Origin of the sequence: Desertibacillus haloalkaliphilus, assembly GCF_019039105.1 — a bacterium.
Lineage (GTDB): Bacteria > Bacillota > Bacilli > Bacillales > KJ1-10-99 > Desertibacillus > Desertibacillus haloalkaliphilus.
Genome location: NZ_JAHPIV010000012.1, coordinates 1 through 57,671, shown reverse-complemented (window position 1 = coordinate 57,671; position 57,671 = coordinate 1). Strand labels below are relative to the sequence as shown.

Here is a 57,671-nt window from a genome sequence, read left to right as displayed (position 1 = left end):
GCATTTGGCGTTGTAATGATCGTTCTAATCAAACAATTCCCAAAAAACTTGAATCAACCTATTCGTTTCTCCAAACTAAAATGCAATTCAGATAGGAAAAAGCCTTCTAGTTAATAAAACTAGAAGACTTTTTGCCTTTACATTGCAGCTTTATCTTGCTGTAACGGATTTTCTCCCCTTATTTTTTGTAAAACAACTGCTAACACAATCAGCCCGATTGCTATCGCGTCGAAGAGCGGATTTGAACTTATCATTGCCACAGCTGCAACAACAAGAATGATTCGTACGATAATATTGGCACTTTTTGCAGCAAACCAGCCTTGAACAGAAGCTGAAAGTAAGTAAATACCGATAGCAGCCGTAAGTACAGCTAGAGCTATACTTCCAGTTGAACCAAACATCATTAACTCAGGACTATAAATAAACATGAATGGTACGATAAATGCCGCAATGCCTAACTTAAAGGCTTGAACACCAGTCTTAAACGGATCTGTCCCTGCAACACCAGCAGCTGCATAAGCTGCAAGCGCAACTGGAGGCGTAATGGCTGACATTACCGCGTAATAGAAAACAAACATATGGGCAAAAATCGGCTCAATCCCAATTTGAATAAGTCCTGGAGCAACAACAGAGGCGGCAACAGCATAAGCTGCCGTTGTCGGCATCCCCATTCCTAATAAAATCGAAATTCCCATTGCAAATAATAAAGCCAAAAATTGGTTTGTATCCGCAATGCCAAGTAGCATTGAACTAAATCTCAGACCTACACCTGTTAAAGCAATAACACCGACAATAATTCCAGCACACGCACATACGGCCAATAGCCCAATCACATTTTTCATACCAAGCTCTAAAGCACCGATGATTTTCTTTAGTCCCATACGTGTTGATGGATGAATCCAACTTACAATTAAACATGCGATGATCGCAACAGTACCTGAGCGAATAACAGAGTACCCCATTAATAACGAGCTAATTAATAAAATAATGGGGATAAATAAATACGCTTGTTTAAAAATTCCCTTTAATGAAGGTAGCTCTTTACGTGACAACCCTCTCATCCCATTTTTAATTGCTTGAAAATCAACCATGAAATAAACCGATAAGAAATACAGTAACGCCGGAATTGTTGCGGCAATTATGATTTCAGAATATGCAATTCCAGTGACTTCAGCCATGATAAAGGCACCAGCCCCCATAATTGGGATCATAATCTGTCCACCAGCTGATGCTGTCGCTTCTGTCGCAGCCGCAAAGCGACCTTTATAGCCAACACGTCTCATTAACGGAATCGTTAGAGACCCAGTTGCCACCGCATTCCCAGCTGATGTACCATTCATCATCCCCATTAAACCACTAGAAATAACCGAAACTTTCGCAGGTCCACCACGCATCCCCCCAGCGAGGGAAAAGGAAAAATCAATAAAATAACGTCCTACCCCAGACATTTGTAAGAAAGCACCAAAAATAATAAATAGAAGGATATATTTGGACGATACATCCAATGTAACCCCAAAGACACCATCCACACTAAAAATATACGTAACGAATCGATCAAACGAGTAACCATTATGATTTAAAATCCCTGGCATCCATGGGCCAACAAATGCATAGGCAATAAACACCCCTGCTAAAATCGGCAAGGTCATACCACTCGTTCTTCTCGTTAACTCAAGTACAATAAGTAGTCCGGCAACAGCAGCAATCGTGTCCATCATTTGCGGCATCACACCGACACGGAATAATAGGCCCGAAACATTCGTGATAATATAATAGGTTACCCATATAATTGCAGCAATCATCAACCAGTCAACCCAATGGACTTTCTCTGAATCCGTTTTCCAGCCTTTAAATAGCAAGAACCCTAACACTGCTCCAAATGCCAAGTGGATCGTTCTAAACACCCACGGCTCAATGGGATGGAAATTAAGAATATATAAATGAAACAAAGCACCAATAATTGCTATTGCTACAAATGCTTTTTTTGTCCACCCGGTCAATTCACGTGCAGAGCTTGATGACTCTACTTGTTCTTCAATTTCTTTTGCCTTCTCATCACTTAAAACAGACTGAACATCATTGTTGTTTTTTTCACTCATCACTATACCTCCCTAGCATTAGTCTGTAATGGGTGTTCAAAAAGATATTGAATGAGCTACAGTCATTAAATACCTTTTTGAACACTCGCTTCCTCGATATATGATAGGGCACCTGCCGAAACGGCAGGTGACCTATTCTAAATTATTCATGTTCTGCAGGATATACAGATTCAGGTAACTCAATTCCAACTTCCTCATAATAACGAATCGCACCTGGATGTAGCGGCATAACATCATTTCGTAAAATCGCATCCTCCACAGCTTCTTCAGCAGCTGAATGCGTGTTGATTAGCATATCTTGATTCTCATGGTACGCTTTTACAAATTCATAAACGAAATCTGGATCCATTTCCTTATGAACAATTCCAAAGTTAAACATCGCGATCGTTTCTAAATCTTCATCTAATTGGTTATACGTTTCAGCAGGAATTGTAAATGGGAAGAAGAAAGGATATTCTTCAATCACTTGCTCTCTTTGCTCACCGTCAATTCCAAAGAAATTAATATCGCGTTGCGCTTCAACTTCTGATACGGCTGAAATTGGAATACCAGCAGCAAAACCAATGACATCCAATTGACCATCCATTTGTTGGCTCGTCATATCACTTGCCCCTGCTTGTACAGGTTGTACATCTAAATCTAATGCATCATGAATTAATGGTAAGTATGTTCCAGAAGTTCCACCAGCTGGTCCTACCCCAACACGCATACCAGCCATTTCATCAATTGATGTAACTCCACTATTTTCTAATGACCACCAATGGAAAGGTGTTGTGTACATCGGGAATGCGACACGAACATCATCATAGGTTTGACCATCTGCCCATTCTCCTGTACCAGTGATTCCTTCATAACCAGGTCCAAGTGTGATCATACCGATGTCTTGATCTTTATTGTGAGTAAGGATCATATTTTGAACTGGTCCCCCGGTTACTTCCACATTGGCTGTTACCCCTAGTTCACTTTCTAATAGTGATGCAAGACCACCACCATAAATAAAATATGTTCCCCCTTGAGATGCAGTCCCAATGACAACCGTTGATGGGCTTTCATCATAATTTACCGTTGTATCTTGGCCAGCATCATCTCCACCATCGTCAGGTGTACCTGCAGTGTCTTCCCCACCACAAGCTGACGCAAAGACCAAACCTAAACCTGTTATCGTTGTTAGCAACGTCCTTCTAAGAAACTTTTTCATATGTTGCTCCCCCTTATATCCTTTATTTTTTAACAATTCCAATTTTAAAGCGTTTTCAAAACCATTTCATTATTTGAACTTATTGATCTTTTTGGTCTTTTTGGTCACATAAAAAAAGAGCCGAAAAAAATCGACTCTAAAAGGTACTAACCTTCATGTAGATGGTTTACTTCATTCATGATTTCATCGTCAATAATTGGAACAAATTGGTCGTAGACCGGGCTAAAAGCTTCAATCCATCGCTGCTTTTCTTGCTCAGTTTGGATATGAATATCGATAGCACCACTTCTTACGATTCGCTCATACATCTCTTCATTTAACACACGTTCATGCTCATAAAGCCATTCTGTGGTTTCGATCATCGCCTCTCGTATATGACGTTGATAATTAGAAGGTAGCCGATCCCAAAATTGTGGGTTCATTAAGACTGCATAGCCTAAATAACTATGGTTGCTCACTGTCATATAACCTTGCTGCTCATAAAAACGTTTGGAATACATGTTTGTTAACGTATTTTCTTGACCGTCAACCCGTTCATCACTTAAGGCTTCATAAACTTCATTAAATGTAAACACTCTAGGACTTGCGTCAACCGTTCGATATGTTTCTTTTAAGACGTCACTAGGCATGACGCGAACCGAAATTCCATTTAGGTCATCAGGATCCCTAACTGGCCTTACATTATTTGTTAGTTGCTTGAACCCGTTATACCAGAAATCAAGACCCATATACCCATGCTCTTCAATACTTGCAAATAACAACTCGCCAATCCTACCATTAAAGGCTTTCCCCAGCATATCTTTATCCTCAAAAACATAAGGAAGGTCCATTAACAACCAATTTGGGTCATGGACAGCAATCTCTGAAAAAGCTGGCGCAATCATCTGTACTTCATTTTTTGCTAAGGCCTCAAATTCCTCCTGTGCCTCATAGAGCACACCGTTTGGATAAATTTGGACATCAACCCAACCATTTGTCTTCTCTTTGACAAGGTCAGCAAAGTAAGAAGCTGCTAGTCCCTTCGGTGTATTCTCAGCAACTACATGGCTAAATCGAAGAGTATATTTTTCATTTAACCCTTCCAGTTCGTAATCAACTGCCTGCAAGTCCTCTTCCCCATTAAATCCAAAGCCTATATAGATCGCCGTCAAAATCCCTATTAATAAAAACGAAAAAATCGTAACTACACGTTTCATTTTCTACTCCTTTGTCGTCTTTATTTGGTACATTTGAATAGGCCTACCGATCGTACCATACGTTAGCTCCATTTCTACCTTACCGATAGACTCTAAGTAATTTAAATAACGACGGACTGTCACTCGAGCCATTCCAATTGACGCACCAATCGCCTCCGCAGACTTTGGCTCGCTTGTTTGTTCTAAATACGTGTAAATTTGCTTTAATGTCAATACATGTAACCCTTTTGGCAACTCTTCAGGCAAACCTTGCTCTACCTTCCCATCCTTTTGCTGTAAAACTTCGTCGAGTTGATCCTGCGATACTTCCGCTTGTTCATTTAACTGAAGATAAACATCTTTATATTGCTTCAATGCCTTTTCTAACCTTTCAAACGTGAATGGCTTTACTATGTAATCAATCGCCCCATAACGCATCAAGGTTTTCACAGTTTTTGTATCATTGGCTGCCGTAACGGCTATAATATCTACATCGGTATCTTCTTGACGAAGTTGTTGGACGAGCATCATACCATTTGTATCAGGCATATAAATGTCCAATAAAACAAGATCTGGTTTTAGTGAATGTACCTGTTGTCTACCTTCTTTTCCATTTGAAGCCACACCGATAACGGAAAAACCATCTACTTTTTCTATAAACAAACGGTTAACTTCCTGAACCATCGGATCATCTTCAATTAACAATACAGTAATTTCATCGGTTCCGTTCTGGTTCATACTGGACACTCTCCCTTTTCATTGGCACATGAATCGAAATCGTCGTACCTTTTTGTATTGTGCTATCAACCCTAATGTGACCGTCCACACGTTCTACGATCGATTGAACGAGAAATAACCCTATCCCTCTGCCTTCATTGGCCTTCGTTGAATACCCTCTTGAAAAAATATTTCCCTGTATGCTTTCAGGGATTCCATCACCATTATCGGAAAGACAGATTAATAATTGGCCCTCATGCTCCTGAATCAATACAAAAATGTCTTTGTTATTTTTTGTAGACAACTGCAAAGCATCAATACTGTTATCGATCAAATTACCGAGGATGACAACCAAATCATGATTTGTGATTCCTTCTGGATAATGAGTAAACAGGCTGTCTTTATCGATTTTAACTTTAATGCCTAACTCCTTACCGCGACTAACTTTACCAAGTAGCAAACCAGCGATGCTATCATCGTGGATATTTTTTGTAAATAATTGTGATAGTGCAGATTGCTCATCATTTAGTTCAAAAATATATTCTAATGCTTTTTTTCCTTGATCTAATTGAATTAATCCAGCAATTGTATGGAGTTTATTTGAATACTCATGATTTTGAACGCGTAGAGCATCAACAAATGCTTGTACACCTGTTAATTCTTCTGCAAGGCGGTCAACTTCTGTCTTATCCTGAAAAACAGCAACTGCTCCGACAGTTTTACCGGCCACTCTGATTGGAATGCGGTTGCTTAAAACCGCTCGATTCTGAACGTAAAACTCCTTTTGATAAACTGGTTGTTCAGAATATAAGATTTCCGGTAACCGTGTATCGGGAATAACAACTCGGATTTTCTTCCCGATAACGTTTTCATTTTTAATTTGCAACATCTTTATCGCTGATTCATTGATGACTGTAATCTGCTCTTGATCGTCAATCGCAATCACACCTTCATGAATCGCATTAAATGTTGCTGTCCGCTCGACAAGTACTCTTGCCAGTTGTTTGGGCTCCATATGAAAAGTCTGCTCTTTAATATGATTTGCCAACATCCAGGCTCCCCAAAAGCCAACCAACAACGTAATCCCTATAATCGGAATTGCGGTATTACTACCTTCGTAAATTAATGATTTCAGACTCGGCAACACGTTTCCGACAACGACAACACCGACTTGTTCATGATCTGCGTTAACCACTGGAACAAAGGCACGTACCGTTGTTGCATCACCAGCTCTAGCTTTAGACGTATAGATATGCTCAGCAAACGCTGGACCTTCATCTCCGCCATAGAAGGTGGTATGCAAACGTTCGTGTATCGGGTGTGTTAACCGTTCCCGATCCATATTGAGAATGACGATATAATCATTTTTATTAAGCATACGAGTCCGTTCTGCAAATGGCTGTAAAATAGCAGAGGCATTTTCTTTATCTATATTAGCTTGCACGGTTTGGTTTTGCGCAACCAATTGCGCCGTAATCATCGCTCGTTGTGACAATTCTTCCTCTTTAACATCAGAAATATAGCCTATCAAAATGATACCGATAACAACTAAGGAAAAAGCAACAATACCAAATGCTAATCCCGTTATTTTCCACCTTAGAGGCAAGTTCAATATGTTCTTCAAGTATTTCTCTCCATTCGACGATTTTTGAGCAAATAATCACTATTTCTACTATATCAAAAAATCACTTTATGCTGGTATAAAGATAACAAGAGGAAATAAAAAAAGGCCTCAGATTATATCCAAGACCTTGAATTTATGTATTGGCGCGCCCACCAGGATTCGAACCCAGAATACGAGAGCCGAAATCTCGTGTGATATCCATTTCACTATGGACGCCTAAGTGGCTATTAATATTTGCGACATAATTTATTATAACACAGTGGCTATCGGTGTCAAGTATATTTTGAAAGAGTTAAAAGTAGCCTTTCAACTCTTTCATTCAATCCCTATTCCGCCTTTACTGTGCCTTCTTCAAGCATTCCTTCAAAACGTTCATTAATTTGTTCTTCAGTATAGCCAAACTTATGTAACCGAGACGCTAAGTTTTTTGACCAAAGAGTCGTTCGTTCACTCATCTTTTTATATTTTTTTGCTGTTGAGCCCTTTGATTCGGATGCTCTACTATCTGCATTAGACATTAAATTTTCGATAATAAATAATGCCTTCCAAATATCATCTTCTTCGAAGGATTCGTTTTTGTCCGCTAACACTGACATCACATCTTTATAGTAGCTGTTAAATTCCGCAAACGAAATTTCTTCCTCCATATTTAGATATTCCTGAATTTTATCATATAACTCTTGTAACCCTTGCAAACTTTTCACTCTCCTTTACTCATTCCGCTGTATAGTATAGCACAAAATAGCCGTGAATGCTTGCTTACAAAAAGGGATCCTATGCAACTTGAATCTCCGTCACATCGATCCCCTATCCCATTCAAGTTGCGTCAAATATAGATTACGAGCAATACGTGTCGAATGCTTTTTCAAGCTTTTGCACGACTTGAATTGGCTCATGCCCTTCAATCTCGTGACGTTCTACCATCATTTTAATTTCACCATCTTTTAAAAGTGCAAATGAAGGTGAAGACGGTGCATAGCCAGTGAAATATGAGCGAATTTTTGCAGTCGCTTCTTTATCTTGACCAGCAAATACTGTTACAAAACGATCGGGCTTCTTATCATAATTAGCCATATAAGCAGCTGCTGGTCTAGCAATACCACCTGCACAACCACATACAGAATTCACCATAACAAGGGTCGTTCCCTCTTGTTTAACGACGTCTTCAACATCTTCAACTGTTGTTAGTTCCGTATAGCCTGCCTCCTGCATTTCCTTACGTGCCGTTTGGACGACATCATTTATCATGAAATTAAATTCCATTCGTTACACACCTCTTTATTATAGTTTCTACCCCTATTGTACCCTTTATACCCTAGAGTTTCCAAATCATACGCATACATTTATAAAAAAAGTGGTCACTTCCTGAATTGGCCTGCCTGTTACTTTTTCAGCAGTCTCCTTCTCACCCAAACCATTTACGAATGTACCAGGCGGACTCCACCTTCACTAAAAGCGAAGCACCTCAGAGAAACTGAGGTGCTTTGGGTGTCATGACTGGCTAAGCTCTAGTCGTTTCTTAAACAGTTCATTTAATTCTTTATAATTCGTAAATAGCTTTGGAATCAATTCTTTCAACTCTTGATCATCTTGTTTTTGAACAGCGTTCGTAAACTCCGTTTGTAATGATTCATGTTTTTTCAACCATTCTTCCCCTACAACATCTCCATGCAAAAGCTCGCCTTTCTTTTTAGCTTCTTGAAGTTTTTTCCGGATCAGTTCCCTTTCCTTATTGATCTCTTGCCATACATCCACATACTCCGGGGCAAATTTTTCCGCTAGTAATTGATAGTATAAATTCAAGTGAATACTAAAATTTTCATGGGTATGCATAATTTTATCTTCATATTGACACTCCGCCTCTTGTGAGCCTTCCCCCTCTTCAGCGTAGATCAACGGTTGATTCGTAAATAGTGCTACTAGGAGAGTACATGCCATGAACAATAACAGCGCCTGACTCATATTATTGTTTCTCATTCTAGCCACCCTTTCTAATTGTACTTATCATGTAGGATTGACCAAAAAGAAACAATCAATGTAGGAAATCAAAAAATGTATTAAAAAAGTGACCGTCACGTTACTGACAGCCACCTTTTTCAAATTTAATAAATGGACGTGTTCTCATTGGACATTGCTTCAAGCTTTTCTTTAATACGAGCTAAGAAGCGACCACATACAAGTCCATCAAGTACACGGTGATCCAATGATAAACAAAGGTTAACCATGCTTCGTACCGCAATCATATCGTTTTCCATCACAACAGGACGTTTGACGATGGACTCGACTGACAAGATCGCTGCTTGTGGATGATTAATAATTGGCGTTGATAATACGGAACCAAATGAGCCCGTATTATTAACCGTAAATGTTCCGCCTTGCATATCTTCACCTGACAATTTATTAGTACGGACCTTGGTAGCTAGCTCATTAATCTCTCTAGCAACCCCTTTTATGTTCTTTTCATCCGCATGTTTAATGACTGGCACATAGAGTGAATCATCCGTTGCAACTGCAATAGAGATATTAATATCCTTCTTCTGAATAATCTTATCACCCGCCCACATCGAATTTAGTTGTGGGAATTCTTTTAACGCTTCAACTGTTGCTTTGATAAAGAACGGTAAGAACGTTAAGCTAAAGCCTTCTTTTTGTTTAAAGGATTCTTTTATTTCGTTACGGAAGTTGACAAGGTTCGTCACATCCACCTCAACCATCATCCATGCATGTGGGGCCTCATGCTTACTTTTCACCATATTAGCAGCGATCGCTTTTCGCACACCACTAACAGGGATTTCGATATCACCAGGTCCAGCTGTAGGTGCAGGTCCTGATGCATCCTTCTTCACTGGATCCGGACTACCTGGTACCTCAGTTGGCCGTGACTCCGGTACCTTTAATTCACTTTTACCACTCGGCTCCGAAACAGGCTTCTGAGGTTGCTCACCACTTTCAATCAGCGCCTTAATATCCTTACGAGTAATTCGACCACCTTTTCCAGAACCAGTCACTTGTGTAAGATCAATCTCATGTTCCTGTGCTAAGCGAAGGACAGCAGGTGAATAACGTTGCTTTTGAGATTGATCGCTTGGTTTTGTTGCTGAATCAGGTTCTGCTTCTGCTTGCTTTGATTCTTCTTGCTTTTGCTCTGTTTCTGCACCTTCAACCTCGATATAACAGATTAATTCACCAACAGCGATGGTTTCATCTTCGTTAGCAACAAGCTCTTTAATTGTTCCACTATAAGAGGAAGGGACTTCTGCATTCACTTTATCCGTCATTACTTCTGCGATTGGATCATATTTATTGACATGATCACCAGGTGCTACAAGCCATTTTGTGATTGTTCCTTCCGTTACACTTTCCCCAAGTTGAGGCATTGTTATTTCAGTTGCCATCTCATACCCTCCTCAAATCCTAAAATTCAGCTAGTTCACGCATTGCTTTTTCAACTTTATCTGGGTTTACCATAAAATATTTTTCCATAGTCGGTGCATATGGCATCGCCGGAACATCCGGACCAGCCAACCGTTGGATAGGCGCATCAAGGTCAAACAAGCAATGTTCAGCAATGATCGCAGATACCTCACTCATGACGCTACCTTCTTTATTATCTTCAGTCACAAGCAATACTTTTCCAGTCCGCTTTGCGGCTTCGATGATCGCGTCTTGGTCTAAAGGATAGACTGTACGCAAATCAAGAACATGCGCAGAAATTCCATCCTTTTCTAATTTTTCCGCTGCTTGAAGTGCAAAGTGAACGGAAAGTCCGTACGTAATCACTGTGATATCATCACCTTCACGCTTCACATCTGCTTTTCCAATCGGTAGTGTATAATCTTCCTCTGGTACTTCGCCTTTAATTAAGCGATACGCACGCTTATGCTCAAAAAATAACACAGGGTCATCAGATCGAATCGCCGCTTTCAAAAGCCCTTTGACATCGTATGGTGTTGATGGCATCACAATTTTAAGCCCTGGAACATTCGCAAATAAAGCTTCAACCGATTGTGAATGATAAAGTGCACCATGTACACCACCGCCGTATGGAGCACGAATCGTAATCGGACACGTCCAATCATTATTGGAACGGTAGCGAATTTTCGCCGCTTCCGAAACAATTTGATTGACGGCAGGCATAATAAAGTCAGCAAACTGCATTTCAGCCACTGGACGCATTCCATACATGGCTGCACCAATCCCAACCCCTGCTATTGCCGATTCTGCTAATGGTGTATCAATCACTCGTTCTTCTCCAAATTGCTCATATAATCCATCCGTTGCCCGGAAAACACCTCCACGAGCACCAACATCTTCACCGAGTACAAACACCTTTTTATCACGTTCCATCTCTTCGCGTAATGCTTGAATAACCGCTTCAATATAAGAAATGACTGCCATGAAATCTCCCCCCTTATTCTGCATAAACATGCTTTAATGCATCTTCAGGGTTAGCATAAGGTGCATGTTCAGCATATTCAGTCGCTTCGTTTACTAACTTCGTGATTCGCTCGTTAATCTCTTGTTCAACCTCTTCAGTTAAGACCCCAACCTCTTTTAAATAAGCCGCAAACGTAAAAATCGAGTCCTTTTTCTTTGCTTCTTCAACTTCTTCACGTGAGCGATACGCACGGTCATCATCATCACTAGAATGTGGTGTTAACCGGTAAGAGACCGTTTCAATTAATGATGGTCCTTCTCCTTTGCGACCACGTTCTGCTGCCTCTTTTACCGCTTCATAAACAGCTAATGGATCATTACCATCGACCGTAACACCTGGCATACCATAACCTATTGCGCGATCGGAAACATTTTCACATGCCAATTGTCGTTCAACAGGGATTGAAATCGCATATTTATTGTTTTCACACATAAAAATCACTGGTAATTTGTGTACTCCTGCAAAATTCGCCCCTTCATGGAAATCCCCTTGGTTTGATGAACCTTCACCGAACGTTGTAAATGTCACAAGATCTTTCCCATCCATTTTTCCTGCTAGAGCAATCCCAACTGCATGAGGCACTTGTGTCGTTACCGGTGAAGAACCTGTCACAATCCGATTTTTCTTTTGACCAAAATGACCCGGCATTTGCCTTCCACCTGAATTTGGATCCTCAGCTTTCGCAAAAGCAGACAGCATTAAGTCACGTGCTGTCATCCCAAAGGTGAGGACAACACCTAAATCACGGTAATATGGCAGCACATAGTCTTTGTCAACATCTAACGCCATCGCTGCTCCTACTTGCGCCGCTTCTTGTCCTTGACAAGAAATAACAAACGGAATTTTTCCTGCACGGTTAAGTAACCACATCCGTTCGTCAATCTTCCTCGCTTCTAACATCGTTTCATACATTTTCAATACGTCTTCGTCTGATAACCCGAGTGCTTTATGGCGGTTTTCAGTCATTATAAACCCTCCTTTAATCAACTAAACCTTATGAATGAATCGCTTTGCCATCTACAGCCAATGCAGCTTCCCCAATCACCTCTGATAAGGTTGGATGCGGATGAATCGTATGCGCAACCTCCCAATGGGTGGCATCTAATACACGAGCAAGGGCTGCCTCTGAAATCATGTCCGTCACATGCGGCCCAATCATATGAACACCGAGTAAGTCCTCACTATCTTTATCTACGACAAGCTTTACAAACCCATCTGACTCTCCAAATACGAGCGCCTTACCAATCGCCCGAAACGAAAATTTACCGGTTTGGACGGTGTAACCTTGACCTTTAGCTTCTTGTTCGGTTAAACCGACGCTAGCCACTTCTGGGTGACTATACGTACACTTAGCGACCATCGAATAATCAAGTGGCTGTGGCTGTTGATTCGCTAGGTGCTCGACAGCGATAATTCCTTCATGAGAAGCAACATGCGCAAGTTGTAATCCACCGATCACATCGCCAATGGCGTAAATATGGGATTCTTTTGTTTGATAGACATCATTTGTTTCAATCACACCATTTGTGACCTGAATATCAGTATTTTGCAAACCAATATCTTCAACATTAGCCACACGACCAACAGAAACGAGTAACTTATCCCCAGAAAAGGACTTTTCTTCCCCCTTATGCTCAGCTCTAATGGTGATTCCGTCAGTCTTTTCTAATGAATCACCAAGCACTTTAGCACCTGTTATGAGCTTCACACCTTTTTTCTTCAATAAACGTTGCGCCTCTTTTGAAATTTCATGATCTTCCGTCGGTAAAATACGATCGCCATATTCAAGCACGGTGACATCCACTCCGAAATCTGCAAACAAAGACGCCCATTCAATGCCAATCACACCGCCACCGACAATCACAATCGAACTCGGAAGTTCCTCAAGTTGCAGTGCCTCATCAGAAGTTAAAACATACTCACCATCCACTTCAATACCTGGTAACGTTCTTGGCTTTGAACCAGTAGCGATAATAACGTTTTTCGGAACGAGCATCGCATTCTCATCACCATTGGAAAATTCAACAGAAATCGTACCTGGTGTCGGCGAAAAAATCGATGGTCCTAAAATACGACCTGTTCCCTGATAAACGTCAATCTTCCCTTGTTTCATCAAATGCTGAACGCCATTATGTAATTGATCAACAATTTTTTGCTTTCGCTCTTGAACCTTTAAGAAATTTACACCAACTCCCTTTGTTTCAATTCCAAACTCTTCTGACCTCTTCGCCGTTGCATACACTTCAGCACTACGAAGTAATGCCTTGCTTGGAATACACCCTTTATGCAAACATGTTCCCCCAAGCTTTTCCTTCTCAACAACAGCCACTTTTAACCCTAATTGTGATGCACGAATTGCAGCGACATAACCACCAGTTCCTGCACCTAGTACGACTAGATCATATTCTTGTGACATTTACGTTCCTCCTTCATTACTTGAGCATAACCGTCTCTATCCTAAAACTAGATCACATTCCCTTTTGGGTATTCTTTCGCCTTTTCACTCCCCTGCAAGACCCGAAAAGCACCTTCTGCTAACGCTTTTAACTCATCTTCACCAGGATAGACAAGAACATCTGCGATCCAGCTAACTTGGTTGGTCATTTCTTCTACAAGCGATTGGCCATATGCGAGCCCTCCAGTTAAAATAATAGCATCAACTCTTCCCTGAAGAGCTACACTTGCCGCTCCAATTTCCTTCCCAACTTGATAAATCATTGCTTGATAGACGAGTTTTGCTTCCTCATCCCCAGCATCGATCATTTTCTCAACCTTTATCGCATCCGTCGTATGAAAATAACTCATCAAACCCCCTGATCCGGCTAGCAGTTTTTCAACCTCAGGCTTACTATAACGTCCTGAAAAACACAAGTTCACTAATTCACCTGTTGGTAATGTACCAGATCGTTCAGGGGAAAATGGACCCTCTCCATGTAAACCATTATTCACATCAACAACTCGCCCACGTTTATGAGCACCTACTGTAATCCCTCCACCCATATGAACAACAATTAAATTTAGTTCTTCATACTTCTTATTGAGATCATCTGCTGCCCTTCTAGCAATCGCTTTTTGATTCAACGCATGAAAAATGCTTTTACGTTCAATCCCCTGAAGACCCGATATCCTTGCAATCGGCATCATTTCATCAACAACAACTGGATCAACAATATAGGAAGGTATATTTAACTGCTGTGCGATTTCAAAAGCGAGTATCCCACCTAAATTGGAGGCATGCATACCAGCATAACCTGCTTTTAAGTCAGCAAGCATTTCATCATTCACTACATATGTCCCGCTCTCAATCGGTCGAAGCAACCCCCCTCGACCGACTACAGCGTCAAGTTTAGACAAGTTGATCCCTTCTGAATGCAAGGTTGCAAGTATCACCTCTTTGCGATACGAATATTGATCAATGACTAATTCATAGGTAGCAAGCTCATCTCGATCATGCCGGATTGTTTTTTCGTATAATGAATGACCGCTGGTAAAAATGCCTATTTTCGTAGAAGTTGAGCCAGGGTTTAGCGTAAGAATCCTAATATCCTGATCAATCATGTCTTTTCAACTCCACCTATCTCATTAGCGACGACTTAAAATGTGATGACCATTTTGTAAAAATTGACTACGTGACTTTCTCATACGTTCAATACGTTCTTCCGCTAATCGGTCTGCGGCTAAATACGTAGGAATGTTATCTCTCCTAGCGATGTCATACACTTTTGTAAGATTATCATAAATCGTCTCTACTTTTTTCATCGCTCGTTCTTGGTTATAACCGTAAAGCTCATCTGCTACATTAATGACTCCACCTGCGTTAATGACGTAGTCTGGTGCATACACGATTCCCATTTCATTTAATTGATCACCATGACGATCTTCTTTTAATTGATTATTCGCAGCCCCTGCAACAACTTTTGCTTTTAGTTGCGGAATGGTTTCATCATTAATAACCGCTCCAAGTGCACATGGAGCATAAATGTCACAGTCGACACCATAGATGTCATTCACATCGACAGCCTTAGCACCAAAGGCATCAACAGCACGTTGAACAGCTTCTTTATTAATATCGGTAACAATTAAGTTAGCGCCTTCTTCGTGTAGGTGTTTACATAGATTAAAAGCAACATTCCCTACACCTTGGACGGCAATGGTTTTCCCTTCTAGCGAATCCGAACCAAACGCTTCTTTGGCGGATGCCTTCACACCAACATAGACACCATAAGCAGTTACTGGAGATGGATTCCCTGACGAACCAAAAGCTGGCGAAATCCCTGTGACATAGTCAGTTTCCTCGTGAATCAGGTCCATGTCTTCAACAGTGGTCCCAACATCCTCTGCCGTAATGTAACGACCATTTAATCCTTGGATGTAGCGACCAAACGCACGGAACATTTCTTCATTTTTATCTTTGCGAGGATCTCCTATTATGACGGTTTTGCCTCCCCCAAGGTTTAACCCTGCTGCGGCATTTTTATAAGTCATCCCTTTTGCTAGGCGAAGCGCGTCCTCAAACGCCGCTTCCTCTGTATCATACATCCACATTCGTGTACCACCGAGCGCCGGACCCAATGTCGTATCATGAATAGCAATGATCGCTTTAAGACCTGATTGTTTATCTTGACATACAACAACTTGTTCGTAATCATACGTTTCCATATATTTAAAAAGTTCCATCTCCCAGTCCTCCTAATGACTTACTAGATAATTATTTTGTGCTTCTGTTTCGGATTTTAGCGAGTGAAGCGCCATCGCGATTGAGTATAGTTTATTATTTGTAGAATCGGTCCTTGACGTTAAAATAATTGGCGCCTTCGCTCCCGCAATAAAACCACCAACACTTGCATTGGCAAAGTAAACAAGTGACTTATAAAGGATATTACCAACCTCTACTGTTGGAACAAGTAAAATATCTGCACGACCAGCAACATCGCTCTCAAGCCCTTTATAACGTGCAGCTTCGAACGAAATTGCATTGTCCAACGCGAGCGGGCCATCAATGAGACAATTCTTAATCTGTCCACGACGATTCATTTGCGTCAATACGGCAGCATCCATCGTCGCTGCCATGTCAGGGTTCACAACCTCAACAGCTGTAATCGGAGCTACTTTCGGGACAGGATAACCGATTTTATGAGCAACTTCAACCGCATTGATCACGATATCTACCTTTTGTTCCAAACTTGGAGATACATTCATCGCAGAATCAGTAATGAATAAAAACCGATCGAAAAACGGAATTTCAAAAACAGCAACATGAGAAAGGATCCTCCCAGTTCGAAGACCGTAATCTTTATTTAAAACAGCCTTTAAAATAACGGAGGTAGATACCATCCCTTTCATGACTAAATCCGCTTTTCCTTCATGAACGGCTTTAACAGCAAGATGAGCCGATTGTTCAGGGCCCGTTGTATCAATAATTTCAACATCGTCATTGACGACTGACGGATCATCTAGAAGAGATTTAATTCTTTGTTCTTTACCAAATAATAAGAACGAGGCTAACTTTCTCTTTAGTGCTTCCTCAATCACTTCTAACACTTTGTCGTCATCAGCTGCTGCAACCGCAATGGTTTTTTGAGGTAATTGCGCTGCCTCTAGTACTAAATCATCTAATTTCATCAAACCTCTACCCTTTCGTCCGTTCTACTTTTACATAATGCAAGTATCATGCCAATAACCTCGGTTATGAAAACGCTTTATTTGACGGTTTTTTAAACTAATTGCATCGTGCAACCTTTTTCACACTATGCAAATTATTGCATGCCATGTTTTTCAATGTTGTATTTACCAAGTTTATAATATAAATTACGAATCGACAGCTTTAAACTCTTCGCCGTCGCTGTCTTATTTCCTTTATGTGCTTGTAACGCTTCAATGATTTTGTCTTTCTCAAATTGCTCAACCATCTCTGCTAGTGATGAATAATCACTAGCGGTAGCCTGCTCTTGTTTAACCACCACTTGAGCTTCAATATCGAGCGGGGGGATATGATGGACATCAATGTTACGTTCGGTCTGTTTCATATAGATAATTGCCCGACCTAGGACATTCTCTAATTCGCGAACATTCCCAGGCCAATGATAGCTTTGTAAATGTGTTAATGCCTCTTGCGTAATTCCTTCCACATTTCGACCATAGTCCTGATTAATTTTTGAAACAAGATGCTTACCCAAATGACACAAATCACCTTTGCGGTCACGCAAAGACGGAATTTGTATTGGCATTTTATTTAAACGATAGTATAAATCTTCCCTAAAGGTATTTTCATTTATACCTTTTTCAAGGTTAACGTTCGTTGCCGCAATAACCCGAACATCAATCGGGATCGCTTTTGTTCCACCGACACGTACAATTTCTTTTTCCTGCAGTACGCGTAGCAGTTTTGCCTGGGTACTACTAGAGAGCTCACCAATTTCGTCTAAAAAAATACTACCGTTATTCGCTTCCTCAAACAAGCCACGTTTGCCGCCTCGCTTTGCCCCAGAAAACGCACCCTCTTCATAGCCAAACAATTCACTTTCAAGTAACGAATCTGAAATAGCAGCACAGTTCACTCGAATGAATTTTTTATATTTCCGATCACTTTCGTTGTGAATCGCATGGGCGAATAATTCTTTCCCTGTCCCCGACTCCCCGCGCAACAATACGGTTGCTGGTGTCGAAGCTCCAATTTTTGCTTGTTCAATCGCAAGCTTCATCTCTTCAGATTCTCCAATAATATCATCAAATGAGTACTTCGCTTCAAGTGTACGAATGATTCGTCTAGCACGTTCAAGTTCATCTGTTAGCGATTTAATTTCAGAAACGTCATGAATGACACCGACACTCCCCTTTAACTGGCCGTCAACGATAACAGGAGCAACATTGACAACGACATCACGACGTTTCGGACCAACCTTTAAACGAACGCCACGGACAGGCTTTCTCGTTTTTAAGACATGCATGTGCATACTTTCTCCTTCATAAATATCAGCGGTAGCAGGTTTACCAATCACCTCTTCTGGAGAAAGACCTGTCAAACGTGTATAAGCCGGATTAATCATTAACCCCTTTCCGTGCTCATCAACCACTGAAATCGCTTCATCCGATGAGTTAATGATAGCCTCCAACATCGTTTGTATGCTTTTTAAATTTGTAACTTGTTCGGCCATTTGAACAATTTCAGTAATGTCTTTAAAAACAGCTAGCGCACCGATTAAGCGATCATCATCTTTCATTTGAACCCGTGTCGTGACAATTTTTCGCCCATTCTCAAGCACTTGTTCTCGGTTGGTTTCTTCAACCCCTGTATGTAACACGTTCGGTAAAAGACTGGATGGCATAACATCATGAATGTCCTTATTTATGACATCCGCCGCCTTTAACCCCGTCATCCGTTCTGCTGCCGCATTCACTAGTGTGATCCTTCGTTGCTCATTGATCGCGATCATCCCATCATGTGTCGAATTTAGAATGATATCGTGAATGTTATAATGCTGTTCTAACTTGCCAATCAACGCTTCCTTTTCCGCTATTAAATTAAAAATTAAGCTAGCAACCTGCCCAGGAATAACTGCTGTTCGCTCACTACAACGCTGGTTAATCTCAGCTAGCACATGTTCGTCCCCTGTTGCCTCAATGACTACATCAACCCTATCTGACAACAGCGTACGCCAATCAGTACTCGTTTCGATCCCAAGACGCCTCGCTTCATCTAACCCCGGAGCTTGCGGGTCAATATCACTTACCGCAACCACTTGCATCGTCTCTGCTTCTACGAGCATACGAAGCAATGCTGTACCACCTTCACCCGCACCAATGATCATTATTTTTTTCACAACCGATCACCTCTATTGAATAAAAAGCTGTACCTCTAATTGATAGAACTACTTGTAACTATCTCTTAAATTCATAAAACTTTCAATAACGAACTTGGACAGCCATAAAAAAATCATGTAAACTAAGTTTAGTCTATTTACTATTACGTTTTGAAAGGACTTTAAAAGATGAGGTTTATTGCACTTTTGGTCTTATTAATCCCAGGATTCATCGCTGGGTTTGGAATTAAATTAATGCGCGATGTCTTTTTTAACATACTTCATGTTCCATTCCCAGCATTATGGTTACAATTTTTCGCAGGACTGATTGCGTTTGTATTAGGGTTAGGCTTTGTCGGTGGATTCATATTTTATCGAGACAGGAAAAATAATAAAGTCGCTCCTAAATACCAAAAGAAAGCATAATGCCTAAAGAGGGGCTGTCCTAATGGTGATAGGCAGCCCCATTTTATCTATTCATTTATGATAATCCCCAACGGTCAAGCCGTTTTAATAGCGGTGTCTTTTCGATCCAGTAACTAAATGATGATTTTTCAGCTATGATGGTTAATAGCGCATAAACCGCAACAGCGGACCATTGAACCTGAACATCAGTGTATAAAATGGTTAGCAAGGCAAGCACCGCACCAATCGAAGTTGCCCCATTGTCTCCTAACATCGCTAATTGATGCCCTTCAAATACATAAAGGACAAAGAAAACCGTTAATAAAAAGACAGTAAATGAAAAGGGCAGCAAGTCAATGAACGATAAAAAAAGGAACGAATGCAACAACGTTATCTTCCAAACACGCAGCGGTCTTGTATCAAATAAATTCATGATATGAGGTGTTAAAATCAACAAAGCAGCGTAGCGAACCCCCTCAGCAATCGTTGCCGGTTGCAAATACACGAATAAATAAAAGAAACTAACGCCTACCGTACCGACTACCTTAAGTAATCCTGTACTTACTTTCCCTTCCTTTAGTAAATATTTAAAGTGACCATGAAGCCCCTTTGGCCCTAAATCCCCAAAACGATCATCAATAAAACCTATGAACCAAATACACGTAATAAACAAAAAACTATAAAGAGAAGATGCTTGATTCTCAATGGGCGCAACGAGAGAAAACACTATAAAAGAAAAAACGACAATCAGTCCGAGGCTATAAGGTATATCTTTCCCCTCAAAATTCGTCGTTGTCCAACCAAATGCTTTAAAAACACGCATGAATAAATACGTTAAAATAGGAACTAAAAAGATAAGCACAATCATATTGATACACTCCAGATCGTTTTCTCAATATCTAGCCATTGTTTACCTCGATGGATAAACCCCTTCAAATCTTTCCCTGTTTCACGGTGTTTGATATCTGTATCCACTTCAACAACAGTAGCTCCCGCTTGCAACAAGCGTATGTTCATCGCCACTTCAACACCAAAGCCAGTGGCATGATCAAGTTGAATATACGGAAGCCACCTCCTCCGAAACGCCCGCTGTCCTGATAATGGAGCCGTAAGCCAGCAACCCGTCTTCTTTAACACCAATCGTTGTGTCCGTTTTTTTAAAAGACCGAACCCCCTTTTTTTCGGTTCAGCAAGACGGCCAATAACAACATCAATGAATGAATATGTCAACAGTGGCTGAATCAACTTTTCCGCCTCTGCTGCAGATGCCCCAAGATCACAGTCTATACAAACAATGATATCCCCACTCGCTCGTTTCCATCCTTGTTTGATGGCATAGGATTTTCCATAATTCCTCTCTAAATGAACCGATTTGTCACTATGTACATCCGCAATCTCTCCGGTTCGATCACGACTACCGTCATTTACAACGATAATTTCTTCTGCCCAACTACATTGCTTTAGTGTATTTAAGGTTTCACCGATATAATGCTCTTCATTATAGGCTGGAACCACTACACTAACCTTATCCATCAGACACCTCTCCTTTAAGACGAAGCAAAGCAACATATAACTGCAACACATCTTGCCCATCATTAGGGATCTGTTCTAATGCAATGTGAGGCAGTTCATTCTCATGAAGATCTAGTTCTTCCCCCATTGTAATCAATATCCCCTTTCGTTCCATGACAGGATCAAGCTCTTGAATGGTCGTTGCTTTAATTCCAACTTGTGATAATAGATGGTATAGGAGATCATCATTTTGTCGGTCTCCTGAAACAAAAACATCCATATGCTTTAATTCGTCCTCAACATATGCTAACCACTGTTCCCTCTCTTGACTTAGGACTGAATTTTCTTGCCTTAAACTTTGAATATATGCGAGTTGCTGTTCTGTCAACCATTCCTTATCAAAGAGAACCCCGATCATTATGCCGACAGCGACAGCTGCTCCAATTGCCATATACATCTGTACTGTTTGTTTCCACATATCATCATCCTACCTTATCACTTGCAAAATTATTGTGATTAATAGTTCCATTTTAGGACTTGCAAAATAAAGAGCGAATAAAAGGAACGCAGGCAATGCCACTAATTTTGGCATTGGGTAGTCGTTTTCATTGATCACATGACGGATCCCCTTCAAATCGACAATTTTATGCCCAGCCTGAATCCGCGCAAGTAAACTTGAACCCATTCCTGGTCTCCCTTTCTCTAAAAACTCATTCATACTCGAACGGGTACCAATCATATAAATTTTGTTCGCTTTTGCCCAATAGGAAAAAATGAGTGCGACATCTTCACTGGTTCCCACAAACGTTATCGCGTCGACTCGTAACCCTAACTGTTTTAACCGTACCTCTCCCGGAGAAGATCCATCCAAATACCGATGAACGATTAACTGTGGATCCCCTGCCGTCAATGCCTTGCGACTGACCGAATCCATATCACCGATAATAAAATCCGGTTTCATACGACATGCGAGTAATCCATCAGCACCTCCATCAACAGCTATAATGACAACCTCTTTTTTACCCCTCAACCGTTTGAACGCCTTAAGGTCATCCATATAGCCTTCACCCCTAGCAACAATTAATACATCCTTCCCTTCCATTTTCTTTCGCAATGATAATTGAACAATAGGGTGTAAAAATTGATGCAGTTCCTTTTCAGCGTGCGTTAATGAATTATTAACAAAAGCCCTATATTGCTCAGATAGGTTATTCCAGGCATGCCTTTTCCTTTGTATAACCACATTAAAACTATATTGAAAAACTTCTGCTACCTTTTCATAAGTTCCATTATTTCGCACATACAATTCACCATCTATGATGTGAATATACTGATGATCTAAATCTTGCTTCGGACCAAAGGCATCAAAAACTGGGATACCAGCTTCTAACAGCTTCCATACGCCATCGTGATCATACGTACCTGTCATTGATTCATTAAAGTTAATTACTGCTTTTACTTGAGAATGAATTAACCCTTCTGCTGCTAGGGCATCAATATCGCGATGACAAACAACCGCAACTGCATTCCGCGGAATTCTCTTAATCAAAGCTTTCGTTTTATTGTCCTGGTACGCTATACCAGCTATCATTTTCAAGTGCTTCAACATGGATCGCCTCTCTTGCTGTATTGCTTTCGTATAGTATGAGCCAATCACACCTTTTTCACTCATTAGAAGTTTTTGCATAACTCATGTGTATTAGAAAACAATATAAATAAAACGTATTAAAGGGAGGAAACTGATATGTTCGAATTAATTGAACGCGACAGCGGTAGAGAAGTCTATCAAACGATATATAACGATAAAGAATTTGTGATTACATACCATCCAGCCTCTGGAGATATTGAAACGGTACGGCCATTAAGTGTAGGGACTGATGCAATCATCGAACTGTTTAAGCGACATGTCGTTGAAGAGCAACGCTAAAATAATATATGAGTGGATGGAAGTGGGATTAAAGCCGCTATTCTTTTGGTCTCCCCCTAGCTAGCGCACACTCAGAATAGCCCTAGCTCCCTCTATTCCTGTGCATTCCTCTACTAACTTCATCCTAAGGGGGTGCGAGTAAACTTGCTTCAGTATTTTTCTCCCCCGAAGCCACTCCGCCATATAGTATTAAAAAAACAAAACACCTTTCTCCATTTGAACAATCAAATAGAAGAAAGGTGTTTTGGAATTATGATTTCGTTTACATGTTTTTCGCTCAACTTACTTTATGCTCAATTCTTAATTTATCTGCAACCATCGCAATGAACTCCGAGTTCGTTGGTTTCGCCTTCGTCACACTTACCGTGTAGCCAAATAACGAAGAAATAGATTCAATATTACCACGACTCCAAGCCACTTCAATCGCATGTCGGATCGCACGCTCTACTCGACTAGACGTCGTATTAAACTTCTTCGCAATATCAGGATAGAGAACCTTCGTAATAGATCCAAGAAGTTCAATGTCATTATAGACCATCGTAATCGCTTCACGCAGATACATATACCCTTTAATATGGGCCGGCACACCAATTTCGTGAATGATGTTAGTTATGCTTGCATCAAGGTTTAAAGGCTTATCTTCCGCCTTCGCTTGTGGCGTCTGTAATTGAACAGAATTTTGTACAAAGGATTGCTTCTGTCCACTTACCTCTCGAATATTGTTGATCAAAGTGTCCATATCAAAAGGCTTTAAAATATAATATGAAGCTCCTAAATCAACAGCCTTTTTCGTCACGTCCTCTTGACCAAATGCTGTTAACATAATAATATTCGGTCGTTTCTTTAAGCCTGCTTGATTTACTTTCTCTAATACAGCTAAACCATCCAAATGAGGCATAATAATATCAAGGATAAGAACATCAGGTTCTTTTTCTTCAACAATCGTCAAACACTCTTGACCGTTATAAGCTACTCCAACAACTTCCATATCTTCCTGAGCAGATATGTACTCATTTAATAAATTTACTAATTCTCGATTATCATCAGCAACACACACTTTAACTGTTCCCACGAGCAAGCCTCCTAAATTATTTTTAATCTTTTTTGCTTTTCCCCACTATAGAATTTCGACAATCACATGAAAATTCCTTTTATTTTTTTATTTTTCTAAACAAAATCTGCTTTATCTTTTATTTAAACGTAAATACTCTGTTTTTCGACGTTATTCGATAATTGACAATTAATCCAGGGTATGTTTTGTCGAAAAAGAATCGTAACTGTTTGTTTTTTCTACAACTATATGTCATATTTATTCCAATATTAATCATATCACATTTTTTCTTAGAGAAGTAGCCGTTATTCGGGTCTTTTCCACATATAAGCACCCAGTTTCACGCACTATCACAAAAAAGCGAAGTCGAGTTTTCTTTAACTCGCCTTCGCTTCATTATCTAACCCAATATCGATTCCCGCTTCCTGTAACATCCATTGGATGTGGGCTCCGTATCCTGAAGTTGGATCATTGACAAAAACATGGGTTACAGCCCCAATCACTTTGCCGTCTTGAATAATCGGACTCCCACTCATTCCTTGGACAATCCCGCCTGTTGCTTCTAATAGCTTAGAATCCGTAACTTTTATTACCATTCCTTTTGTTGCTGGGAACTTTTGCGGAACCGAACTTACGACCTCAACATCAAATTCTTTAACTTCTTCTCCTTCAACAACCGTTAATATTTTTGCGGGACCCTCTTTTACTTGAGAAGCTAGTGCAATTGGCATTTCTTGATCTTGAACATTATTTCTGACTTCATCTGTAGTTAGCTCACCAAAAATCCCAAATGGGCTATTTTTAGTAATTGTCCCTAATACTTGACGTTCCTTTGAAAAATTAGCCAGCTTTTCGCCTGGGTCACCATTTGCCCCTTTTTCGATTGACTTAACTGAAGAGCGAATAATTTGCCCATCATTTACAGTAATCGGCTTTTTTGTATCAATATCTGAAATCACATGACCTAGAGCCCCATACTTTTTTGATTCCGGATCATAAAAGGTTAATGTACCTACTCCGGCTGCAGAATCACGAATATACAAACCCATTCGATACGAATCTTCACCTTTTGCTTTTAATGGTTTTAATTTTTTTGTTAATGTTTCTTGCTCTCTATTTATTTCCATTTCAAGCTCTTTACCTTTTTCGCCAGCATCTTGTACATACGAAGCGACTTGACTCATTTTTTCGATCGGCTCACCATTGATTTTAGTAATCATATCACCGACTTCAATTTCTGCAAGTTCACCGGGTGATTTTTCACCCTCGTCTGTTTGCACTAAATGATGCCCCACAACTAGAACGCCTACCGTATTTAATTTCACCCCGATGGATTGCCCACCTGGTATGACTTTGATCTCTGGTAATACATCTACATCCACGTTTTTGACCGGAAATCCTCCCATTTCCACAGTCACGTCCGCATCCCCCTGCTGCTGTCCCATGACAGTGACAGCCTCACCTAGAGATTCATCCTTCTTTTTATCAAAAACTAAAAAATCTTTATTAGCCTTCAGCGTTGCATCACTAAAAGCTGGTAAAACGGAAAATAGTTCTGTTTTTTGTCCTTCGAACATCACAAGTTCATTTGGAATGTTCACATATTCTTGAACTGGCTTAATAAATCCAATTCCAACGACTAAAACAAGGAGAATAACACCAATAACTTTTCTAATTTTTTCTGCCTTCAATCGATTCACTCTCCTCGCTCCTTACCACACCTCCATCATGGCTGTACTACTAATGTTACCTTTCAACCGGTCATTTATAACAGCTGAATAATAAAAAAGCTAGCCTTTATTGGTTAGCTTTTCATCGATTGGATTTTTATTTTAGTTGCTAAATCAAGCAACTCTTGAGCATGCTTCTTTGTCAAATCAGTAATTTCAACACCCGAGATCATTCTCGCCACTTCTCCGATTTTTTCATCGATATCTAAAGACGTGACCCTTGTTTCTGTTCGATCGCCTTGTTGCTCCTTATAAATATATAAATGTGTATCGGCCATAGCTGCAACTTGAGGGAGGTGGGTAATGCATAACACTTGGGAGCCTATCGATATGTTATGAATCTTTTCTGCAATCGCTTGAGCGACTCTCCCACTTACCCCGGTATCGACTTCGTCAAAAATTAACGACGTGACTCCTTGATGACTTGAAAAAATCGTTTTTAAGGCTAGCATAATTCTGGAAATTTCACCGCCGGAAGCAATTTTTGCTAGCGGTTTTAGAGGCTCACCAGGATTCGTTGATATCTTAAATTCGACCTTATCAATTCCATCCTCACCAAAGTGTCGCGGTTTTCCCTCAATCACAGGGTCTTTCATTGTCGCTTCACGTTCGGTTATTTCGATTTGAAACCGCGTTTTTTCCATATAAAGAGCCTGCAACTCGTCATGAACAGCAGCAATTAATAATTCTGCTGCACGTTCACGGCATTTTGTTAACGCATTCGCTTCAACAAGAAGGTCCAATGCGATCATTTCTAGTTGACCATGAAGCTTCTGTACCCGGTCGTCTTTATTCATAAGGGAATCAATTTCCTCTTCGATGTTGGCTGCATATTCTAAAATTTCAATAACGTCTTCTCCATACTTCCGTTTTAAACCGTTAATTTCATTTAAACGAACTTCAATAAATTCCAATCGATTCGGATCAAACTCTAGCCCTTCAAAATGATCGCGAATCGAAAAGGTTGCTTCTTCTAACAAATAAAAACAATTGCTAATCGTTTCGTGTAACATTTGTAAATCCTTATCAATTGTAGCGGCTTCTTCCAGTTGCCCCATAGCTAAAGAAAGCCACTCCAAACTTTTACCTTCTCCGTATAAGCTATGATATCCATCATGAAGAGCTTTATACAGCTTCTCGCTGTTGGCTAGTTTGTACTTTTCCGCTTGTAATTCTTCATCTTCATTAGGCTGTAATCCCGCCTTTTCTATTTCAGCTAATTGGTACTGAATCAAATCTAAACGGTGGGCCATTTGTTGCTCGTTTTCAGTTAACTGTTTCAACTGTTCAGACAATTGTCGAAACGATTTATAAAGTTGCTGATATTCATTTAAAGTTTCATTTAGTTGTTCTTTGGCAAATTGATCAAGCAGTGAAATATGGCGCTCCGTTTGCATTAACGATTGATGTTCATGCTGTCCATGAATATCAACCAGACTTTGTCCAATTTCACGCAAAATTGCTATCGTCACTAATTTCCCATTAATTCGGCAAATACTTTTCCCTTGCTTTGTAATATCACGACGTAAAATTAACATGTCATCTTCAACTTCAATTCCTAATTCACGTGCTTTTTCTAGGGATGAGTGTTGATCATCCAATGTAAATAATCCCTCAATTTCAGCACGTTTTGTTCCGTGACGAACAAATTCCGCCGATCCTCGTCCACCAATAAGGAGGCCGATCGCATCAATAATAATTGACTTTCCTGCACCCGTTTCCCCAGTGAGTACAGTTAAACCTCGTTCAAAAGAAAGTGTTAACTGATCAATTATTGCAAAATTCTTAATGGATAATTCGACTAACATCTCTAATCACGTCCCTTTAGAGGTTGTTCTATAACATTTCTAAAAAACGTTCAGTAATAATCGGACTCTCTTCTTTCGATCGACTAATAATAAGGATCGTATCATCACCACAAATGGTTCCGAGGATCTCGCTCCAATCTAAATTGTCGATTAAAGCCCCAACAGCATTGGCATTTCCCGGTAGCGTTTTCATAACAATTAGGTTATCGGATCGGTCGATACTAACGAAGCTATCCATCAATGCTCGCTTTAATTTTTGTAAAGGGTTAAAGCGCTGATCTGCTGGTAAGCTATATTTATAACGTCCATCTATCATCGGTACCTTAACAAGGTGGAGCTCCTTAATGTCACGTGATACGGTTGCCTGTGTAACATTATAACCGGCATTTTTTAACTCTGCTACCAAATCATCTTGCGTTTCAACCTCATTATTCGTAATGATTTCTCGTATTTTTATATGACGCTGCCCTTTATTCATTTGATCGTTCCTCCTGCAAAAAGTGTGAAATATATGCAAACATATTCAGTTCATGTATAACGGTTCTATATGTATAATAACTTACTAGAAGGAAATATACAAATAAACATAACAAAAAGTGAATAAAAATGAACCTCTCCTCTAGCCCTATACACAAAGAAGAAGGGCCCCTGAAAGGCTATACATAACCTTTCAGAGCACCCCTCCTATTATTTCGAACGTTGGAACTGTTGGTGTGCCTCACTCACGATCTCTTTAGGTGTTTGGTCACTAAGATACTTCCCGAGATTCTCACTGTTTGTCCAATGTAAGTGAAGCAAAAATTCAATATTTCCTTCACCACCGGTTATTGGTGAAAAGTCTATGCCTTTGACATCATAACCTTCTTGCAATGCAAACTGAATCATATCTTCGAGGACTTTTTCATGAGTCCGCGGCTCACGAACGATTCCTTTCTTCCCGACCTCATCTCGTCCGGCCTCAAACTGAGGTTTAACAAGGGTTGAGACATCACTATTTGGCATTAACAGTTCTTTTAAAACTGGCAATATTAATCGTAACGATATGAATGACACATCAATGGTAGCAAATGTGGGTAAACCTCGTGTTAAGTCGTTTCGCGTTACATAGCGGAAATTTGTTCGTTCCATCACCTCGACACGTTCATCTTCCCTTAACTTCCATGCCAATTGATTATAACCGACATCAAGTGCATAGACGAGCTTTGCTCCGTGTTGGAGTGCGCAATCTGTAAAACCACCTGTTGAAGCCCCAATGTCAATGACCGTTTTGTCATGCAAATCTAACGAAAAGCTTTTTAGCGCTTTTTCTAGCTTCAAACCGCCACGACTAACATAAGGTAACACTTGCCCCTTTATTCTAAGCGCTGTATGACGATCAATCTTCATCCCCGGTTTATCCATCCGCTCATTTTCAGCATAGACAATGCCAGCCATAATGGAACGCTTTGCTTTTTCTCTTGTTTCAACTAACCCTTGCTCGACAAGTAACACATCTACTCGTTCTTTTTTTGTCATTTGTTACGCCCTTTGTTTTTTCCTTGGAATCATTTCTGTTACATGATCAACGACATGGTTTGTTGTTAAACCGATTTCTTCTAATAATTGAGGGACACTTCCATGTTCTATAAATCGATCTGGTATCCCCAATCGTTTAACCGTCATGTCATGATAACCACTGTCATGGAAGAACTCAAGCACCGCACTCCCAAAGCTCCCTTGAACCGAAGCCTCTTCAAGCGTAATCACCTGAGTGTTTTGCTCCGCAAGTTCTGTTAGCATTGGTTCATCTAGCGGTTTAATCGAACGGGCATTAATCACTTTTACAAAAATACCCTCTTTTTCCAGTAATTCAGCAGCTTCAGTGGCTACAGGGATCATCGTACCAAAAGTTAAGATCGCAACATCTGCCCCGTCTTGGAGAACCTCCCACTTTCCAATTGGAATTTCTTTTAATTCTTCATCCATCTTCACACCATACCCATTCCCTCTTGGATAACGAACAGCAATTGGTCCATCATCGTATTGTGTTGCCGTATAGACCATATGCTGTAATTCATTTTCATCTTTAGGTGCCAAAATGGTCATATTTGGAATATGACGTAAATAGGCGATATCGAATACACCTTGGTGCGTTTCTCCATCTGCACCAACTAAACCAGCTCTATCGATCGCAAAGAATACATTTAAGTTTTGACGACAGATGTCATGCACGACTTGATCATAACCTCGTTGTAAAAACGTTGAATATACCGCAAACACCGGCTTCAACCCTTGTGTTGCAAGTCCCCCAGCCATCGTTGTTGCATGTTGTTCCGCGATCCCTACATCAAACATTCGATCTGGAAACTCTTGTGCGAACTGGTCGAGCTTTGTTCCACCTGGCATCGCAGCAGTAATCGCAACGATCCGATCATCTTTTCTCGCTGATTTCTTTAGCGATTCACTAAAAACGCCACTATAGCTTGGTGGACCAGGCTTTTTTACGACTTCTCCGGATTCAATCTTATATGGACCGAGGCCATGCCAAGTTCCCTTAGCATCATTTTCAGCAGGCGCGTAGCCTTTTCCTTTTTTCGTGAGGACATGTATAAGGACAGGTCCCTTTGTCTTCTTCGCATACTGAATATTCTCTTTTAAATCTTCAAGATCGTGTCCGTCAACTGGTCCTAAATACGTAAAGCCCATTTCTTCAAAGAATATTCCAGATACTAACAAGTATTTCAAGCTATCTTTCACACGTTCAGCCGTTGTTGCAAGCTTCCCACCAAACGCAGGGATTTTCTTAATAAGAAATTCAAGCTCTTCTTTTGCTTTTTGGTACTTACCCGCAGTTCTCAATCGGCCTAACACATTATGCAAGGCACCGACATTCGGAGCAATTGACATTTCATTATCATTTAGAACAACAATTAAATCCTTTTGTTCATGGCCAATATGATTGAGAGCTTCTAAAGCCATTCCTCCAGTGAGGGCACCGTCCCCAATAACGGCAACGACATTATCATCAGTACCTTTTATATCTCTGGCAACAGCCATCCCCATCGCTGATGATAATGAAGTCGAACTATGACCCGTTTCCCAAACATCATGCTCGCTTTCATCTCGTTTTGGAAATCCACACAATCCTTTATATTGGCGGAGCTCATCAAATCGATTTGCACGACCAGTTAAAATTTTATGAACGTACGCCTGGTGACCGACATCCCAGATAATTTTATCTTTTGGACTTTCGAAAAGGTGATGAAGGACAAGTGTAAGTTCAACAACACCTAAATTCGGGCCTAAATGGCCACCTGTCACCGATAATTTTTCAATTAAAAACTCGCGTATGTCCTTCGATAAGCTTTCAAGTTGTCCGGTCGAGTAATTTTTTAAGAATCTGGGGTCTTTTATCGTTTCTACATCCATGAAAAACCCTCACTTTCATTTTGTTTTGCCATTTTTTTTGGTTTTCACGTTTCGATTTAATAAATTTATCTTTAATTTTACCTCTAATAGAAATAATAATCTACCAACTTGATATATGATCGGTGTCGAGTATTGAATCGCTAATGTTTTTCCAATTGACTTCCCACCAACAGTAAGCGCTGCAATAATGCTTGTAAAAATAACTGCGATCGTTGATTGTTGCAACGAACCCTCATGATACCCCATTTGCAAAGCAAGTTGAAGAACCACGTAAGCAGACGCCGTCCCACTAATAATACCAGAAATGTCACCAATGACATCGTTACAAAAGCTGGCAAATCGGTCCGCATTACGTGTAATTAAGACCGCATGCTTGGCGCCTGGCAATTTCTCTGCTGCCATTGAATGGAAGGGAACTTCATTGGCTGCTGTTGCCGCAACCCCAATGGTATCAAAAAAGATACCTGTCAAAACAATAATTAGGACGATTAACATCCCAATTCCCCAAGTTACCCCACTCAATAAAAACGTAGAGACAATTGAAAAAATAGCCGCTAACACCAGTGTGATAACGGCAATTCCTAGGCTCCATTTAATCGATTTTGAAAGAGATTGTTTCATTTATATTCATCGACACCCTAACTTTATGTTACAAATTAGTTTCGTTATGTACGGTTGAGTGGTCATTTAAAGAGTAAACACTGTGGCTTAGGTCCAGTAGGCTTTCCCAAGCAGAGACCGAGGCGTCGCCGCCCTGGCGGTTTCCCTTTACCTCCACCTTAGCGTTGTCGCCAATCGCTAGACTGGATTACCACTTAGTCCACACTATAATCCTCTTTAAATGTCTCTACGAACAGTCTAGGAGTTTTCCTCAGCAGCCCCTTCCCATTCTTTTATCCTCTTTTGCAGAGCAGATTTCATATGGCAATGAGTCTCATTTGTTGGCCGACAAATGAAATCCAAGGTCCCATAATCCCCTCCAACTCCACTCAAGGCAGGCTACGCTGCTGACAAACTGCCTATGTTTGTCATGGCAGGTTTATACCTCACGATAACATGAAACATCATGTCATCAAACGAGGCCTCCGCGACAGGAGGGTCAACGCCCACATGCCTTTGTGGATCGCCCTACTGTCTTACTCCCAGCATCGACCCAAAGCTGGGCGCTTCAAGCCGACACCAGAAACTTCATCGATGTGCCCTTCGGCGGATTTTTAGGCCCGCCCTCAAGAATGGAGGACTGACTAGAATACCGCACCACTCAATTATAATCTAAATTATATCATGGGTTAGTGGAAAGACTCAACGAAAATCGATTGTGGTAACTTCAACCACCTCGATGAGCGATGAGTATCATTAATGATCTCGACTCACAATATAATCAGTGATTTCTTCTAACAATGACGTATTCATTGTTACATTAGATAGATATTCTTTGGCACGTTTCGTATGATCATTTAATTTTTGCTTCGCGCCTTCTAATGTCAACAAGCTCGGATACGTGCTTTTATGGTTGCTTGTATCGCTACCAACAGGTTTACCAAGTGTCTTCGCATCACCTTCGATGTCTAAGATATCATCCTTAATCTGAAAAACTAGACCTAGTTGGTTAGCGAATTTTTTGAGATATTCGATATCTTTATCAGAAGCTTCAGCTAAAATCGCACCTGCCACTACTGCAAATGTTAGTAAGTCACCTGTCTTATGATTATGTATATATTCTAGCTGTTCTACCGTTAACGCCTTATCTTCCCCATCCATATCCGCTGTTTGTCCCCCGACCATACCTTCTGGTCCTGTTGCTTGTGCTAACTGTTGGACAAGCTTCATCTTCATCTCCGCTGTCACTTGCGGGTGCATAATGGAAGAAATCATTTCAAAGCTGTATGTGAGTAAAGCATCTCCAGCTAATATCGCAAGTGCCTCACCATACACTTTATGGTTTGTTGGCTTCCCTCTTCGTGTATCATCATCATCCATTGCTGGGAGATCATCATGAATAAGCGAATACGTATGAATCATCTCAATTGCACAAGCAACGTCTAATCCACGTTCATCCCCATGATTAAATCCATTTAAAGTTGCTAATAACAAAACGGGACGGATCCTTTTCCCCCCTGCATTTAGGGAGTATAGCATTGACTCTTTAAGATTTTCCGGAGCTTTCAATCGTTCAATCTGAAGCGGCAAAAGATCATCGATGAGTTTTTTCTTATCAACTAAAAAGGACTTTAAGTTATGCTCAGTCACTTTACTATTCCTCCTGAAACGACGTTATTTCAATTTCACCATCTTCATTTAAAATTTGGTCCATTTGCTTTTCTACGCTTGCAAGTTTATCATGACATATTTTTGATAACGACATGCCTTCTTGGAACATCGATATCGCTTCTTCTAGTGGTACATCACCTTGTTCTAATTTTTCAACAACTGACTCCAATTGTTCAATCGCTTGCTCAAATGTTACTTGCACTTCTTTTTGTTCACTCATCATACCACACCCTTTTTATTCTTTTATTTTAGCAGTACCGTTACTGTTTTTCTTCGATCTGTTTTACCTCACAAGCAAGCGTTCCATCCTTCAACCGAACATCAACGAACTCTCCTACAGCAACTTGTTCAGTTGATTTAACGAGTGTGCCATCTTCTGTATAAGCTAAACTATAACCACGCTCCATGACACGGAGTGGGCTCAATACATTTAGCTTCGCTACAAGCTGTTGGAACGTATTGTTATGATCTTTCAAACGATCCTTCATCAGACGTTGGAGATTCGTTTCTAATTCTGTTTGTTTTTGACTTGCTTGTTTTACAAGTTCGAGTGGATGGTTTCGCTGCAAGTCTTTTGTCAATTGAGCTAACTTCTGTTGATGCTCACCAATCGCACGGTGTGATTGACGTGATAGTCGTTCAACTAACCGATCAAGATCTTGCTCCTTTTGCTTGACCAATTGGACAGGATAGCGAAAGGCATACGACTTTTGTAAATGGTAAAGACGCTGGTTCGCTAACGCAAACCTCTCTTTCACAGAGCGAGTTAGTCTTGCCTCAAGCCCTTTTAAGCGTTCATTTAATTCGGAAAGATCGGGCACGGCTAATTCAGCCGCTGCTGTCGGCGTTGCCGCACGTAAATCTGCAACAAAGTCCGCAATCGTAAAGTCCGTTTCATGTCCAACCGCTGAGATCACAGGAAGTTTTGACTCGAAGATCGCTCTAGCAACAACTTCTTCATTAAAAGCCCACAGTTCTTCAATTGAGCCACCACCGCGCCCAACGATCAGCAGATCAAACTTACCCGCTAGATTTGCTTGGGTAATGGCATTTGCAATTGAAGGGACAGCCTCTTCCCCTTGAACAAGAACGGGTAATAACGTGATATTCGCTATTGGAAACCGTCGTTTTAGCGTAGTCACTATATCTCGAATCGCCGCCCCTGTTGGTGATGTGGCGATCGCAATTTCCATTGGCACAGCAGGAATTGGCTTTTTATAACGTTCAGAAAACAGCCCTTCTTGTGACAATTGCTCCTTTAATTTTTCAAAAGCTAAATATAAATTACCAATGCCATCTGGCTGCATTTCTTTTGCGTAAAATTGATATTGGCCATACGGCTCATAGACAGAAATATCACCTCGTAACAACACTTTCATTCCATTTTCGGGTTGGAATTTCAAAAAGCGATTGTTGCCTGCAAACATAACCGCCTGCATTCGTGAATTCTCGTCTTTTACTGTAAAATACATATGCCCTCGACTGTGCCGCTTAAAGTTCGATAGTTCACCACGAATCCAAATATTTTGCAGCTGCTCATCCTGATCAAATGATCGTTTGATATACTTTGTAATCTCAGTAACTGTTAAAAAATGATCAACGGCCATGACCAAGCTCCTTTATTTTTGAGTTCGTTTAAACGATTGAATCGTATTATGAAGTAGCATCGTAATCGTCATTGGGCCAACCCCACCAGGTACCGGTGTTAAATAAGATGCTACTTCCTTGGCTTCATCAAACTTAACGTCTCCACATAATTTCCCATTGTCTAAGCGATTCACACCGACATCAATAACAACCGCATCATCCTTGATATAATCAGATCCGACAAAGTTGGCTATACCTACAGCAACAATTAAAATATCTGCTTGCTTCGTAAGTTCTTTCATATTTTTTGTTCTAGAATGACAATATGTAACTGTCGCATGTTCATTTAGTAGTAATTGCCCAACTGGTTTACCAACAATGTTACTTCGACCAATAACAACCACATGCTTTCCACTGATTTCAATTCCTTTGGACTTGATCATCTCCACAATACCGAACGGTGTACAAGGCAAAAACCCTTCTTCACCAATCATCATACGGCCAATATTAATCGGATGAAACCCATCTACATCTTTTTCAGGAGAAATACTTTCAATAACTGCTTTTTCTGAAATATGATCGGGTAACGGTAGCTGCACAAGAATCCCGTGAATGGTCTCATCTTCGTTTAGTCGGTCAATTTCTGCTAGCAACTCCTGCTCCGTTGTTGCCTCAGGTAATCGCTGCACAACCGAATGGATACCGATATTATTACATGCTTTCTCTTTTGCTTTGACATAAGACTGTGACGCAGGATCCTCACCTATTAAGATGACAGCTAACCCAGGAACGGCTCCTGTTCTTGCTAACTGTTCAACCTCTGCTTTCATGTCCTCACGTTTTTGTTGCGCAAGTTCTTTTCCACTAATTAATTCTGCTGTCAATTTCCCCACTCCCTTGTTAAAATAATGACATTTATAATCTCAAAAGCTTTATGCTTTATGAGCTTTAGCTACTTTTGATAGAACACCATTTACAAATCGGCCTGACTCTTCTCCGCCAAAGGCCTTTGCTTGTTCAATCGCTTCATTTAAAGAGACATTCATCGGTATATCCTCGATATACTTCATTTCATAGATCGCCATCCGCATAATCGCTCGATCGACATTCCCTACTCGTTCAAGTGTCCAGTTCTCGAGGTGATCGGTAATTATTTGATCAATTTCTTTTTGATGAGCAAGTGTCCCTCTGACTAGCTCTGTAATAAACGCGTCTTGCTCTTCATTGTCTTCAAGCGTATTTTCGATCGCTTCCTGCCAATCTGTATCACTTACATCAATTTGAAAAAGTGATTGTACTGCTTTTTGCCTTGCTAATCTTCTCTTCATCCTATTACTCCTTTAAAACGAATGTTTTCATTCTACTGATGCTATGTTAGATCATAGCATAACCAGAGGCATGAATACAGAACCTCGTTAACATTTATATTGTGATCTTTTTTTATTTTAGCCATGATTTACTCATTTTAAAGTGATCCTAATATAAACATTATATTTTTCTCTGAAGTGGATTGCAAAGAGGATCCACAAATCCTACATCTCAAGGAAAAACTTCTCTTACTTCAGGGGATCTCTTAATCTTTAATGGAAGGCGATGCGAGTAAGCCCTTTCACTGATTACCCACCCTTTCCAGTACTCTCTTGAAGGGTTCCCTGCTTCACAAAAAAAGCCGCCCATGCAAAAGGCATGGCGACTTATCACAGCAACTTATTGTTCTTCAAGGCTCTCTTCCTCTTGAGCCTGTTCAAACTGTACACCGACAACATGGACGTTAACAGCGTTAAGATCGATCGCTGTCATCGTTTGTAATGTTTGCTTAATGTTTGATTGGATTTGTTCAGCTACTTTCGGAATCGCAACCCCATAAATCATAACGACTGACACATCGACGATAATACCTTCCTCAGTCAAATCAACTTTAACACCTTTACCATGATTCTTCTTACCTAGTCGCTCAACAACACCACTAGCAAAGTTCCCACGCATGGTTGCAACACCATCAACTTCTGAGGCAGCAATGCCAGCAATTACCTCGATCACTTCAGGTGAGATTTCGACTTTCCCTAATTCATTTTTTTGTTCATCTAAATCTAACATTTGGTTCTCATTCATTATGCAACACCTCCAAATATACTTTACACGAGTGACTCAACGTTTTACGCCTTAAGATCATAAATTTCTAAGAACTTTGTATTAAAATCACCGCTCAAGAATTGCTCATGTTCTAGCAAACGTAAATGAAACGGAATTGTTGTCTCAATCCCTTCAATTTCAAATTCTTTTAACGCCCGCTTCATTCGTGAAACGGCCTCTTTTCTCGTTGCACCATACGTAATCACTTTTGCGATCATTGAATCATAAAATGGTGAAATCGTGTAGCCAGGGTATGCAGCCGAATCAACGCGGACACCTAACCCTCCCGGCGGTAAGTATGAAGTAATTTTTCCTGGTGAAGGCATGAAGTTTTTATCAGGGTTTTCGGCATTAATTCGACACTCAATCGACCAACCTTGGAACTGAATATCTTCTTGAGAAAAGCTTAACGGTTCACCTGAAGCGATTCGAATTTGTTCTTTTATTAGATCGACACCAGTAACCATCTCCGTTACAGGATGCTCGACTTGAATTCTTGTATTCATTTCCATAAAGTAAAAATTACCATCATTATGATCAAAAATAAATTCAACCGTACCTGCACCTGAGTAGTTCACTGCGGCCGCTGCAGCTGTAGCCGCTTTCCCCATTTCTGCACGCTTATCTTCATCAATGGCTGGTGACGGTGTTTCTTCAAGTAACTTCTGCAAACGTCGTTGAATACTGCAGTCACGTTCGCCTAAATGAATCACATGTCCATTATTATCAGCTAATACTTGGATCTCAACATGACGAAAGTCTTCAATATATTTCTCTAAATAAACGCCTGGATTCCCAAAAGCTGTTGCAGCTTCTTGCTGTGTGATAGAGATTCCTTTGATAAGCTCTGTTTCGTTACGAGCAACACGAATCCCTTTTCCGCCGCCACCGGCAGTCGCTTTGATAATCACAGGATACCCAATTTCTTTTGCAACAGCAACGGCGTCGTCCGTATCTTTGACAATCCCATCGGAACCAGGGACAATCGGTACACCCGCATTTTTCATGGTTTCTCTTGCAACATCTTTTGTGCCCATACGATTAATCGCGTCTGGACTAGGACCAACAAACGTCACATTACAAGCAGCACAAATTTCCGCAAAATCGGCGTTTTCTGCTAAAAAACCATAGCCTGGATGAATGGCGTCTGATTCGGTTAGGGTTGCAATACTCATAATGTTTGTGAAGTTTAAATAACTCTCACTTGAAGGTGTTGGTCCAATGCAGTAGGCTTCATCAGCCAGACGAACGTGGAGTGATTCCCTATCTGCCTCTGAATATACGGCTACCGTTTCAATCCCTAACTCACGACAAGCGCGAATAATACGGACAGCTATTTCTCCACGATTTGCAATCAATAGTTTTTTTATCATAATAGCAACGCTCCTATCCTGATCGAACGAACTCCTGTCGATCATTACTAAACGTATGTAAACTAAAAGTTCTTCCCTTAAAGAAGTTCTGTATGTTTGATTTCAGTTCCTGCTTAAGATGTATGTTTTCTAGGCTTTTGCCATGCTGATTGTAGGTTGCAGACTATTAAAACTATGGTGGACATATCCACCGTTCTCTCTGCTCGCATACCAAACATAGAGCATGAGCTTATTATACCACATTATAGAATGAACAAGTCCTCAAGAAAACAAAAACCCTCCACTAAAAAAGGCAAACGATGGAGGGAGCAGCTTCACTTATTCTTCTGTCTCATTCTCAATGTTATCTTTCGTTGTTTGATCATTTTTATATTGTCTAAAGACAGGGTATTCAGATAGATTATCAGGAATTTTTCCATTCTCTAATAAAATAATCTTTACGATATTTTTATTTCTAGCCATGTGATACTTTTCACCGTATTCATTTTCTTTTGTAAACCGTTTTAAGCTTTGATAATCTTCTTCTTGAATCGATACTTTATAAGCATCGTTGCCATCATGGTCAAACTCTTCCTCAAAGCCAACTTCAAATTCAACAATTTGAATGTTATCGTTTTTCACATTTCGTGTTTGTTCTAATACGGCTTTTGCACCTTCTGTTAAATCATTCCATTCCATAATGATCTCTCCCTCACTTGGATTTGTAAGACACTTACCTGTTGATATGATCACAGTGTCGTATTATACCATTATTATCTTCAATTTTACATGTCAGTATAACAATTTCCAAAAGTTAAACGGGATCGTCTTACAAATCGGAAGCAAAAGGAAAACAATTCGTTTTTATAGAATGCATGATCAAGGAACGGTTCGATCTAACTGAAATGTATTTCATCTAAAAAGATGTGAAGATGACCAGCAACACTCTGTTAACCGAAAAAAACAACTTTTAGGGATGCCTGATATAGCATCCCTAAAAGTTAAAACCTTACTCAGCAGGTTGATGTGCAACAGCGACTGTTTTATCCCCTAACTGCTCTCGAGCCATCATCATAATTTCATTTCCTTGTTCAGATGATAATTCATCTGCTTTAACAATAATTTTTACTTGCTCATCTTCAGTAATCACAAGAACATCGTCATAACCTTTTGACCGGATTAACGTTTCAAGCATTGACTCTTGTTGAGAGAGAACTTGTAAACTATCAATCTTATCTAGCGCTTCACTCTTTAGTTCCGCTGAAACATCATCAGAAGCGACAATATTCGTATATTCTTCACTCAATCGTTCACGGCTTTCTTCACGCTCTAGGCGAATCGATGTAAATACCTCATCATCAGCAATCCCTTGAATAACACTGTCATCTGCTGATTCCGCACCTTCAGGACCTTCTTCAATATTGACAATCGCATCCATCTCTTCATCGGTAAAATCAAAGCCTTCTTCCAATACATTCATTTCTTCTTCCTCGTCAACCTCAAGCATGGCAAATTGATCATTCGGTTGTCCTGGTGCCGTAATATAATATACTGATAAGACAATAATTAAACTAAGCATTGTTAATAACCAAACTGTCTGTTTCTTTAATACCATAGTTTCTTATTCCTCCTTTGATTGTTCTGTTGATTTCGGTAACACTGACACGCGATGGGCGGGCACATCTAAAACCCGACTAACCGCTTCAACCACCCACGATTTTACCTGAATGTTATCAACCCCCCTGGCAACAACTAATACACCGCGTATATCCGGCTTTTCAGTTTTTACGACAATTGGTTCTTCGCTGTCCCCACTTCTAACAATGACAACCTGCTCATCTTTTGTCATGTCCTCCACCTTACGTGTTCCACCTTCACGATCGGTTTCATCGGTCTGTTGTTGTTTTAAGCTCACATCTTTTTCATAAACTTTCCTTTCTGTTTCTGCCAAATTAATCATTACAGAAACATCAGAGACACCAACAATATTCTCAAGCGCCTCTCTTAGCTGGTTCTCATAACGATATTCATAGTCTTCCATTGAAAAAGGCTCTCGTGATTCATTTTGACCAAAGGCAGGCTCATCCTCTTCAAGTGTCTGAGAGTCATTGAACACCATTTGACTAGGTTGATCCCCACTGTCATCACTGTTGAAAAAGTTCCCCAGAATCATCAAAGCCACACCGACACATAAAATAAGTGCTACATAATGAATGGAAGTTTTTTTTCCATCACTTTTTTTTTGAAATAATTTCTTTAACCACTGTGTATTACTATTTTCACCCTTTTTGTCCATACAATGTTTATCCTCCTTCCCATGCTAAAGAAATCTTTTCTTTAGAAATTTGCCACTCAGTTTCTAAGTACGCGAGTACCTCTTTAACATCTATAGGTATTTCCTCCGTAGTTTGTTTTCTTGTCGTATCGATCGCTACAACTTCCACCGATTCAATCCCTTCATTACTATCAGAAACCACTTCATGTTCTCGTTGTTTTACTATTACTGATACTTCATCAATCTGTTCCTCTACACCATCCTCAGCAGCAAATTGTTCCATGGAAATGACAACATCAGTTACTTCCACATCAAACCTGTCTACCAACTCCTCTTCTACTTGTCTTTTCAATTGGACAGCCACCTGTTCTGAAATATATGCACGTTGTCCAGATTCTATATCTACTTTCTTACTTTCAATTGAATTTTCTAAGCTAGATACGGTGATTGCCTCATCTTCAAGGGCTGCGACATCAAAAATTTCGTTAACATCTTTAGAGAAGATTGACAATAGCGGATTTAGGATCATCACTAATAACAACAGCCCGACAACCATTTTCACGTATCGTTGCATGCTTGAATTAGGTAAAAGAAGCTCTAATATCGTGGCAAGCAAAATTAATAGAATAATATTTGTAATCCATTCAATAATAAGCTGCATCGATCCCTCCTCCTTTCCTACCTCATCATCAACGATACATTCCCTGCTGCAACTAGAATCGTAACTGCCAAAAAGAACATCATACAAACCGTTGCTAACGCAGCAAAAATAAATAATACAGTTCGGCCAATAATCGTTAAACAATCAATAATCGGTCCGCCACCGAGTGGTTGCAGGACAGCTGCTGCAATATTAAAGATCAGTGCAAGCGATAGGACTTTGATTGCCGGAAACGCACAAAGAAGAATAAGAATAGCTAGTCCAGCTAAACCAATCGTATTTTTTAATAAAACGGAGGCACCCATCACGGTATCTGCAGCATCTGTAAACATCCTCCCGATCACAGGGACGAAATTACCCGCAACAAATTTTGCAGTCCGAACGGTAATCCCATCAGCGACTGCTGAGGTGGCACCCTGAACGGAAATGACCCCTAAGAATACGGTTAGAAATACACCTAACGCACCAATACTTACATTTCTTAATAAATCAGCAAGCTTGGTCACTTTATAATGATCGGTTAACGTACTGACAATACTTAAGACTGCCGACAAGAACAATAAAGGCAGGACGAAATGTTGAATTAATAAACCGCTCGTATTCACTAGAAACACAATCAGAGGATGAAATAGAGCAACAGATGTTAAACTTCCAATCGAGGCCATTAATGCTAGAAGTAAAGGGATAAGTGCAATCATAAAATGAATCATATTGCTGATCGCATCTTGCGCATACGTAATTGCAACATGAAAACTATTTAATGCGATAATAATTAACACCATATACGTGATCGCATAAGCAACCTTGCTGATCGTATGCTGCTCAAATGCATTTTGCAGAGACTGTAAAATCATACTAAAGACCGTTAACAAAATTAATGAACCTAACAATTTTCCGTTGACTAATAATTCATGTAACAAAAATTTGATTAAACCTATAAACCATTCTTTTATCGAAAACTGCTTTTCACCAGATACAAACTCCATAAATGTTCCTTTTTGACTCTCCGGCAAAAAACCACCATATTCGTGCGCAATTTTCTCCCAATAATATTTAATTTCATCCATACCCAGCTTCTCTAACTGTTCCTCAACAAAACCTTCTTGCTCTATTTCACCTTCAGAGGCTTCTTCTGCCAGGACAAGGTTAGGTACAAACAGCCCGATAACGAGCAATAGTAATAGAAGACGTCTCATCAATTCACCCCCTAACTGTCCTGCACTTAACTTGGCAGTAAAGAAATCACCATTTCAATAATCGCTGTTAGAATCGGGATCGCCATCACCATAATGAGTACTTTACCTGCTAGCTCAATTTTTGATGCAATCGCCGCTTGTCCAGCATCTTTCGCTATTTGTGCACCAAATTCAGCAATATAAGCAATCCCAATGATTTTAAGTATCGTTTGCAGGTACACCATATTAACATTTGCATTCACAGCGATTTTTTCTAGCATTGATATGACTTGATAAATTTGCTCAATTAAAAAAAGAAAGATAAGTACGCCAACAAAAACAGTCAACATAAACGCAAATAACGGCTTTTGCTCCTTCACAACAAGTGCTAGGAAGGTTGTAATTAACCCGAGACCGACAATTTGGATTATTTCAATGGTCAACACCTCCCTTTAGCCTTGGAAGAGAAAGACACCTTTAATTTTTTGAAACAAATCATCAACAATTGAGGCGACCATATAGAGCACCACAACAAAACCAATAAGTGTGACCCAGTGAGCCCAATCTTCTTTCCCCATTTGCTTTAAAACCGTGTGAATCATGGCAACCACGATACCGATTCCGGCAATTTGAAAAATTGTGTTTACATCATATGCCATGTTCATCATCCCCCTTACTACTTGTTAAATGGATGCCATTCTTACATCATTAAGATAATAATCAGTAAGCCTGTTAAAAAGCCTAGACTTTTAATCATCTTTTCGTAACGATTCTGTACGTCTTTCGCTTCAAATTCTTCCCGTTCTAAGTGAGCAAGAGTTAATCGAATTTGCTTCTGTTGGTGATCCCGATCATGCTGTCCTAACGTCGCACCAAATTGGCGCATGACCTCTAGTTCACTTTGGCACAGCGCCGTTAATTGCCAAGTTTCTTTTAAACTTTCTTCCCACGCCGATTGTACACTGTCTTCTTTTGTCATTAATAAATAGGCAAACCGCTCAAAGAAATAAGAAACCGGTTTTGGCAATTGCTTTGAGATATTCTCACTAGCCTCCGCGAGTGGGGTAAGACCATACATGATTTCGGCTTCGAGTGATTGTAAGGCGACTTTTAATTGCCGCAATTGTCGAGGACGTTCACTCAACCGCTTCGCAAATTCAAACCCTACCCAAGTAGTAGCAATAAGGATGATAACAGCACCTAACAGCTTCAAGAGAGTCTCACCACATCTTCTCCAGCATGATTGCGAATCCTCAAGATTGTCCCTGGTTTCTCTGTATTCGTGAGCTCTATACAGCGACGAAATACATTTGTTTGTAATAACCTTCGAATTGTCGGACGCTCTGCTACATCCTCCATCCCGTATCCATGAACAGTCGTTACCACCTTTACACCAGCATTAATGGCTTCAATAATCGCATCGCTATCCTCTTTCCGCCCAATTTCATCGACAACTAACACATCAGGACTCATCGAGCGAATCATCATCATCATGCCATCTGCTTTTGGACAAGCATCTAATACATCAATCCGGTTCCCTAGATCATGTTGTGGAACGCCTTTGACACTTGCTGCAATTTCAGATCGCTCATCAATTATGCCTACTTTTTGTGGCGCAATCGGTACGTCTTGCACACCACAACTCACTAGTCGAGCAATATCACGCAATAAGGTTGTCTTTCCTGTTTGTGGAGGCCCGATAATTAATGTATTTAACCAATCACCATTGATCAAATGGTGAACTACAGGGGTGGCTACTCCTTTCTTCTGCCTAGCCACGCGAATATTGTAGGAGCTGATATCACGAATCGCTTTCACATGTCCTTTTTCAACAATGACCTTCCCAGCTAATCCTACTCGGTGTCCACCACGAATCGTAATAAACCCCTGTTTTAGCTCCTCCTCGAATGCATACAGCGAATATTGACTTAATTGGTTTAACAAATGAACCGCATCTTCTACTCGAACACTATAGTGAGTTCCCTTCCATTGCGGATAGATCGGCTTACCTGATGCTATAATCTCTAACGGCCGATGAATCCGAATACGGATTTCTTCAATGTTCTCTTTGATCGAGGCAGGTAAATCCTGAACCAGTTTTTTTATCGAATCCGGTAAAACGGCTATAACGGCATCCATTTTCTTTCCTCACTTTCACCAAAAAAATCATCTACTTCACGATTACTCACTACTGAAAATGTATGCAAGCTTGGCCACAATATGCCTTAATTGTTATTAACGACGTAACCCGATTAAAATTAATAACACCCCAGATCCAATCATAAGGAGCTTACTCAAAGAGAGTTTGTCCGACATACCGACTAATCCAATCGTCATCGTTGTGATTAAAACAAGAGGGCCGACGATTGCCAAAAGTGCATTAATAGCAACCGCTTTTTCAACGCTATTAAATTTAAACATTAATGCTGCTGCGGACAGTTCAATAAAGCCCGAAATTAACCTGATAATAACCATCCCAATAAGAGCAGTTTCAAGTCCTGTTAGCCACGCCTTCACATGCTTCCCCCCAAAGAGCTTCTACTTTGTACAACCTATGTCATAAAAATCCCTTTCAGAACTCAAAGCTTACAAAAACAGAACAAAGCAAAAAGGTGTTCTAAAAGGTTTATTGATACCCTTCAAAACACCTTATCGCTTTATGAAAAATTCCCTTCCCGTCTAGCAACTTCCATACCTGCCCAACATAAAGATAGATGCTGCTTAATATCGAGATGGTACCTTAGAGAAACTACCGCTATAAACAGACTAAAACGCCTCCTTGATCGCAATGATCAAAGAGGCGTTTTAGTTACCTATAGTTATTATGCGCGTGATACATATTCACCTTTTCGTGTATCAATGATTAATTTTTCACCTTCATTGACAAAGAATGGTACTTGAACGGTAAGGCCAGTTTCCAGTGTAGCTGGCTTCGTCCCACCAGAGGCTGTATCGCCTTTAATTCCTGGTTCTGTTTCAGTTACTTCTAACTCAACAGTATTTGGTACTTCTAAACCTAAAGTTTCACCTTGATAACTGATAATTTGAACTTCCATATTTTCCTTTAAGTAATTCAGTTCATTTTCAATTTGAGCGGTTTGCAATTCAATTTGGTCGAACGTTTCATTGTCCATAAATGTATGCGCATCACCACTCGCATATAAATATTGCATTCGACGGTTCTCAATATGTGCTTTAGACACTTTTTCACCTGCACGGAATGTTTTCTCTTGAATCGCACCTGTACGTAAGTTTCGTAACTTGGAACGCACAAACGCCGCACCTTTACCTGGCTTTACATGTTGGAAGTCAATAACTTGCCAAATGCCATTATCAACTTCAATCGTTAGTCCTGTTTTAAAATCATTTACTGAAATCATAAAAAAATTCCTCCACCTTTAGACTCAAATGTTTACTTTTCTGCACTTCTAAACTATACCATATAATAATGGTTGAAGACGCTATTTTTTTATTCTCCGAGAATTAACAATTCCTTAGGTGATGATGTCAACGATCGATTACCAGTCTCAGTAATTAACGTATCATCTTCAATTCTTGTACCACCAACATCTGACACATAAATTCCCGGTTCCACTGTAACAACCATCCCTGGTGCAAGAACGGTTTCGGATTTTGTAGATAATGATGGACCTTCATGGACTTCCATTCCGAGACCATGTCCTGTTGAATGTCCAAAATATTTTCCGTACCCTTTGTCTGTAATGTAGTCGCGCGTAATGGCATCTGCTTGGCGCCCAGTCATCCCTGGCTTTATTTCTGCCATTCCCTTTAATTGCGCTTGCAATACCGTATCATAGATCGTTTTTAGCTCTTCACCTGGCTCACCGACAGCAACCGTACGCGTAATATCTGAACAATACCCTTTGTAATAAGCACCAAAGTCTAATGTAACTAATTCGCCTTTTTCAATCACTTTCTCACTAGCAACACCGTGCGGCAATGCCGATCTCTTTCCAGAGGCAACAATAATATCAAATGAAGAAGATATAGCTCCTTGTTTCCTCATAAAAAATTCAAGTTCATTTGAAACCTCTAATTCAGTTTGGCCCGGGCGAATATATGATGTGATGTGTGAAAAGGCAGCATCAGCAATTTCTGCAGCTTGCTCAAGGATCCTTATTTCTGATTGGTCTTTCCGAAGACGAAGCTCATTGACTATGCCGGACACCGGGACCAATTGGCAATCAAGCTCCTGTTGATATGTATGATGGATTCCAAACGTCATATGTTCCTGCTCAAAGCCTAGACGCTTGACCCCTAATTTTTTGACTTGACGCGCAACTTCGGCTGTAATAGGACCACGATGCTCGACAATTTCAAAACCGGTAATTTGCTCATTTGCTTGCTCAACATAGCGGAAGTCTGTAATAAAAACCGCCCCTTTTTCAGCAACTAATGCAACACCAGCAGTTCCTGAAAAATTCGTCATATAACGACGGTTGGTTGGACTTGTAATTAACAGTCCATCAATATCATTTTCGTTAAAGCGGGCTCTTAATTGTTCGATTCGTTCCATCCATCTTCCCCCTTTGCTAGTAATGCATCAATTGCAAGTTTGTACCCACCAAATCCTAAGCCAACAATTTGGCCGCTTGATACCGGTGCAGTAACCGAATGATGTCGAAACGATTCACGTGCATGCACATTGGAGATATGAACTTCTATGACTGGCACTTGTACACTGGCAATCGCATCACGAATGGCATAGCTATAGTGTGTAAATGCACCTGGGTTTAACACGATACCAGAGAATGCATCACTCTCATGAATCCAATCAATAATTTCCCCTTCATGATTTGACTGTTTGCACGTCACTTCACATGAGCGGCCTAAGCCATAGTCAACGACCAATGTTTCTAAATCAATTAAGGTGCGCTGACCATAAACATCAGGCTCACGTAATCCAAGACGATTTAAGTTGGGACCGTTAATAACGAGAATTTTCTTCATGAAGCCTCTCCTTATTTCTTTTTTGTGAATAAATACACAGCATTATATATTTTACCATAGGTCCCAATTTTTGAATAGTTTAGCTCACGCTAGTTATACGTTTCTGCATACTCATATGAAATCGAGTAGCCGATAAAGATGCCATAAATGATAAATAAACAAATTGAAGTAATAATCGTATTTGAATCTAAATTTGCGACAGATTTTAACCCTGGAAATACAGGGTTTAACACGTAAAATACTAATGCCCATAGGGCAACTCCATAGATAGCGCCAGCCCACAAGCTATACACTTTCTCCAAGATTAATTTGTAAATGAACGCAACACCGATGGACAATAATGAAATGACAATAATACCAACAATTTGTCCGATATATCCTTCTTTCCATTCACCTAATGCCCAAGGCATCAGTACTAATGCAGGCCCAACTCTCATAAAATTAAAGAAAAAAGCAATATAGGCTACAATACTCCAAATCAATCCTCCAAAAAATCCAATCGTAGCTATCTTGCCATGATAAGACATTGGTGCTTCTTGTTTATTTTGTTCTAGTTGTTCTTTTCCCATCTTCATCACCTCGGCATGTATTATGTCCATGTCCTGTAATCTCTATAGGTGTAATGACAAAATTTCCATTTTTTTATATTAAAGTCACCATTTTTAAACTTAGAGCATTTCGCTAAATGTCTTCACCAGGTCTAAAATATGAATATTTGGGGAAAATGTAATGGAAGAAAGTGATTAAAAAGGATTATATGGGAATGATGTAGAATAACATAATATTAGATGTAAACTTTCGCCTTTGGCTTTCGCTACACCAATTGAATGACTTTTTCAAACTATGGAAATAAAGAGGGAATAGATAGACTATGTAAATTTAACATTGGTTATTTTTTGTTCGTTAACTATCCACGGAGGTGAACAAAATGTCTCGTCAGCCGTTTCATCCGCTTGTCCTATTAATTATCGGTCTAGCTGTTGTAGGTTTACTTTATCGACTATATACTGATCCTGTTGGTTTGTTCGTTCAAGCACTTATTTTTGTAGGGATCGCTGCTGGTCTTTTCTTTTTATTTAAACGATTCATGGCAAAAAAGTACGGTATGCAGGCGCCTCAACGACAACAAAGATCACAGAGAGCAAACCCATTCAAGAAAAACAATGTTGTTCCACATAAAAGAAAAGCAACAGCCAAAAAAACACCTACTCGACCATTGAATAAACGAAAAAATGAACATAATTTGAAAGTCATCGAAGGCAAGAAAAATAAGAGCAAGAAAAAGAATCGAGCACTTTTTTAATATCGCTCGATTCTTTTTCATTACTACTCATTGCAGGAGGAAAAGCGGTATGTTTGAATCTACCTTTTTAACCTTTTTAACTGAATTAGATCATCCGCTGATCAATCTCTTTTTTACGTTTATTTCATTCATCAGCCACGAATATAGTTACTTTCTACTTATCCCATTCATTTATTGGGTCGTACATAAAAAAATAGGCTTTTACCTTTTTTATGTTTTCCTATTTTCAATGTATGTTAATGAGTTTTTAAAGTCTACTTTTATGATTGAACGACCGGGAGATCATCAGCCACTCACTACTGGTTATTCATTTCCAAGTGGTCATGTACAAGCAGCGACATCCTTCTGGGGCTTTTTAATTCCGGCAATTTCTAAGCGTTGGTTTACCGTTTTTGCTTGTGTTTATATTGGACTTATTTCCTTTTCTCGTCTCTACACAGGCGCACATTGGCCAGCTGATGTAGTGGCCGCCATTTTAATTTCAAGCTTCATCATTTACATGTCTTACCGGTCCTATGATTGGTTAGGATCGATGCCTGATAATTATAAACTTATTTTTTCTTTTGTTATACCCATTGCACTCGTATTATTGAACCCTAAAAGCAGCTTCTTTGCAGGTCTCCTTTTAGGTGTCGGCGTCGGTTATGGCTTTGAACAAATTAAGAACCGAATGGTCATCTCACCTAACTACACACGCAAAACAATCGCCTTCTTGATCGGCACAATTGGGTTGTTTAGTATCTATAGCCTAAGCTTCCTATTACCTGAACAACCAGCCATTCTATTTATTCACGCTGCACTAATGGGAATGTGGATCACATGGTTAGCTCCTATGCTATTTATCAAATTCAAAATCTATGAACGCTCAGGCAAACGAATGAGCCTCTAATTAATAGGTCCACTGTTTAAGAAATCTGTTTGTACGCTCTCTTCCAATGTTGATGAGAGCTTTTTTCTTTTCTAAACTAAGATCAAAATCAGTAGCCGTTACACTCTCTACAGGGATAAATACGATATTATCGGTATGATCTTTTGTAATATACCGAAGGTCATGTGCTCGCAACATCGTTTCAAATAAAGAGTGGAATAGTCCTAACGCATTTTTTATATCATTCTCTGGCAAGTCATCAAATTTTGGTGATAACCGAAATCCAAGCAACGGACGCTTTAATTTATTCGTTTTCTTATTTAGAAATAACCAAATTGGAAAATTACTAAGGACGCCACCATCAACAATGACAAAACGTTTCCCTGAAGCACCTGTCACTTTTACAGGCTCAAAAAAATACGGAATACTGCAACTCATGCGCACGGCTCTCGCAACTGGAAACTTCTCTGGCAATAAACCATATTGCTCCAAATCATCAGGTAATACGATAAGACGGCCACGTGTTAAATCAGAAGCAATAATTTTGAGTGAACCTTCTGGGAGATCTGCGAAAGTCTTCACTCCTTTTACAGCTAATTGGTCAGAAAGCCATTGTTCAAGTAAGTTTCCTCTATATAAACCTAATTTCCAATAGACGCGAGCCCATTTCGCAAAACGAAAAGGAAGAATCGAGTTGATCGGATCCATAAATGTAGTAAAGTCAGTATTAGTGACAAGAGATTCGATTTCTTGACTCGTATAGCCAGCCTTAATAAAAGATGCAATGACAGAACCTGCACTCGTTCCAGCAATACGATCAAAGGTCATCTCTTTTCGTTCAACTTCCCTTAATGCGCCAATAAAAGCTAGTGACTTCACGCCCCCTCCCTCAAATACACCATCGATCTCCACGTTCATCTACCTCCTCCATAACAACCTATGCAAATTGCCACGAAGTGTCCGCGTGTTAAGCTAAAAAATGAAAAGCAGCCATAGCTTATTGCTATGACTGCTCTTCATTCTTTTTTTGAACATCGCGCAAAGCCTCGACTCGCGATTGATCCTCTTCAAAAAATTGTACGAGGTCGCCAATTCGGTCGATCGCATCCCAGCTTAAGTGGTGCTCAATCCCCTCAACATCATCATATATATTGGACTTATTTACCCCAATGATTTTCATGAAGTCTTCCAAAAGGTCATGTCGATATACTAAACGTTTTCCAACCTTTTTTCCTTTTGGAGTAAGTACTAATCCACGGTATTTCTCATAAATGAGATATTCGCTTTTGTCTAGTTTCTGTACCATTTTCGTTACAGAGGATGGATGGACTTCCAACGCCTCAGCTATATCGGATACTCGTGCATATCCTTTATCTTCAATTAACATATATATTCTCTCTAAATAATCTTCCATACTAGGTGTTGGCATCGGGTCCCCTCCAGTTCCTCTCACCGTTACTCATCAGATTTATACATGATCATATCAGCTTAATTGTACTATAATCGACGACCGACGACAATATCTTGTATTAGGTGAAATATTCGATTTTTGCGTTAGGGAAAAATTTATGAATATACGATTCAATTGTTTCTCTCAGCTCTGTTGCTTCATCATTTTGGTACACGTACTTGCCTCGTCCATACTTCCCCCATTTATACTTACGTTCCTCTTCGTTCATCTCTAGCTTCGACTTTGGATAACGTTTTTCAATGATTCGCTTTGCAGTTTTTGTAAAGCGGTGTTGTATTAATTCAAACGTAAGATCTTTTGTCGCATACAATGGCAGCGTTGCTTCTAATCGTTCAAATAGGTCTAGATATCCTTGTTCCCAGTCTTTATGACGATAGAGCGGGGCTAAGATAAACCCTAGAGGATAATTTGCATTAGCTACCTTCCCCGCTGCTTCAATTCGTTTATCAAAAGGAGAAGTCCCTGGTTCGAAGTTCTTGATTACATAGTTGGAATTAAGACTAAAACGGAACCTCGTATTTCCATTATGTTTCGCATCTAAAAGATGATCAACATGATGATACTTAGTGACAAAACGTAGTCGCCCTAATTCGGTTTGGCCGATAAATTCAATCGCTTTCCTTAGTGAATGCGTTAGGTGATCAATACCAACAATGTCTGATGTACAAGCTGCCTCAAACCGAGTAATTTCTGGCTTGCGCTCCTCTATATATTGATGTGTTGCCTCAAAAATATCATCTAGGTTCACATATGTGCGTAGATATGGTTTATCCCCCATCGTCGTTTGTAAATAACAATAATGACAATGTCCCATACAACCAGTAGCTAGAGGGATCGCATACTCAGCCGATGGCTTTGACGTATCAAATTTTAATGTTTTTCGAACGCCTATGACTAACGTTGACTTTGCATTTCGATATTTTTGCAATTCAGTATCACCAGGGATGTTACGAACTTGATTATGAGAAGTCGTTTCACGAATTTCAATCCCCATCTTTTCAAATTTATCTTTCAGCTCGACACCGAGCGGATAATTAAGTGCATTAGGTTCAATATAAACAAGTTGTGGAATAAATGCATTCATCGTTAACACCCTTTTTACCTTTTTTTATAGTGTTCACACAAGGTACGGTCATGAACAGGTGTAGTTGATGGAAGTGATGGAAACGATGAAATGACCGACCACTGAGGCCGCATGTGCTTTTCTTTCATAAAAAAAGAGGATGCCCAAAAGATTAATTTAAACCTTTTGAAACATCCCCATTGTCTACTTTTTTATAAGCCGCATTTTAATTGCGCTTTACAATTTGTGCATGTGTTACAGCCACCAATATCTTCAACCGTTCCTTCACGACAAACTGGACATTTATTCCCTATCTCTGAACCAAATGTTACATCTGTTGAACGGACATCGGCAATCGTTTCAACGAGCACAACCGGTTCATTAAATCCATGTTGTTCATGATTATTTTGCTCATCATCAAAGCTGTTTTCTTCAGCTTTTAGTGATAATACTTGAGCATCACGGCTACCATCAACATAAACGGTACCGCCCTTAGCACCACCACGATATAGTCGTTCATAAACAGCCTCAACTTGTTCAACAGAATATCCTTTCGGGGCATTTACTGTTTTTGATAGTGAACTATCGACCCAACGCTGAATAATACACTGCACATCGGCATGAGCTTCAGGAGAAAGTTCCATCGTCGAGATGAACCACTCCGGTAGATGATTTTCATCGGCCTCAGGGTTTTGATCCAAGTATTCTTGTACAATTTCTGCTTTCACTTCAATAAATTTACCTAAACGGCCACTTCTAAAGTAAGAGAAAGAGAAATATGGCTCAAGTCCTGTACTTACTCCCACCATCGTTCCCGTTGACCCTGTTGGGGCAACCGTTAATAAGTGAGAGTTGCGAATGCCATAGTTTAATACGCCTTGGCGGATGTCCTCTGGCATTTTTTTCATATAGCCTGTATGAATAAATGCCTCACGCAGTTCCTTTGTTTCTTCGTCAGTTTTCCCAACCAAAAATGGAAAGCTTCCTTTCTCTTTTGCAAGCTCAATGCTTGTCCGATAAGCAGTCGTTGCGATCGTTTCAAAGATCTGATCAACCAATTGATTGCCTTTCTCAGAGCCATAAACCGTTTCTGTGTAGATTAATAAGTCATGTAGCCCCATAACTCCTAAACCAACACGACGCTCACCTTTGGCTTGCTTTGTATTTTGCTCAAGGAAGTAAGGTGTCGCATCAATAACATTGTCTTGCATACGTACCCCTGTTTCAACCGTGCGTTTAAGCTTTTCAAAATCAACCGTTTTGGCTTGTTTGTCAGCCATCTCAGCCAAGTTGACTGCAGCTAAGTTACAAACAGAATATGGTGCAAGAGGTTGCTCACCACACGGGTTTGTTGCGACAACTTTCTGACCATACGCCTTTGCATTCGTCATGTCATTTGCGTTGTCAATGAAGAAAATACCTGGTTCAGCTGAATATGTCGCACAGATATTAATTAAATTCCATAATTCTTTCGCCTTAATCGTGCGGTACGTTCGCACTTTAAAGCCTCGTGCTTCCCACTCACGAACATCACCACATTCATGCCATTCACGATTATAAATTTCCATTTCTTCTTCGCTGTAGCTCTCAACATCTGGGAAGCGAAGCTCATAATCTTCATCATTTTCAACAGCGTACATAAATTCCTTCGTTAAACACACTGAAATATTTGCTCCTGTTAAAAATTCTGGATTATTGACGCTGTATGTCCCGCCGATGTTAAGTTTTTCTTCAGCTTCCTGAATGACACTATCTTCAAATCCACCTTGACCCGGGATCGCCTTATAATTCAAAATTCCTTGATACATGGACTTTTCCATCTCTGTTAATGGCGTAAAATGTAACTTTTCTTTTACAAGTTGTTTGATAAGCTCATCATTTGAACTTTCAAGTAAAAATCGTAAAATTCTTGGGTTTTGCATCTTTGAGATAATAAACTCAAGGATATCAGGGTGAGAATCGACGAGCATAATCATTTGAGCTCCACGCCTTGAACCGCCTTGTTCAACAAGGTGCGTCAACTTGGCAATGTCATCTAGCCAAGATACCGAACCGGATGATTTACCATTGACACCACGTGCAAGTGTGTTACGCGGACGTAGGGTTGAACCATTTGTTCCTACACCACCACCACGGCTCATAATTTCCATGACTTGTTTACGGTGCTCCGATATTCCTTCACGTGAATCTTGAACGTAAGGCATCACATAACAGTTGAAATAAGTTACATCTGTATCAGCACCAGCGCCGTAAAGAACACGTCCTGCTGGAATGAAGTTCATCTTAACCAGCTCATCATAAAAGCGTTCAAATGATTGTTGGCGTTTCGTTTCGTCCGTTTCAACGGAAGCTAGTCCAGTTGCATTACGCTTAGCAATTTGTTCATAAAAAATTTCTAACGGTTTTTCTATCGTGTCTAACGAGCGCGTCACGACCCCAGAATTTACTTCTTCTGGATCCTCTAGCATAGCTTGAAATTCTTCATCAACACGGACTTTTGCTTGGTTCATATCCCAATTGATGGACTGAACAATACCAAATCCACGTGCAGGAAACTTCGGGTCTTCCTTAACCGTCAACACAACGAAGTCGCCTTCTTTTAATGTTACCTTTTCTGTATCTTTGAATGTATATCGATCGAGCATGACAAGTCTCGAAACTCCTTGTTTTGTCAGCTTCATATCCTTTGTAATTGGATGGACTTGAGGAAATTGTTCAATATCTTGATTCAACCGCTCAATGTTGATGTTTGTTCCTTTTGACATCGTCATCGTCATTCCATTTTCTCCCCCTTAATAAAATCACATAACTAGACATCGATGTATGTACCATAAGTTGATGGCAAGCTTGTCCTCATCACTTTTTATCAAATAGAGTAACGTTCTGCCGACGAATACCGCTGAACGTTTTGCTTGCCTTAGCTTATCATACACCTCACCGCAAATCAATATATAGTATTCGACATTTCAAGATCAACACTATATATTGTGACCTGCACGTTCGTATTTTAATTTTGTCAACTTTGTAAGAAAGTAAATAACTACGAAAAAAAGAGAAAAAATGCGATGCTTGTGTTTTCACGTTGTTTTTTGCATAAATTCCCTAGTTGCATATTTTAGAGCTTCATTCACACAATCATCGTTTTTACCTTATAAAAAAGATTTATCATTTCCATATGCAATGTCGACACAAATGTAATAAACTAAATACAAAATTGAATGATAATCGAAGTTGATCTTAAAATCAAGATGGAGGAATCAACATGCAGTATGTACTATTTAACGATCAGATTGTAACAAGGGGTGAAGTTACAATTGATTTCGAGGACCGTGGCTATAATTTTGGAGACGGCATTTACGAAGTCATTAGTGTCTATAATCAACAACCATTTCTATTAACTGAACATTTTGAGCGTTTTTTCGAAAGCGCAAAGAAGTTGGATATGGCAGTTCCTTATCAACATGAGACCTTTTACTCATTAATTAGACAATTGATTGAAAAAAACAACGTTAACTGTGGTCTCATCTATATCCAAATGACAAGAGGTATTTCCCCGCGGAACCACCTATATGAACGCGATCCAGAAATCACACCGATTATAACTGGATTTAGTAAGGAATGGCCTGCGAATGGACATGCAAAAAAAGAGGGTGTACATGCCCTTACTACAGAAGATATTCGCTGGCTTCGATGTGATATTAAAACGATTAACCTATTAGGAAATGTCCTTGCGAAAAGAAAGGCTGCTGATAATCAATGCTATGAAGCAATTTTACATCGTGGTAATGATGTTACTGAGGGTTCATCATCGAACATATTTATCATAAAGGATGGCGTCCTTTATACTCATCCAGCAACAAATTTAATTTTAAATGGAATCACACGTCAGTTCGTCTTATCACTTGTAGATGAGCTACATATTGATGTCGTCCTAGAGCCTTTTACGCTCGAACAACTAAAGAACGCTGATGAAGTATTTATGACAAGTACAGGTAATGAAGTGACCCCGATCATTTCTATTGAGGGAACCATCCAACAAACATACCCTGTCGGTCCAGTCACTAGAGATCTCCAACGCTGTTTTTCTGAATCTATTGAAGCTCTTTAACAAAAATGCTGTGACGATCCCACTGGTTGGGACTGCCACAGCTCTTTTTATTTACGATAATTCCAATCATCGGATTCGTAACGATCTTTTGCCAGCTTTTGAACAAACGCCTCTTCTTCTTTTGTTAGCGTATAAGGAACAAGTTCAATATCTAATCCTTTTTCAAATCCATTTTTAAAGCACGTACGGGCTTCATCTAGTGAAAGAGGCTTTTCTCTTAATGCGTTAATGGCCACCGCCTTATTTTTAAAATTACGCTGCATGCGCTCACGAACCCGGTCATTTGGGTAGTTAAAAAGATCAAATAGTTTATCTTCATCAATCTCTAAAATAATTGAACCATGCTGAAGAATCACACCCTTTTGTCTCGTTTGTGCACTGCCGGCCACTTTTCTTCCTTCAACAACGAGCTCATACCAAGAAGGGGCATCAAAACAAACAGCTGATCTAGGGTTTTTAAGTGCTTCACGATCCTCTTTAGATTCTGGAATCGCAAAGTAGGCATCTAACCCCACTTCACGGAACCCTTCAAGGATGCCTTGCGAAATTACGCGATATGCTTCCGTCACGCTTGCGGGCATTTCCGGGTGATCCTCGGACACAATCACACTGTAGGTTAACTCTTGATCATGGAGCACCCCTCTCCCTCCTGTAGGGCGACGAACAAACCCTAAGTGATGCTTTTTCACAGCCTCCATATTAATTTCTTTTTCTACCTTTTGGAAATAGCCAACCGATAGGGTTGCCGGATCCCAGCCATAAAAGCGAATCACAGGTGGGACTTTCCCTTTGCTGTGCCAGTCTAATAATGCCTCATCAAGTGCCATATTATAAGCGGGCGAACAATTCCCTGAGTCAATAAAATGCCATGTTTCTTTCATGTCTAACCTCTTCTCTCATTTTGAAAAGTATATCCTAACATTAGTTTAACAAAAGTTAACAGGCTGTCAAAAAACTGCACTTGCACAACGAAGATCGATCCATTATAGTTATAAAGTCTTTGCTAATTCTGGCTATGATGATTATAATTTATATAGAAATGATGATGTCGTAAAAGGAGTGTTCGTTCATTCATGGATTTTTTATGGATTATTCTAATTGCTGTACTGATTTTCTTAATTGCTAGACGCTTTATCAAGCCAAAATATTTACAAGATCTAACCCCAGAAGAATTCCGTACAGGTTATCGTAAAGCTCAGCTTATAGATGTACGTGAACCAAGAGAATATGATGGTGGTCATATCCTAGGTGCCCGCAACATCCCGATGTCGCAACTCCGCCAGCGTCTCAATGAAATTCGTACAGATCAACCGGTCTATCTTTACTGCCAATCAGGGGCAAGAAGTAAACAAGCCGCAACGATTTTGAAAAAGAAACGTGGCTGTGAAAACCTCTACCATCTAAAGGGTGGATTCAAAAAGTGGGACGGCAAAATTAAAAAGAAATAAAATGAGAGGCTGTGCTTAAATGATATGCTCCCTCTAGGGTAGACAGATTAAAAAATAAAAATCTGTTTTACCTTAGGGGGAGTATTTTTGTCCA

59 protein-coding genes and 1 tRNA gene are annotated in these 57,671 nt (G+C 40.0%); 6 read left to right on the top strand and 54 right to left on the bottom strand.

From position 1 onward, the window contains the following. Positions 1-137 precede the first annotated feature (137 nt). The 17 genes from KH400_RS14210 to KH400_RS14130 all read right to left on the bottom strand — a co-directional run bounded on the left by KH400_RS14210 (position 138) and on the right by KH400_RS14130 (position 19,071). Positions 138-2,099 (bottom strand): TRAP transporter permease, encoded by a 1,962-nt coding sequence (locus tag KH400_RS14210; protein ID WP_217225612.1) that lies wholly within the window; start codon positions 2,097-2,099, stop codon positions 138-140. Positions 2,100-2,241: 142 nt separating this feature from the next. Continuing rightward, positions 2,242-3,297, bottom strand: a complete 1,056-nt coding sequence (locus KH400_RS14205; RefSeq protein ID WP_217225610.1) for a TAXI family TRAP transporter solute-binding subunit — start codon at positions 3,295-3,297, stop codon at positions 2,242-2,244. A gap of 146 nt (positions 3,298-3,443) precedes the next feature. Continuing rightward, positions 3,444-4,493 carry a TRAP transporter substrate-binding protein gene (locus tag KH400_RS14200; RefSeq protein WP_217225608.1) on the bottom strand — a complete coding sequence of 350 codons (1,050 nt, stop codon included), beginning with the start codon at positions 4,491-4,493 and terminating at the stop codon, positions 3,444-3,446. A gap of 3 nt (positions 4,494-4,496) precedes the next feature. Then, the gene (locus KH400_RS14195) at positions 4,497-5,210 is read right to left on the bottom strand and encodes a response regulator (RefSeq protein WP_217225606.1); all 714 of its coding nucleotides are present in this window, start codon (positions 5,208-5,210) and stop codon (positions 4,497-4,499) included. Continuing rightward, positions 5,188-6,804, bottom strand: coding sequence for an ATP-binding protein (locus tag KH400_RS14190; protein ID WP_217225851.1), 1,617 nt, complete (start codon positions 6,802-6,804; stop codon positions 5,188-5,190). Before KH400_RS14190 ends, KH400_RS14195 begins: the two co-directional genes overlap by 23 nt. A 150-nt stretch (positions 6,805-6,954) precedes the next feature. Then, positions 6,955-7,029: transfer RNA gene (locus KH400_RS14185), tRNA-Arg, on the bottom strand. Positions 7,030-7,139: 110 nt separating this feature from the next. Further along, entirely contained in the window at positions 7,140-7,517 is a 378-nt protein-coding gene (locus KH400_RS14180; RefSeq protein ID WP_312889194.1) for a hypothetical protein, read from the bottom strand. Positions 7,518-7,650: 133 nt separating this feature from the next. Next, complete coding sequence (locus KH400_RS14175; RefSeq protein ID WP_217225604.1) at positions 7,651-8,076, bottom strand: BrxA/BrxB family bacilliredoxin; 426 nt, start codon at positions 8,074-8,076, stop codon at positions 7,651-7,653. A gap of 228 nt (positions 8,077-8,304) precedes the next feature. Beyond that, positions 8,305-8,790, bottom strand: a complete 486-nt coding sequence (locus KH400_RS14170) for a hypothetical protein (protein ID WP_217225602.1) — start codon at positions 8,788-8,790, stop codon at positions 8,305-8,307. Between the two features lie 125 nt (positions 8,791-8,915). Beyond that, the gene (locus KH400_RS14165; RefSeq protein WP_217225600.1) at positions 8,916-10,208 is read right to left on the bottom strand and encodes a dihydrolipoamide acetyltransferase family protein; all 1,293 of its coding nucleotides are present in this window, start codon (positions 10,206-10,208) and stop codon (positions 8,916-8,918) included. 19 nt (positions 10,209-10,227) lie between these two features. Further along, positions 10,228-11,211 carry an alpha-ketoacid dehydrogenase subunit beta gene (locus KH400_RS14160; protein WP_217225598.1) on the bottom strand — a complete coding sequence of 328 codons (984 nt, stop codon included), beginning with the start codon at positions 11,209-11,211 and terminating at the stop codon, positions 10,228-10,230. A gap of 13 nt (positions 11,212-11,224) precedes the next feature. Beyond that, complete coding sequence (locus KH400_RS14155) at positions 11,225-12,217, bottom strand: thiamine pyrophosphate-dependent dehydrogenase E1 component subunit alpha (RefSeq protein ID WP_217225596.1); 993 nt, start codon at positions 12,215-12,217, stop codon at positions 11,225-11,227. Positions 12,218-12,245: 28 nt separating this feature from the next. Beyond that, on the bottom strand, positions 12,246-13,667 hold the full coding sequence (gene lpdA / locus KH400_RS14150; RefSeq protein WP_217225594.1) for a dihydrolipoyl dehydrogenase: 1,422 nt from the start codon (positions 13,665-13,667) through the stop codon (positions 12,246-12,248). A 47-nt stretch (positions 13,668-13,714) separates the two neighbouring features. Beyond that, positions 13,715-14,809 carry a butyrate kinase gene (gene buk / locus KH400_RS14145; RefSeq protein ID WP_217225592.1) on the bottom strand — a complete coding sequence of 365 codons (1,095 nt, stop codon included), beginning with the start codon at positions 14,807-14,809 and terminating at the stop codon, positions 13,715-13,717. Positions 14,810-14,833: 24 nt separating this feature from the next. Further along, on the bottom strand, positions 14,834-15,928 hold the full coding sequence (bcd, locus tag KH400_RS14140) for a branched-chain amino acid dehydrogenase (RefSeq protein WP_217225590.1): 1,095 nt from the start codon (positions 15,926-15,928) through the stop codon (positions 14,834-14,836). Positions 15,929-15,940: 12 nt separating this feature from the next. After that, positions 15,941-16,873: a phosphate butyryltransferase gene (yqiS, locus tag KH400_RS14135; RefSeq protein WP_217225588.1), complete on the bottom strand. Its 933-nt coding sequence runs from the start codon at positions 16,871-16,873 to the stop codon at positions 15,941-15,943. Between the two features lie 134 nt (positions 16,874-17,007). After that, entirely contained in the window at positions 17,008-19,071 is a 2,064-nt protein-coding gene (locus KH400_RS14130) for a sigma 54-interacting transcriptional regulator (RefSeq protein WP_217225586.1), read from the bottom strand. A gap of 168 nt (positions 19,072-19,239) precedes the next feature. On the opposite strand from KH400_RS14130, the gene KH400_RS14125 reads away from it, so the two are divergent. After that, a complete protein-coding gene (locus tag KH400_RS14125; protein ID WP_217225584.1) occupies positions 19,240-19,476 on the top strand; it encodes a DUF2627 domain-containing protein in 237 nt (78 codons plus the stop codon). Positions 19,477-19,531: 55 nt separating this feature from the next. Here the strand turns inward: KH400_RS14125 and KH400_RS14120 are convergent, their stop codons facing one another. From KH400_RS14120 to steA, 4 genes are read right to left on the bottom strand one after another with little or no spacing between them, the layout of a single operon-like run. After that, the gene (locus KH400_RS14120; RefSeq protein WP_217225582.1) at positions 19,532-20,323 is read right to left on the bottom strand and encodes a hypothetical protein; all 792 of its coding nucleotides are present in this window, start codon (positions 20,321-20,323) and stop codon (positions 19,532-19,534) included. Next, positions 20,320-20,988, bottom strand: coding sequence for a glycosyltransferase family 2 protein (locus tag KH400_RS14115; RefSeq protein WP_217225580.1), 669 nt, complete (start codon positions 20,986-20,988; stop codon positions 20,320-20,322). Before KH400_RS14115 ends, KH400_RS14120 begins: the two co-directional genes overlap by 4 nt. Next, entirely contained in the window at positions 20,981-21,445 is a 465-nt protein-coding gene (locus tag KH400_RS14110) for a hypothetical protein (RefSeq protein WP_217225578.1), read from the bottom strand. Before KH400_RS14110 ends, KH400_RS14115 begins: the two co-directional genes overlap by 8 nt. 9 nt (positions 21,446-21,454) lie before the next feature. Further along, on the bottom strand, positions 21,455-22,654 hold the full coding sequence (gene steA, locus KH400_RS14105) for a putative cytokinetic ring protein SteA (RefSeq protein ID WP_217225576.1): 1,200 nt from the start codon (positions 22,652-22,654) through the stop codon (positions 21,455-21,457). 57 nt (positions 22,655-22,711) lie between these two features. Here steA and KH400_RS14100 point away from each other — a divergent pair, with 57 nt between their 5' ends. Beyond that, on the top strand, positions 22,712-22,894 hold the full coding sequence (locus tag KH400_RS14100; protein WP_217225574.1) for a hypothetical protein: 183 nt from the start codon (positions 22,712-22,714) through the stop codon (positions 22,892-22,894). A gap of 277 nt (positions 22,895-23,171) precedes the next feature. Here KH400_RS14100 and spo0A read toward each other — a convergent pair whose 3' ends face one another. The 28 genes from spo0A to KH400_RS13960 form a co-directional block, all read right to left on the bottom strand. Then, a complete protein-coding gene (gene spo0A, locus KH400_RS14095) occupies positions 23,172-23,966 on the bottom strand; it encodes a sporulation transcription factor Spo0A (RefSeq protein WP_217225572.1) in 795 nt (264 codons plus the stop codon). Positions 23,967-24,322: 356 nt separating this feature from the next. After that, entirely contained in the window at positions 24,323-25,636 is a 1,314-nt protein-coding gene (gene spoIVB / locus KH400_RS14090; protein WP_217225847.1) for a SpoIVB peptidase, read from the bottom strand. Positions 25,637-25,749: 113 nt separating this feature from the next. After that, entirely contained in the window at positions 25,750-27,483 is a 1,734-nt protein-coding gene (gene recN / locus KH400_RS14085; RefSeq protein WP_217225570.1) for a DNA repair protein RecN, read from the bottom strand. A 28-nt stretch (positions 27,484-27,511) separates the two neighbouring features. Beyond that, a complete protein-coding gene (ahrC, locus tag KH400_RS14080; protein ID WP_217225568.1) occupies positions 27,512-27,961 on the bottom strand; it encodes a transcriptional regulator AhrC/ArgR in 450 nt (149 codons plus the stop codon). A gap of 209 nt (positions 27,962-28,170) precedes the next feature. Next, complete coding sequence (locus tag KH400_RS14075) at positions 28,171-28,998, bottom strand: TlyA family RNA methyltransferase (protein ID WP_217225566.1); 828 nt, start codon at positions 28,996-28,998, stop codon at positions 28,171-28,173. Positions 28,999-29,001: 3 nt separating this feature from the next. Beyond that, the gene (gene dxs / locus KH400_RS14070) at positions 29,002-30,891 is read right to left on the bottom strand and encodes a 1-deoxy-D-xylulose-5-phosphate synthase (RefSeq protein ID WP_217225564.1); all 1,890 of its coding nucleotides are present in this window, start codon (positions 30,889-30,891) and stop codon (positions 29,002-29,004) included. 15 nt (positions 30,892-30,906) lie between these two features. Further along, complete coding sequence (locus KH400_RS14065; protein WP_217225562.1) at positions 30,907-31,512, bottom strand: CNNM metal transporter family protein; 606 nt, start codon at positions 31,510-31,512, stop codon at positions 30,907-30,909. Positions 31,513-32,247: 735 nt separating this feature from the next. Further along, entirely contained in the window at positions 32,248-33,141 is an 894-nt protein-coding gene (locus KH400_RS14060) for a polyprenyl synthetase family protein (RefSeq protein WP_312889192.1), read from the bottom strand. Positions 33,142-33,145: 4 nt separating this feature from the next. Beyond that, positions 33,146-33,382, bottom strand: a complete 237-nt coding sequence (locus KH400_RS14055; RefSeq protein ID WP_217225842.1) for an exodeoxyribonuclease VII small subunit — start codon at positions 33,380-33,382, stop codon at positions 33,146-33,148. 40 nt (positions 33,383-33,422) lie between these two features. After that, complete coding sequence (xseA, locus tag KH400_RS14050; RefSeq protein ID WP_217225560.1) at positions 33,423-34,769, bottom strand: exodeoxyribonuclease VII large subunit; 1,347 nt, start codon at positions 34,767-34,769, stop codon at positions 33,423-33,425. A 12-nt stretch (positions 34,770-34,781) separates the two neighbouring features. After that, a complete protein-coding gene (folD, locus tag KH400_RS14045; RefSeq protein ID WP_217225558.1) occupies positions 34,782-35,633 on the bottom strand; it encodes a bifunctional methylenetetrahydrofolate dehydrogenase/methenyltetrahydrofolate cyclohydrolase FolD in 852 nt (283 codons plus the stop codon). Between the two features lie 48 nt (positions 35,634-35,681). Then, on the bottom strand, positions 35,682-36,077 hold the full coding sequence (nusB, locus tag KH400_RS14040) for a transcription antitermination factor NusB (RefSeq protein ID WP_217225556.1): 396 nt from the start codon (positions 36,075-36,077) through the stop codon (positions 35,682-35,684). A gap of 379 nt (positions 36,078-36,456) precedes the next feature. Next, positions 36,457-36,861, bottom strand: coding sequence for an Asp23/Gls24 family envelope stress response protein (locus tag KH400_RS14035; protein ID WP_217225554.1), 405 nt, complete (start codon positions 36,859-36,861; stop codon positions 36,457-36,459). A gap of 44 nt (positions 36,862-36,905) precedes the next feature. Beyond that, positions 36,906-38,255, bottom strand: a complete 1,350-nt coding sequence (accC, locus tag KH400_RS14030) for an acetyl-CoA carboxylase biotin carboxylase subunit (protein WP_217225552.1) — start codon at positions 38,253-38,255, stop codon at positions 36,906-36,908. A 318-nt stretch (positions 38,256-38,573) separates the two neighbouring features. Continuing rightward, on the bottom strand, positions 38,574-38,933 hold the full coding sequence (locus KH400_RS14025; protein ID WP_217225549.1) for a hypothetical protein: 360 nt from the start codon (positions 38,931-38,933) through the stop codon (positions 38,574-38,576). 310 nt (positions 38,934-39,243) lie between these two features. Next, positions 39,244-39,849, bottom strand: coding sequence for a SpoIIIAH-like family protein (locus KH400_RS14020; RefSeq protein ID WP_217225547.1), 606 nt, complete (start codon positions 39,847-39,849; stop codon positions 39,244-39,246). A 6-nt stretch (positions 39,850-39,855) separates the two neighbouring features. Continuing rightward, positions 39,856-40,530, bottom strand: coding sequence for a stage III sporulation protein AG (gene spoIIIAG, locus KH400_RS14015; protein ID WP_217225545.1), 675 nt, complete (start codon positions 40,528-40,530; stop codon positions 39,856-39,858). Between the two features lie 7 nt (positions 40,531-40,537). After that, a complete protein-coding gene (spoIIIAF, locus tag KH400_RS14010) occupies positions 40,538-41,170 on the bottom strand; it encodes a stage III sporulation protein AF (protein ID WP_217225543.1) in 633 nt (210 codons plus the stop codon). Positions 41,171-41,187: 17 nt separating this feature from the next. Then, the gene (spoIIIAE, locus tag KH400_RS14005) at positions 41,188-42,366 is read right to left on the bottom strand and encodes a stage III sporulation protein AE (RefSeq protein WP_217225541.1); all 1,179 of its coding nucleotides are present in this window, start codon (positions 42,364-42,366) and stop codon (positions 41,188-41,190) included. 26 nt (positions 42,367-42,392) lie between these two features. After that, complete coding sequence (gene spoIIIAD, locus KH400_RS14000) at positions 42,393-42,788, bottom strand: stage III sporulation protein AD (protein WP_217225539.1); 396 nt, start codon at positions 42,786-42,788, stop codon at positions 42,393-42,395. Positions 42,789-42,797: 9 nt separating this feature from the next. Beyond that, the gene (spoIIIAC, locus tag KH400_RS13995; protein WP_217225537.1) at positions 42,798-43,004 is read right to left on the bottom strand and encodes a stage III sporulation protein AC; all 207 of its coding nucleotides are present in this window, start codon (positions 43,002-43,004) and stop codon (positions 42,798-42,800) included. A gap of 41 nt (positions 43,005-43,045) precedes the next feature. Then, a complete protein-coding gene (gene spoIIIAB, locus KH400_RS13990; RefSeq protein WP_217225535.1) occupies positions 43,046-43,558 on the bottom strand; it encodes a stage III sporulation protein SpoIIIAB in 513 nt (170 codons plus the stop codon). Next, the gene (gene spoIIIAA / locus KH400_RS13985) at positions 43,555-44,484 is read right to left on the bottom strand and encodes a stage III sporulation protein AA (RefSeq protein WP_217225533.1); all 930 of its coding nucleotides are present in this window, start codon (positions 44,482-44,484) and stop codon (positions 43,555-43,557) included. Before spoIIIAA ends, spoIIIAB begins: the two co-directional genes overlap by 4 nt. Before the next feature lie 96 nt (positions 44,485-44,580). Then, positions 44,581-44,862: a YqhV family protein gene (locus KH400_RS13980; protein ID WP_217225531.1), complete on the bottom strand. Its 282-nt coding sequence runs from the start codon at positions 44,860-44,862 to the stop codon at positions 44,581-44,583. Between the two features lie 305 nt (positions 44,863-45,167). Continuing rightward, complete coding sequence (gene efp, locus KH400_RS13975) at positions 45,168-45,725, bottom strand: elongation factor P (RefSeq protein WP_217225529.1); 558 nt, start codon at positions 45,723-45,725, stop codon at positions 45,168-45,170. 89 nt (positions 45,726-45,814) lie between these two features. Further along, a complete protein-coding gene (locus KH400_RS13970) occupies positions 45,815-46,882 on the bottom strand; it encodes a M24 family metallopeptidase (RefSeq protein ID WP_217225527.1) in 1,068 nt (355 codons plus the stop codon). Continuing rightward, entirely contained in the window at positions 46,861-47,316 is a 456-nt protein-coding gene (gene aroQ / locus KH400_RS13965; RefSeq protein ID WP_217225525.1) for a type II 3-dehydroquinate dehydratase, read from the bottom strand. Before aroQ ends, KH400_RS13970 begins: the two co-directional genes overlap by 22 nt. Before the next feature lie 89 nt (positions 47,317-47,405). Then, positions 47,406-47,885 (bottom strand): YqhR family membrane protein, encoded by a 480-nt coding sequence (locus tag KH400_RS13960; RefSeq protein ID WP_217225523.1) that lies wholly within the window; start codon positions 47,883-47,885, stop codon positions 47,406-47,408. 359 nt (positions 47,886-48,244) lie between these two features. Between KH400_RS13960 and KH400_RS13955 the strand changes: the two genes are divergently transcribed. Together KH400_RS13955 and KH400_RS13950 are read left to right on the top strand one after the other, a co-directional pair. Further along, positions 48,245-48,619, top strand: a complete 375-nt coding sequence (locus KH400_RS13955) for an SA1362 family protein (RefSeq protein WP_217225521.1) — start codon at positions 48,245-48,247, stop codon at positions 48,617-48,619. Between the two features lie 49 nt (positions 48,620-48,668). Beyond that, positions 48,669-49,508: a phosphatase PAP2 family protein gene (locus KH400_RS13950; RefSeq protein WP_217225519.1), complete on the top strand. Its 840-nt coding sequence runs from the start codon at positions 48,669-48,671 to the stop codon at positions 49,506-49,508. Here KH400_RS13950 and KH400_RS13945 read toward each other — a convergent pair whose 3' ends face one another. From KH400_RS13945 to KH400_RS13930, 4 genes are all read right to left on the bottom strand, one after another. Further along, positions 49,509-50,399, bottom strand: coding sequence for a patatin-like phospholipase family protein (locus tag KH400_RS13945; protein WP_217225839.1), 891 nt, complete (start codon positions 50,397-50,399; stop codon positions 49,509-49,511). Between the two features lie 91 nt (positions 50,400-50,490). Beyond that, on the bottom strand, positions 50,491-50,916 hold the full coding sequence (mntR, locus tag KH400_RS13940) for a transcriptional regulator MntR (RefSeq protein ID WP_217225517.1): 426 nt from the start codon (positions 50,914-50,916) through the stop codon (positions 50,491-50,493). 100 nt (positions 50,917-51,016) lie between these two features. Continuing rightward, a complete protein-coding gene (gene splB, locus KH400_RS13935) occupies positions 51,017-52,042 on the bottom strand; it encodes a spore photoproduct lyase (RefSeq protein WP_217225515.1) in 1,026 nt (341 codons plus the stop codon). 191 nt (positions 52,043-52,233) lie between these two features. After that, entirely contained in the window at positions 52,234-54,798 is a 2,565-nt protein-coding gene (locus tag KH400_RS13930; protein WP_217225513.1) for a vitamin B12-dependent ribonucleotide reductase, read from the bottom strand. 485 nt (positions 54,799-55,283) lie between these two features. On the opposite strand from KH400_RS13930, the gene dat reads away from it, so the two are divergent. Continuing rightward, complete coding sequence (gene dat / locus KH400_RS13925) at positions 55,284-56,129, top strand: D-amino-acid transaminase (protein ID WP_217225511.1); 846 nt, start codon at positions 55,284-55,286, stop codon at positions 56,127-56,129. A 47-nt stretch (positions 56,130-56,176) separates the two neighbouring features. Here the strand turns inward: dat and KH400_RS13920 are convergent, their stop codons facing one another. Beyond that, complete coding sequence (locus tag KH400_RS13920) at positions 56,177-57,010, bottom strand: lipoate--protein ligase family protein (RefSeq protein ID WP_217225509.1); 834 nt, start codon at positions 57,008-57,010, stop codon at positions 56,177-56,179. Between the two features lie 192 nt (positions 57,011-57,202). Between KH400_RS13920 and KH400_RS13915 the strand changes: the two genes are divergently transcribed. Continuing rightward, positions 57,203-57,577 carry a rhodanese-like domain-containing protein gene (locus KH400_RS13915; RefSeq protein ID WP_217225507.1) on the top strand — a complete coding sequence of 125 codons (375 nt, stop codon included), beginning with the start codon at positions 57,203-57,205 and terminating at the stop codon, positions 57,575-57,577. The last annotated feature ends 94 nt before the right edge of the window (positions 57,578-57,671 follow it).

Excerpts from the sequence above, each read along its gene's own strand:
- KH400_RS14210 (WP_217225612.1), bottom strand. The coding sequence starts at position 2,099 with ATGAGTGAAAAAAACAACAATGATGTTCAGTCTGTTTTAAGTGATGAG.
- KH400_RS14205 (WP_217225610.1), bottom strand. The coding sequence starts at position 3,297 with ATGAAAAAGTTTCTTAGAAGGACGTTGCTAACAACGATAACAGGTTTA.
- KH400_RS14200 (WP_217225608.1), bottom strand. The coding sequence starts at position 4,493 with ATGAAACGTGTAGTTACGATTTTTTCGTTTTTATTAATAGGGATTTTG.
- KH400_RS14195 (WP_217225606.1), bottom strand. The coding sequence starts at position 5,210 with ATGAACCAGAACGGAACCGATGAAATTACTGTATTGTTAATTGAAGAT.
- KH400_RS14175 (WP_217225604.1), bottom strand. The coding sequence starts at position 8,076 with ATGGAATTTAATTTCATGATAAATGATGTCGTCCAAACGGCACGTAAG.
- KH400_RS14170 (WP_217225602.1), bottom strand. The coding sequence starts at position 8,790 with ATGAGAAACAATAATATGAGTCAGGCGCTGTTATTGTTCATGGCATGT.
- KH400_RS14165 (WP_217225600.1), bottom strand. The coding sequence starts at position 10,208 with ATGGCAACTGAAATAACAATGCCTCAACTTGGGGAAAGTGTAACGGAA.
- KH400_RS14160 (WP_217225598.1), bottom strand. The coding sequence starts at position 11,211 with ATGGCAGTCATTTCTTATATTGAAGCGGTTATTCAAGCATTACGCGAA.
- KH400_RS14155 (WP_217225596.1), bottom strand. The coding sequence starts at position 12,217 with ATGACTGAAAACCGCCATAAAGCACTCGGGTTATCAGACGAAGACGTA.
- lpdA (WP_217225594.1), bottom strand. The coding sequence starts at position 13,667 with ATGTCACAAGAATATGATCTAGTCGTACTAGGTGCAGGAACTGGTGGT.
- buk (WP_217225592.1), bottom strand. The coding sequence starts at position 14,809 with ATGATTGATCAGGATATTAGGATTCTTACGCTAAACCCTGGCTCAACT.
- bcd (WP_217225590.1), bottom strand. The coding sequence starts at position 15,928 with ATGGAACTTTTTAAATATATGGAAACGTATGATTACGAACAAGTTGTT.
- yqiS (WP_217225588.1), bottom strand. The coding sequence starts at position 16,873 with ATGAAATTAGATGATTTAGTACTAGAGGCAGCGCAATTACCTCAAAAA.
- KH400_RS14125 (WP_217225584.1), top strand. The coding sequence starts at position 19,240 with ATGAGGTTTATTGCACTTTTGGTCTTATTAATCCCAGGATTCATCGCT.
- KH400_RS14120 (WP_217225582.1), bottom strand. The coding sequence starts at position 20,323 with ATGATTGTGCTTATCTTTTTAGTTCCTATTTTAACGTATTTATTCATG.
- KH400_RS14115 (WP_217225580.1), bottom strand. The coding sequence starts at position 20,988 with ATGGATAAGGTTAGTGTAGTGGTTCCAGCCTATAATGAAGAGCATTAT.
- KH400_RS14110 (WP_217225578.1), bottom strand. The coding sequence starts at position 21,445 with ATGTGGAAACAAACAGTACAGATGTATATGGCAATTGGAGCAGCTGTC.
- steA (WP_217225576.1), bottom strand. The coding sequence starts at position 22,654 with ATGCAAAAACTTCTAATGAGTGAAAAAGGTGTGATTGGCTCATACTAT.
- KH400_RS14100 (WP_217225574.1), top strand. The coding sequence starts at position 22,712 with ATGTTCGAATTAATTGAACGCGACAGCGGTAGAGAAGTCTATCAAACG.
- recN (WP_217225570.1), bottom strand. The coding sequence starts at position 27,483 with ATGTTAGTCGAATTATCCATTAAGAATTTTGCAATAATTGATCAGTTA.
- ahrC (WP_217225568.1), bottom strand. The coding sequence starts at position 27,961 with ATGAATAAAGGGCAGCGTCATATAAAAATACGAGAAATCATTACGAAT.
- KH400_RS14075 (WP_217225566.1), bottom strand. The coding sequence starts at position 28,998 with ATGACAAAAAAAGAACGAGTAGATGTGTTACTTGTCGAGCAAGGGTTA.
- dxs (WP_217225564.1), bottom strand. The coding sequence starts at position 30,891 with ATGGATGTAGAAACGATAAAAGACCCCAGATTCTTAAAAAATTACTCG.
- KH400_RS14065 (WP_217225562.1), bottom strand. The coding sequence starts at position 31,512 with ATGAAACAATCTCTTTCAAAATCGATTAAATGGAGCCTAGGAATTGCC.
- KH400_RS14055 (WP_217225842.1), bottom strand. The coding sequence starts at position 33,382 with ATGAGTGAACAAAAAGAAGTGCAAGTAACATTTGAGCAAGCGATTGAA.
- xseA (WP_217225560.1), bottom strand. The coding sequence starts at position 34,769 with ATGGCCGTTGATCATTTTTTAACAGTTACTGAGATTACAAAGTATATC.
- nusB (WP_217225556.1), bottom strand. The coding sequence starts at position 36,077 with ATGAAGAGAAGATTAGCAAGGCAAAAAGCAGTACAATCACTTTTTCAA.
- KH400_RS14035 (WP_217225554.1), bottom strand. The coding sequence starts at position 36,861 with ATGAATGAGAACCAAATGTTAGATTTAGATGAACAAAAAAATGAATTA.
- accC (WP_217225552.1), bottom strand. The coding sequence starts at position 38,255 with ATGATAAAAAAACTATTGATTGCAAATCGTGGAGAAATAGCTGTCCGT.
- KH400_RS14025 (WP_217225549.1), bottom strand. The coding sequence starts at position 38,933 with ATGGAATGGAATGATTTAACAGAAGGTGCAAAAGCCGTATTAGAACAA.
- KH400_RS14020 (WP_217225547.1), bottom strand. The coding sequence starts at position 39,849 with ATGGTATTAAAGAAACAGACAGTTTGGTTATTAACAATGCTTAGTTTA.
- spoIIIAG (WP_217225545.1), bottom strand. The coding sequence starts at position 40,530 with ATGGACAAAAAGGGTGAAAATAGTAATACACAGTGGTTAAAGAAATTA.
- spoIIIAF (WP_217225543.1), bottom strand. The coding sequence starts at position 41,170 with ATGCAGCTTATTATTGAATGGATTACAAATATTATTCTATTAATTTTG.
- spoIIIAE (WP_217225541.1), bottom strand. The coding sequence starts at position 42,366 with ATGAGACGTCTTCTATTACTATTGCTCGTTATCGGGCTGTTTGTACCT.
- spoIIIAC (WP_217225537.1), bottom strand. The coding sequence starts at position 43,004 with ATGGCATATGATGTAAACACAATTTTTCAAATTGCCGGAATCGGTATC.
- spoIIIAA (WP_217225533.1), bottom strand. The coding sequence starts at position 44,484 with ATGGATGCCGTTATAGCCGTTTTACCGGATTCGATAAAAAAACTGGTT.
- efp (WP_217225529.1), bottom strand. The coding sequence starts at position 45,725 with ATGATTTCAGTAAATGATTTTAAAACAGGACTAACGATTGAAGTTGAT.
- KH400_RS13970 (WP_217225527.1), bottom strand. The coding sequence starts at position 46,882 with ATGGAACGAATCGAACAATTAAGAGCCCGCTTTAACGAAAATGATATT.
- aroQ (WP_217225525.1), bottom strand. The coding sequence starts at position 47,316 with ATGAAGAAAATTCTCGTTATTAACGGTCCCAACTTAAATCGTCTTGGA.
- KH400_RS13960 (WP_217225523.1), bottom strand. The coding sequence starts at position 47,885 with ATGGGAAAAGAACAACTAGAACAAAATAAACAAGAAGCACCAATGTCT.
- KH400_RS13955 (WP_217225521.1), top strand. The coding sequence starts at position 48,245 with ATGTCTCGTCAGCCGTTTCATCCGCTTGTCCTATTAATTATCGGTCTA.
- KH400_RS13950 (WP_217225519.1), top strand. The coding sequence starts at position 48,669 with ATGTTTGAATCTACCTTTTTAACCTTTTTAACTGAATTAGATCATCCG.
- mntR (WP_217225517.1), bottom strand. The coding sequence starts at position 50,916 with ATGCCAACACCTAGTATGGAAGATTATTTAGAGAGAATATATATGTTA.
- splB (WP_217225515.1), bottom strand. The coding sequence starts at position 52,042 with ATGAATGCATTTATTCCACAACTTGTTTATATTGAACCTAATGCACTT.
- KH400_RS13930 (WP_217225513.1), bottom strand. The coding sequence starts at position 54,798 with ATGACGATGACGATGTCAAAAGGAACAAACATCAACATTGAGCGGTTG.
- dat (WP_217225511.1), top strand. The coding sequence starts at position 55,284 with ATGCAGTATGTACTATTTAACGATCAGATTGTAACAAGGGGTGAAGTT.
- KH400_RS13920 (WP_217225509.1), bottom strand. The coding sequence starts at position 57,010 with ATGAAAGAAACATGGCATTTTATTGACTCAGGGAATTGTTCGCCCGCT.
- KH400_RS13915 (WP_217225507.1), top strand. The coding sequence starts at position 57,203 with ATGGATTTTTTATGGATTATTCTAATTGCTGTACTGATTTTCTTAATT.